Annotated in this window: 49 protein-coding genes, 1 tRNA gene and 1 pseudogene (2 of these 51 running past the window's edge); 36 read left to right on the forward strand and 15 right to left on the reverse strand. The window is 60.4% G+C overall.

All coding sequences use genetic code 11. From position 1 onward, the window contains the following. Both AAHA39_RS04935 and puuR read right to left on the reverse strand, forming a co-directional pair. On the reverse strand, window positions 1-536 hold the 5' portion of the coding sequence (locus AAHA39_RS04935) for an NAD(P)/FAD-dependent oxidoreductase (RefSeq protein ID WP_033113332.1). It extends 742 nt beyond the left edge of the window; only the first 536 of its 1,278 coding nucleotides appear in the window; its start codon is at window positions 534-536; its stop codon lies off the left edge, out of view. Between the two features lie 45 nt (window positions 537-581). Continuing rightward, complete coding sequence (gene puuR / locus AAHA39_RS04940; protein ID WP_234916040.1) at window positions 582-1,115, reverse strand: HTH-type transcriptional regulator PuuR; 534 nt, start codon at window positions 1,113-1,115, stop codon at window positions 582-584. Window positions 1,116-1,537: 422 nt separating this feature from the next. Here puuR and AAHA39_RS04945 point away from each other — a divergent pair, with 422 nt between their 5' ends. The 5 genes from AAHA39_RS04945 to AAHA39_RS04965 all read left to right on the forward strand — a co-directional run bounded on the left by AAHA39_RS04945 (window position 1,538) and on the right by AAHA39_RS04965 (window position 8,494). After that, window positions 1,538-3,001: an NAD-dependent succinate-semialdehyde dehydrogenase gene (locus AAHA39_RS04945; RefSeq protein WP_201967371.1), complete on the forward strand. Its 1,464-nt coding sequence runs from the start codon at window positions 1,538-1,540 to the stop codon at window positions 2,999-3,001. 256 nt (window positions 3,002-3,257) lie between these two features. Beyond that, complete coding sequence (gene gabT, locus AAHA39_RS04950) at window positions 3,258-4,547, forward strand: 4-aminobutyrate--2-oxoglutarate transaminase (protein ID WP_320657201.1); 1,290 nt, start codon at window positions 3,258-3,260, stop codon at window positions 4,545-4,547. A gap of 366 nt (window positions 4,548-4,913) precedes the next feature. Continuing rightward, window positions 4,914-6,257 carry an APC family permease gene (locus tag AAHA39_RS04955; protein ID WP_139395732.1) on the forward strand — a complete coding sequence of 448 codons (1,344 nt, stop codon included), beginning with the start codon at window positions 4,914-4,916 and terminating at the stop codon, window positions 6,255-6,257. A gap of 654 nt (window positions 6,258-6,911) precedes the next feature. After that, window positions 6,912-7,148 (forward strand): hypothetical protein, encoded by a 237-nt coding sequence (locus tag AAHA39_RS04960; RefSeq protein WP_133164096.1) that lies wholly within the window; start codon window positions 6,912-6,914, stop codon window positions 7,146-7,148. Then, window positions 7,148-8,494, forward strand: coding sequence for an APC family permease (locus AAHA39_RS04965; protein ID WP_041208258.1), 1,347 nt, complete (start codon window positions 7,148-7,150; stop codon window positions 8,492-8,494). The genes AAHA39_RS04960 and AAHA39_RS04965 overlap by 1 nt, the downstream gene beginning before the upstream one ends. Before the next feature lie 93 nt (window positions 8,495-8,587). On the opposite strand, the gene AAHA39_RS04970 is transcribed toward AAHA39_RS04965, so the two are convergent. Next, a complete protein-coding gene (locus AAHA39_RS04970) occupies window positions 8,588-8,962 on the reverse strand; it encodes a hypothetical protein (RefSeq protein ID WP_236663802.1) in 375 nt (124 codons plus the stop codon). A 249-nt stretch (window positions 8,963-9,211) separates the two neighbouring features. Between AAHA39_RS04970 and AAHA39_RS04975 the strand changes: the two genes are divergently transcribed. Further along, on the forward strand, window positions 9,212-10,360 hold the full coding sequence (locus AAHA39_RS04975; protein WP_320657202.1) for a Na/Pi cotransporter family protein: 1,149 nt from the start codon (window positions 9,212-9,214) through the stop codon (window positions 10,358-10,360). A gap of 172 nt (window positions 10,361-10,532) precedes the next feature. Then, entirely contained in the window at window positions 10,533-11,003 is a 471-nt protein-coding gene (locus AAHA39_RS04980) for an FKBP-type peptidyl-prolyl cis-trans isomerase (protein ID WP_033113327.1), read from the forward strand. Between the two features lie 187 nt (window positions 11,004-11,190). Here the strand turns inward: AAHA39_RS04980 and rdgC are convergent, their stop codons facing one another. Then, entirely contained in the window at window positions 11,191-12,102 is a 912-nt protein-coding gene (gene rdgC / locus AAHA39_RS04985; protein WP_033113354.1) for a recombination-associated protein RdgC, read from the reverse strand. A gap of 180 nt (window positions 12,103-12,282) precedes the next feature. Between rdgC and AAHA39_RS04990 the strand changes: the two genes are divergently transcribed. The 3 genes from AAHA39_RS04990 (at window position 12,283) to AAHA39_RS05000 (ending at window position 17,790) form a co-directional block, all read left to right on the forward strand. Then, on the forward strand, window positions 12,283-12,711 hold the full coding sequence (locus AAHA39_RS04990) for a GNAT family N-acetyltransferase (RefSeq protein WP_041208255.1): 429 nt from the start codon (window positions 12,283-12,285) through the stop codon (window positions 12,709-12,711). 103 nt (window positions 12,712-12,814) lie between these two features. Continuing rightward, window positions 12,815-14,041, forward strand: coding sequence for an exonuclease SbcCD subunit D C-terminal domain-containing protein (locus tag AAHA39_RS04995; RefSeq protein WP_320657203.1), 1,227 nt, complete (start codon window positions 12,815-12,817; stop codon window positions 14,039-14,041). After that, a complete protein-coding gene (locus AAHA39_RS05000) occupies window positions 14,038-17,790 on the forward strand; it encodes an AAA family ATPase (protein ID WP_320657204.1) in 3,753 nt (1,250 codons plus the stop codon). Before AAHA39_RS04995 ends, AAHA39_RS05000 begins: the two co-directional genes overlap by 4 nt. Window positions 17,791-17,855: 65 nt before the next feature. On the opposite strand, the gene AAHA39_RS05005 is transcribed toward AAHA39_RS05000, so the two are convergent. Both AAHA39_RS05005 and AAHA39_RS05010 read right to left on the reverse strand, forming a co-directional pair. Then, a complete protein-coding gene (locus AAHA39_RS05005) occupies window positions 17,856-18,620 on the reverse strand; it encodes a DODA-type extradiol aromatic ring-opening family dioxygenase (RefSeq protein ID WP_320657205.1) in 765 nt (254 codons plus the stop codon). A gap of 218 nt (window positions 18,621-18,838) precedes the next feature. Continuing rightward, window positions 18,839-19,084: a hypothetical protein gene (locus AAHA39_RS05010; RefSeq protein ID WP_320657206.1), complete on the reverse strand. Its 246-nt coding sequence runs from the start codon at window positions 19,082-19,084 to the stop codon at window positions 18,839-18,841. 308 nt (window positions 19,085-19,392) lie between these two features. Between AAHA39_RS05010 and pykF the strand changes: the two genes are divergently transcribed. The 3 genes from pykF to AAHA39_RS05025 all read left to right on the forward strand — a co-directional run bounded on the left by pykF (window position 19,393) and on the right by AAHA39_RS05025 (window position 25,638). Beyond that, window positions 19,393-20,805 (forward strand): pyruvate kinase PykF, encoded by a 1,413-nt coding sequence (gene pykF, locus AAHA39_RS05015; RefSeq protein ID WP_042033075.1) that lies wholly within the window; start codon window positions 19,393-19,395, stop codon window positions 20,803-20,805. Window positions 20,806-20,955: 150 nt separating this feature from the next. Further along, window positions 20,956-24,291: a mechanosensitive channel MscK gene (gene mscK / locus AAHA39_RS05020; protein WP_320657207.1), complete on the forward strand. Its 3,336-nt coding sequence runs from the start codon at window positions 20,956-20,958 to the stop codon at window positions 24,289-24,291. Between the two features lie 408 nt (window positions 24,292-24,699). Continuing rightward, window positions 24,700-25,638, forward strand: a complete 939-nt coding sequence (locus AAHA39_RS05025; RefSeq protein ID WP_043851384.1) for a GGDEF domain-containing protein — start codon at window positions 24,700-24,702, stop codon at window positions 25,636-25,638. Between the two features lie 104 nt (window positions 25,639-25,742). Here the strand turns inward: AAHA39_RS05025 and crr are convergent, their stop codons facing one another. From crr to cysK, 4 genes are all read right to left on the reverse strand, one after another. Continuing rightward, complete coding sequence (crr, locus tag AAHA39_RS05030) at window positions 25,743-26,252, reverse strand: PTS glucose transporter subunit IIA (protein ID WP_005303134.1); 510 nt, start codon at window positions 26,250-26,252, stop codon at window positions 25,743-25,745. A 42-nt stretch (window positions 26,253-26,294) separates the two neighbouring features. Beyond that, window positions 26,295-28,022 (reverse strand): phosphoenolpyruvate-protein phosphotransferase PtsI, encoded by a 1,728-nt coding sequence (ptsI, locus tag AAHA39_RS05035; protein WP_033113318.1) that lies wholly within the window; start codon window positions 28,020-28,022, stop codon window positions 26,295-26,297. 44 nt (window positions 28,023-28,066) lie between these two features. Then, entirely contained in the window at window positions 28,067-28,324 is a 258-nt protein-coding gene (locus AAHA39_RS05040; RefSeq protein ID WP_005303128.1) for an HPr family phosphocarrier protein, read from the reverse strand. Between the two features lie 442 nt (window positions 28,325-28,766). Beyond that, a complete protein-coding gene (gene cysK / locus AAHA39_RS05045; RefSeq protein ID WP_320657169.1) occupies window positions 28,767-29,735 on the reverse strand; it encodes a cysteine synthase A in 969 nt (322 codons plus the stop codon). Window positions 29,736-29,894: 159 nt separating this feature from the next. Between cysK and AAHA39_RS05050 the strand changes: the two genes are divergently transcribed. From AAHA39_RS05050 to exeN, 18 genes and pseudogenes are all read left to right on the forward strand, one after another. Further along, on the forward strand, window positions 29,895-30,737 hold the full coding sequence (locus AAHA39_RS05050; RefSeq protein ID WP_320657170.1) for an AAA family ATPase: 843 nt from the start codon (window positions 29,895-29,897) through the stop codon (window positions 30,735-30,737). 3 nt (window positions 30,738-30,740) lie between these two features. Continuing rightward, on the forward strand, window positions 30,741-31,904 hold the full coding sequence (locus AAHA39_RS05055; protein WP_320657171.1) for a vWA domain-containing protein: 1,164 nt from the start codon (window positions 30,741-30,743) through the stop codon (window positions 31,902-31,904). Window positions 31,905-31,958: 54 nt separating this feature from the next. Then, window positions 31,959-33,080, forward strand: a complete 1,122-nt coding sequence (locus AAHA39_RS05060; RefSeq protein WP_320657172.1) for a beta-ketoacyl-ACP synthase III — start codon at window positions 31,959-31,961, stop codon at window positions 33,078-33,080. Window positions 33,081-33,136: 56 nt separating this feature from the next. Further along, the gene (locus AAHA39_RS05065; protein WP_320657173.1) at window positions 33,137-34,582 is read left to right on the forward strand and encodes an HD domain-containing phosphohydrolase; all 1,446 of its coding nucleotides are present in this window, start codon (window positions 33,137-33,139) and stop codon (window positions 34,580-34,582) included. Window positions 34,583-34,831: 249 nt separating this feature from the next. Beyond that, window positions 34,832-36,400 (forward strand): ExeA family protein, encoded by a 1,569-nt coding sequence (locus AAHA39_RS05070; protein ID WP_320657174.1) that lies wholly within the window; start codon window positions 34,832-34,834, stop codon window positions 36,398-36,400. Further along, window positions 36,400-37,086, forward strand: a complete 687-nt coding sequence (gene exeB / locus AAHA39_RS05075) for a GspB family T2SS assembly factor variant ExeB (protein ID WP_320657175.1) — start codon at window positions 36,400-36,402, stop codon at window positions 37,084-37,086. The genes AAHA39_RS05070 and exeB overlap by 1 nt, the downstream gene beginning before the upstream one ends. A gap of 205 nt (window positions 37,087-37,291) precedes the next feature. Beyond that, the gene (exeC, locus tag AAHA39_RS05080; RefSeq protein WP_276308120.1) at window positions 37,292-38,134 is read left to right on the forward strand and encodes a GspC family type II secretion system variant ExeC; all 843 of its coding nucleotides are present in this window, start codon (window positions 37,292-37,294) and stop codon (window positions 38,132-38,134) included. A gap of 22 nt (window positions 38,135-38,156) precedes the next feature. Further along, window positions 38,157-40,205: a GspD family T2SS secretin variant ExeD gene (gene exeD, locus AAHA39_RS05085; RefSeq protein WP_320657176.1), complete on the forward strand. Its 2,049-nt coding sequence runs from the start codon at window positions 38,157-38,159 to the stop codon at window positions 40,203-40,205. After that, entirely contained in the window at window positions 40,205-41,710 is a 1,506-nt protein-coding gene (gene gspE, locus AAHA39_RS05090; RefSeq protein ID WP_156852264.1) for a type II secretion system ATPase GspE, read from the forward strand. Before exeD ends, gspE begins: the two co-directional genes overlap by 1 nt. A gap of 1 nt (window position 41,711) precedes the next feature. Then, window positions 41,712-42,932, forward strand: a complete 1,221-nt coding sequence (exeF, locus tag AAHA39_RS05095; protein ID WP_042033052.1) for a GspF family T2SS innner membrane protein variant ExeF — start codon at window positions 41,712-41,714, stop codon at window positions 42,930-42,932. Between the two features lie 96 nt (window positions 42,933-43,028). Next, window positions 43,029-43,460: a GspG family T2SS major pseudopilin variant ExeG gene (exeG, locus tag AAHA39_RS05100; protein ID WP_033113031.1), complete on the forward strand. Its 432-nt coding sequence runs from the start codon at window positions 43,029-43,031 to the stop codon at window positions 43,458-43,460. A gap of 38 nt (window positions 43,461-43,498) precedes the next feature. Then, the gene (gene exeH, locus AAHA39_RS05105) at window positions 43,499-44,071 is read left to right on the forward strand and encodes a GspH family T2SS minor pseudopilin variant ExeH (protein WP_320657177.1); all 573 of its coding nucleotides are present in this window, start codon (window positions 43,499-43,501) and stop codon (window positions 44,069-44,071) included. Continuing rightward, entirely contained in the window at window positions 44,068-44,427 is a 360-nt protein-coding gene (gene exeI / locus AAHA39_RS05110) for a GspI family T2SS minor pseudopilin variant ExeI (RefSeq protein ID WP_033113033.1), read from the forward strand. Before exeH ends, exeI begins: the two co-directional genes overlap by 4 nt. Further along, a pseudogene (gspJ, locus tag AAHA39_RS05115) lies at window positions 44,424-45,062 on the forward strand (type II secretion system minor pseudopilin GspJ); the annotation flags it as partial. The gene exeI and the pseudogene gspJ, both read left to right, overlap by 4 nt. A 112-nt stretch (window positions 45,063-45,174) precedes the next feature. Beyond that, a complete protein-coding gene (gene exeK, locus AAHA39_RS05120) occupies window positions 45,175-46,182 on the forward strand; it encodes a GspK family T2SS minor pseudopilin variant ExeK (protein ID WP_320657179.1) in 1,008 nt (335 codons plus the stop codon). Between the two features lie 114 nt (window positions 46,183-46,296). Then, window positions 46,297-47,481, forward strand: a complete 1,185-nt coding sequence (gene exeL, locus AAHA39_RS05125; RefSeq protein WP_320657180.1) for a GspL family type II secretion system protein ExeL — start codon at window positions 46,297-46,299, stop codon at window positions 47,479-47,481. Further along, window positions 47,478-47,969, forward strand: a complete 492-nt coding sequence (gene exeM / locus AAHA39_RS05130) for a GspM family type II secretion system protein ExeM (protein WP_041208225.1) — start codon at window positions 47,478-47,480, stop codon at window positions 47,967-47,969. Before exeL ends, exeM begins: the two co-directional genes overlap by 4 nt. Continuing rightward, window positions 47,966-48,733: a GspN family type II secretion system protein ExeN gene (exeN, locus tag AAHA39_RS05135; protein ID WP_320657181.1), complete on the forward strand. Its 768-nt coding sequence runs from the start codon at window positions 47,966-47,968 to the stop codon at window positions 48,731-48,733. Before exeM ends, exeN begins: the two co-directional genes overlap by 4 nt. Before the next feature lie 62 nt (window positions 48,734-48,795). On the opposite strand, the gene AAHA39_RS05140 is transcribed toward exeN, so the two are convergent. The 4 genes from AAHA39_RS05140 to AAHA39_RS05155 form a co-directional block, all read right to left on the reverse strand. Further along, window positions 48,796-49,440: a 3-keto-L-gulonate-6-phosphate decarboxylase UlaD gene (locus tag AAHA39_RS05140; protein WP_320657182.1), complete on the reverse strand. Its 645-nt coding sequence runs from the start codon at window positions 49,438-49,440 to the stop codon at window positions 48,796-48,798. A gap of 124 nt (window positions 49,441-49,564) precedes the next feature. Next, entirely contained in the window at window positions 49,565-50,257 is a 693-nt protein-coding gene (locus AAHA39_RS05145; protein WP_108571633.1) for an L-ribulose-5-phosphate 4-epimerase, read from the reverse strand. Window positions 50,258-50,297: 40 nt separating this feature from the next. Continuing rightward, the gene (locus AAHA39_RS05150; protein WP_124243001.1) at window positions 50,298-50,774 is read right to left on the reverse strand and encodes a PTS sugar transporter subunit IIA; all 477 of its coding nucleotides are present in this window, start codon (window positions 50,772-50,774) and stop codon (window positions 50,298-50,300) included. Window positions 50,775-50,818: 44 nt separating this feature from the next. Further along, complete coding sequence (locus tag AAHA39_RS05155) at window positions 50,819-52,558, reverse strand: PTS ascorbate-specific subunit IIBC (protein WP_320657183.1); 1,740 nt, start codon at window positions 52,556-52,558, stop codon at window positions 50,819-50,821. Between the two features lie 512 nt (window positions 52,559-53,070). On the opposite strand from AAHA39_RS05155, the gene ulaG reads away from it, so the two are divergent. The 4 genes from ulaG to ulaR all read left to right on the forward strand — a co-directional run bounded on the left by ulaG (window position 53,071) and on the right by ulaR (window position 56,826). Then, the gene (gene ulaG / locus AAHA39_RS05160; RefSeq protein ID WP_021229099.1) at window positions 53,071-54,138 is read left to right on the forward strand and encodes an L-ascorbate 6-phosphate lactonase; all 1,068 of its coding nucleotides are present in this window, start codon (window positions 53,071-53,073) and stop codon (window positions 54,136-54,138) included. A gap of 120 nt (window positions 54,139-54,258) precedes the next feature. Beyond that, the gene (locus tag AAHA39_RS05165) at window positions 54,259-55,083 is read left to right on the forward strand and encodes a Cof-type HAD-IIB family hydrolase (RefSeq protein WP_320657184.1); all 825 of its coding nucleotides are present in this window, start codon (window positions 54,259-54,261) and stop codon (window positions 55,081-55,083) included. 14 nt (window positions 55,084-55,097) lie between these two features. Then, window positions 55,098-55,970, forward strand: coding sequence for an L-ribulose-5-phosphate 3-epimerase (locus AAHA39_RS05170; RefSeq protein ID WP_320657185.1), 873 nt, complete (start codon window positions 55,098-55,100; stop codon window positions 55,968-55,970). A 97-nt stretch (window positions 55,971-56,067) separates the two neighbouring features. Then, window positions 56,068-56,826 (forward strand): HTH-type transcriptional regulator UlaR, encoded by a 759-nt coding sequence (gene ulaR, locus AAHA39_RS05175; protein WP_021229102.1) that lies wholly within the window; start codon window positions 56,068-56,070, stop codon window positions 56,824-56,826. 114 nt (window positions 56,827-56,940) lie between these two features. Here the strand turns inward: ulaR and AAHA39_RS05180 are convergent. After that, window positions 56,941-57,028: transfer RNA gene (locus tag AAHA39_RS05180), tRNA-Ser, on the reverse strand. A gap of 198 nt (window positions 57,029-57,226) precedes the next feature. Here AAHA39_RS05180 and AAHA39_RS05185 point away from each other — a divergent pair. Beyond that, window positions 57,227-57,671: the 5' portion of a Bax inhibitor-1/YccA family protein gene (locus AAHA39_RS05185; RefSeq protein ID WP_033113039.1), read on the forward strand. Its footprint extends 212 nt past the window's final position; 445 of the gene's 657 nt are visible here — the first part of the coding sequence; it begins with the start codon at window positions 57,227-57,229; the stop codon falls past the right edge of the window.

Consider the following 57,671-nt stretch of genomic DNA (forward strand, 5'->3'; position numbering starts at 1 on the left):
CCGCCGCTCTTGTCGAGCAGGGCGCCGACGTAGCGATCGCTCGCGACCACCTCGCGCACCCCCTTGGCATCGAGCAGCTCCAGCTGCTCATTGCCCCACTTCTCCCAGCGCGCCTTCTGCGCCTTGAGCTCGTGCAGCTGCTTCTCGGTCTCCGCGGCAAAGACGCCCCCCTCCTGCAGATCGCACTGGATGTTGTAGCGCTTGATCCGCTCGCGGATGATCTGGCCCCCCTCAAACAGCATGGAACCGAGCAGCCTGGCCTGATCCGGCGGGCAGTTCGCTTCTATGGTGTCAATGTCGCGGCTGTAGGAGTTGACGATCTGGCCGCCGTTGCGGCCGCTGGCGCCAAAGCCGACCCGGGCCGCCTCCAGCACCACCACCTTGTAGCCCTTCTCTACCAGATGCAGGGCGCTGGAGAGGCCGGTATAGCCCGCCCCGATGACGCAGACATCGCACTCCAGCTGCTCGGTCAATGTTGGGTAGGGCGCGTGTTTATTGGCGCTGGCTGCGTAGTAACTGTTTACATGTTCGGTCATGATCCCTGTTTCCTTACCGGTTCTGTTGCCAAACTACTGTCAGGATTAAAAGCTCGCCGGGGTGTGGGCGCTGACGATGCGGCAGGTCTGCCCCGACGGATTGCTGAAACTGTGGGGCTCGCCGGTGTCGATCACATAGCTGTCGCCCGCTTCGAGTTGATAACTCTGGCCTGCCACCGTCAGGGTTACCGACCCCTCCAGCACAGTGCCGACCTCCTCCCCCTGATGCTTGACCTGCCCGCCGGTGTCAGTGCCGGGGGGATAGGTCTCCAGCATAAAGCCGAGCTGGCGGCGGTTGTTGCCGTTGTGTACCAGCTTCATCGAGACCCCCTGACTGCCCAGCTCGATAAGCTGTTCAGCCTTGATCACCACACTGCAGGGGCGGCTCTCCTCCTCGGCGAAAAAGCGCGACAACGGCAGGCCATAGACGGTGAGCAGCTTTTGCAACGACGCCACCGAGGGGCTCACCTTGTCCTGCTCTATCATGCAGATGGCGCCGTGGGTCAGGCCGCTCAGCTCCGCCGCCCGCCGCTGGGAGAGTCCCAGCTGGTGGCGCACTGCCGCCAACCGCTCGCCCATGGTACGGGCACCACTCTGCGGCACCAGCTGCAGACGAGCCTCGCTCTCACTGCTCTGTGACCCGCTCATGGCAGGCCCCCTCTCATCTTCTGCCTGCACTCCCGCAACATGGGTCATCTCCCTCTTCCCTCTGGTTAAAATAGCGGACCAGCACCATCCCTGGCTGTTTGCGATGCTACACACGCATCGTTAATTATTTTGCACACCCCAACCATCACACCAAGCCACCGGATCGGGGTAAACTGCGCTACACAGCCCATTTTCTAGCACGCAGCACACCAACAATTCAAATATATTTAACACTTGAAAAACATTTCAGCTCAATTTATGGTCTCCCTGTGCTTATTATTTTATACGGCAGCACCACAGGATGAGCCGCATCATCGCCACCTTGCTGCCAGGTTTCACCATTGAGGCTTGCCATGTCCGCTACCAGCTCCAATCAAAGCTTGATCAAATCCCGCGCCTATATAGATGGTCAGTGGTGCGAGGCCGCCAGCGGCCGCACCTTCGAGGTCACCAATCCGGCTACCGGTGCCGTGATCACTCAGGTGCCCGACATGAATGAAGAGGATACCCGCCGCGCCATCGCGGCCGCCCACGCGGCACAACCCGCCTGGGCAGCCCTCACCGCCAAGGAGCGCAGCAACAAGCTCTACGCCTGGTTTACCGCCATCACCGCCCACAGCGATGAACTGGCCCGCATCATGACCTGCGAGCAGGGCAAGCCGCTGGCGGAAGCCAAAGGGGAAGTGACCTACGGCGCCAGCTTTATCCAGTGGTTCGCCGAAGAGGGCAAGCGCGCCTATGGCCGCACCATCCCGGGCTTTAGTGGCGATCGCCGGCTGGCCACCATCAAGCAGCCGGTCGGGGTCGTCGCCGCCATCACCCCGTGGAACTTCCCGATTGCCATGATCACCCGCAAAGCGGGCCCGGCGCTGGCCGCCGGTTGCACCATCGTCATCAAGCCGGCCGCCGAAACACCGCTCTGCGCGCTGGCGCTGGCGGTACTGGCCGAGCAGGCGGGGATCCCCGCCGGGGTCATCAATATCGTCACCAGCCACCAGCCGAGCGCGGTGGGCAACGAGCTGTGCAACAACCCGACTGTGCGCAAGCTCTCCTTCACCGGCTCGACCCGCATCGGCAAGCTGCTGATGCGCCAGTGCGCCGACACCATGAAGCGCCTCTCGCTGGAGCTGGGCGGCAATGCTCCCTTTATCGTCTTTGACGACGCCGATCTCGACGCCGCCGTGGCCGGGGCGCTCGCCTCCAAATACCGCAACGCCGGGCAGACCTGCGTCTGCGCCAACCGCATTCTGGTGCAGGCCAGCGTCTATGACGCCTTCGCCGAGAAGCTGACTGCCGCCGTCGCCGCCTTCAAGGTGGGGGATGGCATGAGTGAAGGCACCCAGATCGGTCCGCTCATCAATCCGGCCGCCGCCAGCAAGGTCGCCGAGCTGGTGCAACAATCTGTTGCCGCCGGTGCCGAAGTGCTGCTGGGTGGCGAGCCCCACCCCGCCGGCCCCCTCTTCTACCGGCCTACCATTCTCGGCAAGGTCGCCAGGGACAACCCCATCCTGCAGGAGGAGATCTTCGGCCCGGTCGCGCCGCTGGTGCGCTTCGAGAGCGAAGCCGAGGCCATCGCGCTGGCCAACGATACCCCCTATGGTCTGGCCGCCTACTTCTATGGCCGCGACATCGCCCGGGTGTGGCGCGTCGCCGAGCAGCTTGAATACGGCATGGTAGGTATCAACGAGGGGATCATCTCAACCGAATTGGCCCCCTTTGGCGGCATCAAGGAGTCGGGTCTGGGTCGGGAGGGGGCAGCCGAGGGGCTGGAGGAGTATCTGGAGACCAAATACCTCTGCTTTGGCGCCATTCGCTAGGGCAGCAGAGGGCTAAAGCATCGTATTCATCGATGCTTTAGCCGCAAGATTCATCGCTTTTACAGATAGATGCAGACGTTCACCCGAGGCGGCAAGGGGCGAAATTTGGCCTGCGCTGCCTCGCAAGAGGGCTTCTGCAACACACACCACACGCCGCCGATCTGCCCTATGGGCTAATTGGCGGTGATGGGTGCCAGATCGCCCGCCACCAATTCATTCAGGGAATTTCGGGGCCATGGCCCCTCAGGGAGGAAAGATGAGTCAGTCAGAATCAAACAAGGCGTGGCAAGTGCGCCGCGAAGCGGCCGTGGTCAACGGCGTCGGCACCCTGCTGCCGGTCTTTATCGACCGTGCGCAGAATGCCGAGCTGTGGGATGTAGAGGGCAACCGCTACATCGACTTTGCCTCCGGCATCGCCGTACTCAACACCGGCCACAACCACCCGAAAGTGGTGGCGGCGGTGCGTGAGCAGCTGGAAAAATTCAGCCACACCTGCTTTCAGGTCACCCCTTACCCGGGCTATATCGAGCTTGCCGAAAAGCTCAACGCCCTGGTGCCCGGCCCGACCCCGAAACGCACCCTGTTTCTCTCCACCGGCGCCGAGGCGGTGGAGAACGCCATCAAGATTGCCCGCGCCCACACCGGTCGCAGCGGCACCATCGCCTTCAAGGGGGGCTTTCACGGCCGCACCATGATGGGGATGGCGCTCACCGGCAAGGTAGTGCCCTACAAGACCGGCTTTGGCCCCTTCCCGGGCGAGGTCTACCACATCCCCTTCCCCGCCGACTATCTGGGGGTGAGTGAAGAGGATGCCCTGCACGCCCTCGACCTCTGCTTCAGCGCCGACATCGAGCCCTCCCGCGTTGCCGCCATCATCATCGAGCCGGTACAGGGCGAAGGGGGCTTCTATCCCGCCTCCGCGAGCTTTATGCAGAAGCTGCGCACCATCTGCGATCAGCACGGCATTCTGCTCATCTGCGACGAGATCCAGAGCGGCTTCTGTCGCACCGGCAAGACCTTCGCCACCGAGTATGCCGGCATCGAGCCGGACATCATGACGTTGGCCAAGAGTCTGGCGGGCGGCTTCCCCCTCTCCGCCGTGGTGGGCAAGGCAGAGATCATGAACGCAGCCAAGCCGGGCGGCCTTGGCGGCACCTATGCCGGTTCCCCCATCGCCTGTGCCGCCGCGCTGGCGGTATTGGAGGTGATCGAAGAGGAAAAACTCAACCAGAAAGCGCTGGATCAGGGTGAGCAGATCAAGGCGGGGCTGCAACGCATAGCCGAGCGTTTTGACTGCATAGGTCAAATTCGCGGACCCGGTGCCATGGTGGCCATGGAGCTGGTGAAACAGCGCAATGCCGACCAGCCCGATCCCGACCTCACCAAACGTCTGGTAGCCGAGGCGGGCAAACGCGGTCTGGTCCTGCTCTCATGCGGGGTGCGCGCAAATGTCATCCGTTTTCTCGCCCCGCTGACCGCCCCGGCGGCAGTGATTGACGAAGGGATGCAAATCCTTGAAAAATCACTGGAGGCCGCGCTGGCCTGACCAGCAGGAAAGTAACCGCTAACCTGTGCAAAAAAATGCAGTTTTGCCCCCTTTTTTTCTTGTCAAGGGGGCCCTGCAAATGCACAATGCGCCGCCACTGCAAGGACCGGTATTACCACATCTCGCCGGTCCTTTTTTGTACAGTGAACAAACCCATAAACGAGGCCGGATCCCCCCCGGAAAAGATAGCGAGATTGGCAGCAATCTCCCGACACCACATTCAGTGAGGAACAACATGGGGCATCTCAATGCTTTCCGACCGGCTCTGCCCGGTGCGCGCCACCCCGGCGCCCTTGATTCCCGGGCCTCTCTCCCGGTTTCGTTGATGGAGTGTGCCGCCCCGGCACCGCGTGAGGAACAGGCATGATGAACGCCCAACCGGTTGGTCTGAAAAAGACCCTGAAACTGTGGCAGGTCGTGGTCATGGGTCTTGCCTACCTCACCCCCATGGCAGTGTTCGACACCTTCGGCATCGTTACCGAGATCACCGAAGGCCATGTCCCTACCGCCTACCTCTTTGCCCTGATCGGCATGCTGTTCACCGCCCTGAGCTACGGCCATCTGGTGCGCAAGTTCCCGTCGGCAGGCTCCGCCTATACCTATGCCCAGAAGGTGTTCCACCCCTATGTCGGCTTTATGGTGGGCTGGACCTCCCTGCTCGACTACATGTTCATGCCGATGATCAACATGCTGCTGGCCAAGATCTATCTGCAGGCTCTCTTCCCGAACGTAGAGCCCTGGACCTATATCTTCGGTCTGGCGGCGGTGATGACCGCCCTCAACCTGCGCGGCATCAAGCTGGTGGCCAACTTCAACAGCGTCATCGTCATCATGCAGTTCAGCATCATCGCCGTCTTTATCGGCCTGATCGCCTGGGGCGTGCACAATGGCGAGGGGCTGGGCACCGTGGCCAGCAGCCGTCCCTTCTTCTCCGAGCAGATCAACATCTCGCCGCTGCTGATGGGGGCCTCGATCCTCTGTCTGTCGTTCCTCGGCTTTGATGCCATCAGCACCCTGTCGGAAGAGACCCCTGACGCGGATCGGGTTATCCCCCGCGCCATCGTGCTGACGGCGCTGATCGGCGGTGTGCTGTTTGTCACCACCTCCTACTTCCTGCAGCTCTTCTTCCCGGACATCTCCCGCTTCCAGCATCCGGATGCGGTGCTGCCGGAGATCGCCCTCTATGTGGGCGGCAAGCTGTTCCAGGCGGTGGTACTGGTCTGCACCACAGTAGCGGTACTCGCCTCCGGGCTCGCCTCCCACGCCGGCGTATCGCGCCTGCTCTACGTGATGGGGCGGGATCGCGCCCTGCCGAGCCGCTTCTTCTCCTATGTGCATCCGAAGTGGCAGACTCCGGCCTGCAATGTGCTGCTGGTCGGCCTGCTCGCCCTCTCCGCCGTCTCGTTCGATCTGGAGATGGCGCTGGCCCTGATCAACTTCGGCGCCCTGGTGGCCTTCACCTTCGTCAATCTGGCGGTGATTGCCCACTTCTATGTGAAGCTCGGTCGCAACAAGAGTCTCAAGGATCATCTGATCTATCTGCTGCTGCCGCTCTGTGGCGCCGCCTGCATCGGGGTGCTGTGGCTCAACCTTGAGCCCTCCTCCTTCGAGCTGGGGCTGATCTGGGCTGCGCTCGGTGCCATCTACCTCTTCCTGCGCCTGACGGTGTTCCGCATTCCGCTGCGCACCAGCGAGGAGCTGGCGCAATAAGCCACCCGTGCGGATAAAACGATAAAGGAGCCTGCGGGCTCCTTTGTTTTTACTCTGTCATGCTGATTCCTTTGCGGTTGCTCCTCTTCACCGCGTTGGCGCCCCCCTCTGAACTGCTGTGTGTGATGCGGTTATGGCCGCTACCGTTTGGTCGCCCCGCATGTTTTGCCATTGCGCTTTTTGCTGAAAATGTGACTGATTTCAAATCGGCACCCGCCACTATCGCCCTCCGTGACGTGGCACTGACCAGGCAAACCATTTAACTTAGTCATTTTTGTGACTAAACATGCAATCGCTATTTTCCCCCGCCAACCCCCTTATTCCTGCCGGCAACGCCTCCGGGAGGTTGAGCAACAGCCCGAGGGATGGCGGCAAATATGATCAGGATCAATCTTGAGGCGCAATGCGCCCTGCAGGGACAATCAGGACAAATTTCGCACAGCAGGAAAATAGTGCATCGCCCCCCTCTACGCCCCCGTAAAGAGGGGGGCGGCACGGGGTCGGCCACAGGGGGCGAGTGACCACTTACCTTCGCTGCGCTTATGCAAAAAAATGCGATATTGAGCCGATTATTGCTTGTCAAGGGGGAATCCCGAATGCACAATACGCCGCCAATAAAGGACCGATGTTCACTGCGACATCGGTTTTTGTATTTTGAAGAGCAGTGCAAACCCACCACAAGAGGCCGGAAACGTTCCGGAAGTGATACCCGAGATTGCCAACAATCTCCCGACGTTAATGAGGAAAAACATGGGGCGTTTCAATGCTTTCCTGCCGGCTAATACCGGTTTGCGCCTCCCCGGCGCCTTTGATCTGCAGGCCTGCGAATCCACCGCAATCCTGTACTCGTTGCAAGCACGTGCTGCGGCACTGATTGAGGAGAAAGCGTAATGGCATCTCAAGGCGCCAAGCTGCTCAAAACCCTGACCCTGACCCAAGTGATCGTCATGGGTTTGGCCTACCTGACCCCCATGGCTGTATTCGATACCTTCGCCATCGTCGGTGACATCACCGAAGGCCGGGTCGCCACTGCCTATCTGCTGGCCCTCGGCGGCATCCTGCTGACCGCCTTCAGCTACGGCCATCTGGTACGCAAGTTCCCCTCTGCGGGCTCTGCCTATACCTACGCCCAGAAAGTGTTCAACCCCTACATCGGTTTCATGGTCGGCTGGTCCTCCCTGCTCGACTACATGTTCATGCCGATGATCAACATCCTGCTGGCCAAGATCTACCTGACCGCCATGTTCCCGGGTGTCGAGCCCTGGGTATTCATCTTCGGTCTGGTGACCGTGATGACCTTCCTCAACCTGCGCGGCATCAACCTGGTGGCCAACTTCAATGGCCTCATCGTGGTGATCCAGCTGGCCATCATCACCATCTTCATCGGTCTGATGGCATGGGGCATCTATCACGGCGAAGGCGCCGGCACCCTGATGAGCAGCCGTCCGTTCCACTTCGAGTCAGCACAGCTGGTGCCGCTCTTCACCGGTGCAACCATCCTCTGTTTCTCGTTCCTGGGCTTTGACGGCCTGAGCTCTCTCTCCGAAGAGACCCCGAACGCCGGCAAGGTGATCCCCAAGGCGATCGTGCTGACTGCCCTTATCGGCGGCATCATCTTCGTGGTGGTCTCCTACTGCCTGCAGCTCTACTTCCCGAGCCTCTCCCGCTTCCAGCATCCGGATGCGGTACTGCCGGAGATCGCCCTCTACGTCGGCGGCACCTTCTTCCAGTCGGTGGTTCTGGTCTGCACCACGGTCGCGGTACTGGCCTCCGGCATGGCGGCTCACGCCGGTGTGTCGCGCATCCTCTACGTGATGGGTCGTGACCACATGATCCCGGAGCGGGTGTTTGGCTACATCCACCCGAAATACCGCACTCCGGCCATCAACGTGCTGATGGTTGGTGCGCTGGCTCTCTCCGCCGTGTCGTTTGATCTGGATACCGCGCTGGCGCTGGTCAACTTCGGCGCGCTGGTGGCGTTCAGCTTCGTCAACCTGTCGGTGATCGGTCAGTTCTGGGTGCGCGAGAAGCGTAACAAGACCCTCAAGGATCACATCGTCTATCTGCTGATGCCGCTGCTCGGTGCCGCCACCATCGGCGCCCTCTGGATCAACCTGGAGCAGAGCTCCCTCGAGCTTGGCCTGATCTGGGCAGGCCTCGGCGTGACCTATCTGTTCCTGCGTCTGGCGGTGTTCCGTATCCCGTTCCGTCAGTACGAAGAGGCGGCCGACGCCTGATCGCCTGCGGATAGCGCATAACAAAAGGGGAGCCATGGCTCCCCTTTTTGCTGCTGGTCTGTTGCCGGTCACACGGGCTTGGGCCCGGTCTGCTTACTGCTTATCCAGCACGGCGGTCGCCGCAGCCTTGAGCGGATCGCGAGCGATGGTCTTGGCATCCTGCTCCGCCTTGTGCAGCTGCTGGTTTGCCTTGTCCATCTTCTGCTGCATACCGTTGCCGCTCTCCTTGAGGTCGGCGCGCTTCTCGCCCAGCAGGTCGGTGCGGCCTTTTTGCACCTCGGCTTTCACCTTCTCTTTCTCCTGCTTCACCAGCTTGCTGGTATCACAGTTGCCCTTGACCCCCAGAGTGGCATTCACCGCTTCGCTTTTGAGGGCCTTGTCGAGGTTGCAATCTGTTTTCAACAGGCTGGCCTGTGCCCCTGCCGAGAGCAGCCCCAGCGACAGAGAGAGGATCCATGCACGCATCATCTTGTTTACTCCTGCTTGCCAATAAAGGGGCGCAGTGTAGCGATCACGTCCCGGCTGGCAAGGCTGCAGTGCCTTCATTCCCCCTTTTGTCACCCCAGAGCCAACCGGCTCGGTCAGCGCCTGTCGCCGCAGCTCGTCGTCATAAAAACATCATCGAAATGTCACGTTGTCATATTTCTGTCATTAACCACTGATTAAATGCGCGGGTCATCAACAACCCAAGACGGCACGGCCGTCCCAAGAGGCTTTATGCAACAGAGTGACTCCCAACAGCAGCAGTCAGCGACCCGCGCCCTGTTCAACTGGATGAGTGTCATCGCCCTGGTTTACCTGATCCTGGTAGCCGTCGGCGCAGTCTCCCACGGTTTCAAAGGTTTCTCCGGCGGCGCCGAGGGTGCAGCCCAGATCTTCGCGTTTGCCAACAACCCCTTCGTCGCCCTGCTGCTCGGCATCCTGGCGACCGCGCTGGTGCAATCCTCCAGCACTGTGACCTCGGTGATCGTCGGTCTGGTTGCCGGCGGCCTGCCCATCGGCATGGCCATCCCCATGGTCATGGGTGCCAACCTCGGCACCACCATCACCAACACCATCGTTTCGCTGGGCCATGTCCGCGACCGCACCGAGTTCCGCCGCGCCTTCGCCGCCGCCACCGTACACGACTTCTTCAACCTGCTGGCCGTGGCCATCTTCCTGCCGCTGGAGCTGATGTTCGGTCTGCTGCAACATAGCGCCGAGTGGCTGGCCAACATGCTGGTGGGCTCTGCCAACATGTCGATGAAGGGCATGGATTTCATGAAGCCGCTGACCGCACCGGCCCAGCAGCTGATCGACAGCGCCGTCGCCTTCCTGCCAGGCAAAGGTGCCGCCATCGCCACCATCGTCATCGGTATCCTGCTGATCCTGGCCAGCGTCACTTATCTGGGCAAAGTGCTGCAGAAGGTGCTGGTTGGCCGCGCCAAAGAGGTGCTGCACAAGGCGCTGGGCCGTGGCCCGCTGAGCGGCATCACCTCCGGTGCGCTGGTGACCATCATGGTGCAGTCCTCCTCCACCACCACCAGCCTGATGATCCCGCTGGCCGGCGGCGGCGTGTTCAGCACTCGCCAGCTCTACCCCTTCACTCTGGGCGCCAATATCGGTACCACCATCACCGCCCTGCTGGCTGCCACCGCCATCAGCGGAGCCGGTGCCCAGCTGGCCCTGACCATTGCGCTGGTCCACGTGTTGTTCAACGTATTCGCCGTGGCACTGATTTATGGCCTGCCGTTCCTGCGTGACCTGCCGGTGCGCGCCGCCGAGGGCTTGGCCCGGATTGGCAGCGAGAACAAGCTGCTGGCGCTTGGCTATGTGGCGGGACTCTTCTTCGCCCTGCCCGCCCTGATGATGGTCGTGGCCAAGTAAGCGCTGCCGCCATAACAAGGGGCGAGTCACCGACTCGCCCCTTTTTACGTCTGCGCTACCCTGCTTTGCCTGCCCGCTCACATCCTCCCGCCCTGTGGCTCGCCATGAGAGGCGGTGCGCGATAAGATGGCCCCTCATTGCACTCTTTGTCTTTCTTGGAATAGGAAAACCGATGAAATTCATACTGATCGCGCTGCTGGTTGCCGGTGTCGCCTACTACTTCTACTCCAGCAGCAATAACAAGAAGCTGGCCGAAGATAATGTTCGCAAGGGGGCCGAGTTCCTCGCCAGCAACAAGGAGAAACCGCTGGTGACCACCACCGCCTCCGGCCTGCAGTACGAAGTGCTGACTCCGGGTACCGGCACCGTTCACCCCACCGCCACCAGCAAGGTGAAGGTGCACTACGAGGGCAAGCTGCTGGACGGCACCGTCTTTGACAGCTCGGTTGCCCGTGGCGAGCCCATCGAGTTTGGCCTCAATCAGGTGATCAAGGGGTGGACTGAAGGAGTTCAGCTGATGGTGGAAGGGGAGAAGACCCGCTTCTATATCCCGGCCAACCTCGCCTACGGTGACCGCGCCGCCGGCAAAATTCCGCCGGGATCTGTCCTGATCTTTGATGTGGAGCTGCTGGGTATCAAATAATCCCCTGTGGCGAAACCCCACGCCCGAGCTGATCTTCGACGTGGCGCAGCCGGGGATCCTGTTAACCGCAGCTCAGAGAGGGCCGACCATCAGTCGGCCCTCTCTGTTCGGGATTGCCTCCGGCCATCAGCGCCCATAAAAAAACCGCCCTCGGGCGGTTTTTTGCAATCAGGCTGAGCCAGTTCGCCTAGATGGACTGCTCTTCGCCACCCAGGGCGGCAAACAGCGCCGGAATGAACTGGGAGAGCTCGGCGGTCACCAGCGCGAAGTCGGCATCCAGACGGGCGGCCGGATCTTCGCTGGTCACGTCGTCGTTCTGCTCGCGCAGCTCTTCGCTGAACTTCAGGCGCTTGATAGATAGGTCATCCCCCAGCACGAAGCTGACGGTCTCGCCCCAGTTGAGAGCCAGCTTGGTCACCAGCTTGTCGTTGGCCAGATGGTTCTTGATTTCATCCGTCATCAGATCCTGCTGCTTGCAGCGGATGATGCCGCCGTGCTCCATGGCACTGCGCAGCTCGGCTTCATCTTCCAAGGTGAACGAAGCTGGCAGATTGCCCTCGTTCAGCCACTCGGTCATGGTGATTTCGGGCGGGTTCTTGAGGGCTACCGGCACTACCGGCAGGGAGCCGATGGATTTGCGCAGCAGTGCCAGCAGGTCGTCCGCCTTCTTGGCAGAACCCGCATCCACCACCATCAGGTTGTCGGCAGGATTGATCCAGGCGAAAGTCTGGCTGGTACGGCTGAAGGCGCGCGGCAGCAGGGTGTGGAGGATCTCCTCTTTCAGCGCTTCCTTCTCTTTCTTCTTGAGGGCGCGCCCCTGCTCGAACTCGATCGCCTCTACCTTCTCCGCCAGCATCTCCTTGACCACGGTACCGGGCAGCATCTTCTCCTCCTTGCGGGCGCAGATGAGGATATGGCCGGAGGCGCTGTGGGTCAGGGTTGAGCCGAATTTGCCAAGGGGCTTGACCCACCCGAACCGGGAGATGTCCTGACTGCCGCAAGGGGTGAAGGCACAGGCCTCCAGCTGGGTTTCCAGCTGCTCAACGGTCAGGTCGAAGGGGCGGGTAAAGCGATAAATCTGCAGGTTTTTAAACCACATGGCGTCCTCGGTCTCGATAGATTGTCCGGCGGGCATTGTACTAGAGAGGCGCTTTGTGATCAGCCAATCATTCTTGCTAAATAAAGGGCGATCGACTTCACAGGGTGCCATCCCGGTTACCGGAACTGTCATCAAGTTCCCCTAGACTGCGAAGGTGAAGTTGTTAACAAGGATGAAGATATGTTGCGGCCCAGTCGCCCCGAAGACATGGACGAGATCGTCGAAATCTGGTTGCTGGCCTCCCTGCAGGCCCACGATTTCGTCGATGCCTCCTGCTGGTGGCAGGCTCAGGAGGATCTGCGCACCCGCTACCTCGATCACGCCCATATCTGGGTGTTCGAGGAGCGCGGCGACCTGCTCGGATTTATGGCGCTGGTAGACAACTACCTCGCCGCCCTCTTTGTGCGCCCCGACCGGCAGGGACGCGGCGTCGGCCATGCCCTTTTGCAGGAGGCCAAGCGTCAAGGTGCGTCGCTCCACGCAAGAGTCTTCGTGGAAAACTCCCAGGCGGTGCGCTTCTACCGCCGCCACGGCTTTGTCATCGAGGCGGAGGAATCCGACCCCCTCACCGGCCACCCCCAGTACAAGATGTGCTGCGAACCCGCATGAACTGACAGCAGCCCCCTGTTTTACTTGAAAAAAGCACGGGGCATCCTCATCTTGTCACCATCGGGTGCCACCGGCACCATCCCAGGATCCGGGTTGCTTTCTCATGAAAATCCTCCATACCGCCGACTGGCATCTTGGCCATCAACTCCATGGTCACGACCGCCGTTTTGAACACGATGCCTTCCTCGACTGGCTGACCGACACCCTCAAGGCGCGCGAGATCGACGCGCTGCTGGTGGCGGGTGATCTGTTTGATACCGCCAATCCCCCCGCCAGCGCCTGGCAACAGCTCTACCGTTTTCTGGCGCGGCTGCGCGCCGAGCTGCCTCACCTCAACATGGTGCTGATCGGCGGCAACCACGACTCCCCCTCCAAGCTGGATGCCCCCCACGAGCTGCTGCGGGCCTTTGATCTGCATCTGGTGGGCAGCATCAGCCGCGACAGTGAGGGCAAGCTCGAGACCGACCGTCTGCTGGTACCGCTGCAAGACCGGGAGGGCAAGATTGCCGCCTGGTGCGCCGCCGTGCCGTTCCTGCGCAGCAGCGACTTGCGGGTGGAGCAGCTGGCAGAGGGGCAGGACAGGCTGATCGAAGGGGTACGACAGGTCTATGCCGAGGTGCTGGCCGAAGGGCGCGCTCGCTGCGGGGAGGATCTGCCGCTCATCGCCATGGGGCACGCCTATCTGGCGGCGGGCCAGCTCTCCGAGCTTTCAGAGCGGCGGGTGCTCGGCGGCAACCAGCACGCCCTGCCTGCCGAACTCTTTGCCGGTGCCGACTACACGGCGCTCGGTCACCTCCATCTGGCCCAGAGCCCGGCCGAGGGGGTCCACTACAGCGGCTCGCCGCTGCCGCTTTCGCTCGCCGAAGCCAACTACAACCATCAGGTGCTGGAAGTGACCTTTGCGGGGGGGAAACTGGCCGGGCTGGAGCGGATCCCGGTGCCCCGCGCAGTGGAGATGATCCGTCTGCCCCAGAGCCCTCTCGACGACGCATTGAAAGCCATCGAGGCACTGACGCTCCCCCCTTGTCCACAAGAAGCACAACCCTTCCTCGAAGTGCGGTTGCTGCTGCCCAAGCCAGAGGCCCGCATCCGCGAGCGGATCCTCGCTGCCATCGCCGACAAACCGGTGCGGCTGGCCCGCATCAGCACCCAGTATCAGGGCTCGGGCGAAGGACTGGCCGATGGTCGCGAGCGGCGCAGGCTCGATGAGCTCTCCCCCACTGAAGTTTTCCGCCTCTGCTATCAGCGCCAGTTCGAGGGGGAGCCCGAGGCACAGCTGGTCGCCTCGTTTGAAGAGATCCTGGAGCAGGTGAAGGAGTCTAACCAATGAAAATCTTGTCTCTGTCTGGTGAGAATCTGGCCAGTCTGACCGGCGCCTTCACCATCGACTTTACCCGCGGGGCACTCGGCGCTGCAGGCCTGTTTGCCATCACCGGTAATACCGGCGCTGGCAAGAGCACCCTGCTCGACGCCATTTGTCTCGCCCTCTACGACGAGATGCCGCGCTTTATCGCCAATCGCAAGAACGTGGCCGAAGTAGGCCGCATGGATGACGAGGAGAAGCTCAAGGCCAACGACGTGCGCGGCATCCTCAGTCGCGGTCACGCCAGCGGCTTTGCCGAGGTGCAGTTTCGCGGCTGCGATGGCCGCATCTGGCTGGCCCGCTGGGCGGTGCGCCGGGCCCGCAACCGCGCCGAGGGGCGCTTTCAGGCGCAGGAGCGCACCCTGACCGATGTCGAGTCGGGTCAGGTTTTCTCTGGCAGCAAGCGGGAGCTGCAGGATCGCATTGACGAGCTGGTGGGCCTCTCCTGGGAGCAGTTCCGCCGTGCGGTGATCCTGCCACAGGGGGAGTTTGCCGCCTTCCTCAAGTCGGATGCCAACGAGCGCTCCGCCCTGCTCGAACGGATGACCGGCACCGAGCTCTACTCCGCCATCTCCATCCAGACCTATGAACGGGCGCGGGAGGAGCAGCAGAAGCTGGCCGCCATCACTCAACGCCTCGGCGACGTGGCGCTGATGGACGAGGTGACCCGCGAACAGTGGGTAAGCCGGCAGGTGAGACTCGCCACCACTCTCAAGCATGAGCAGCAACAGCAGCAGCTGATGCAGGATCTGCGTGACCTCAACGGTCGCATCGCCACCCAGCAGCAAGGTTGCAGTGAGGGTGAAGCTGCGCTGGAGGCCGCCATGCAGGCCCACGGTGCCGCGGCGCCCGAGCGCGAGGAGTTCGCCCGCGCCGAGCAGGCGCAGGTGGCCCGCGCCGATCACGACGAGCTGGCCCGCCTCACTCTTGAGGTGCAGCAGCAGGAGAAGGTGATCGCCGAGCTGGGGCCGGAGCTGGCCAAACTCGAGGAGCAGACCCAGCAGAGCGCCCTCACCGAACAGCAGCTGCTGGCCGAGAAAATTGCCGCCGAGCGGGAATGGGGCGCCCTGCAACCCGAACTCAAGCGGGCACAGGAGCTGGACACCCGCATTCGGGAAAAGCAGCAGCATTTGCAGAAGATCCAGCAGGAGGGGACTCAGGAGCGGGAAGTGCAGCTCACCCTCGAGCAGGGGTGGCGCGAACAGAGTCAGCAGGTGGAACAGCTCAGGCGCCAGCACCAGCAGTGGAGCCTCTGGCTGGAAGAGAACAAGGAGCTGGCACCGGTCGCCCGCCAGTGGCAGCCCCTGCTCACCGCCATGCAGGATTGGGCCGGGGATGCCGACAAGCTGCAGCAACTGCTCACCCTGCGCGATCACAAGCTGCGCGCCCTGCAGCAGCTGCAACGCCAGCTGGAACAGGGCCAGCAGGAGCGCGACTACTGGCAGCGCGAGCAGGAGCGGCTGCAGCAGCAACATAACGAGCTGCAGGAGCAGCAGTGGGATAGCCGCCTCGCCAAGGCGCAGGAGCAGTGGCAGCAACAGACCGAACAGCTGGGCCAGCTGCGCCAGCTGCTGGAGCTGGCCGACTATGGCCGCAATCACGGTGAGCAGCATACCCGCTTGCAACAGGAGATTGGCCAGCTGGAGCAGGCGCTCGGCAAACTCACCACCCTTGGCGACGAGCTGGCGCCAGCCCGCGAGCGGCTCGCCCTGCAGCGGGACGAGGCGCGCCACGCGCTGGAGCAGTCCCGGGCAGTGGCCACGTTCGAGCAGTATCGCCATATCCTGAGCGATGGCACCCCCTGCCCGCTCTGCGGCGCCGAGGAGCACCCCTACAGCCAGAGCCAGCCGCAGGTGGCGGGTATTCTCGGTCAACTGGCGGAGCGGGCCCGCAGCCTGGAGCTCGAATGGGAGCGGCTCAACCACCAATACATTCAGTGCGAGAGCGAGCGTCAGGAGCTGGCTCGCCAGCTGGCAGTGCGCCAGCAGCACCTGCCGGAGCTGGAAGCGCGCGCCGAGCAGCTGACCCAGCGCTGGCTGCAGCTGGGAGGCGATACCCTGCTGGGCCATCCGCTGCCGCTGCGCCAGAGCCCCATCGAGTGGAACGAGCTGATGAGCACCCTGCTCGGCCACGGCCAGACGCTGGAGCAGGGGCTGGTCCAGAGCCAGCAGCTGCTGCGTCAGGCCCAGCTAGGCCAGCAGCAGTTGCAGGGAGTGCGTCAGCAGCTGAGCCAGCTGAGCGCCCAGCACCAGCAGTTCGAGCAGCAGTGGCAGGAGGCTGACCGTCATCGCATCGCGCTGGAAGGGGAAGTGAAGGCAATGGGCGAGCAGGAGGCGACCCTGCGCCAGCGCCTCGAACAGGGGGGCAACCGTCTCGATGAACAGATGGCTGGCCAACCCTGGCGCCAGTGGCTCGGCAGCCAGCAGTGGCGCGAGTGGCAGCGGGCCTGCGAGGCCTGGCTGCACGGCCAGAGCGAGTGGGAGCGGCTGGCCAGCGAGATCGCCAGCCTCACCCCGGCCCTGAGCGCGCAGGAAGCGCGTCTGCAGACCCAACGCGAACTGCTGCACAAGCTGGAGCGGGACTACAAGGAGCACGAGCAGCAGCGGCAGGGCCTGCTCACCAGCCGTGCCGCCTGTCTGGGTGGCGAGGAGATCGCACTGGTCGAGAACCGCTGGCAGCAACGACTGCAGCAGCTCGCCAGCGAACTGGAGGCGATGCAACAGAGCGCCCGCTCCCTGCGCGAGCGGCAGACCGAGCTCAAGACCCGCCTCAGCCATGTGGAGCAGGAGAAGCAGGTGAGCAGCCGCCGCAAACGGGAGGTGCTGGGGCGCTGGGCTGCCCACGCCAGTACCCTCGACATCGCCGAATATGACCTGCGCCGCCTGCTGGCCATCAGCCCCGATGAACTCAAGGCGCGCCGTGCCGCTCTGCAAGGGCTGGAGGATGCGGTTGGCGAGGCGCGCACCCGCCTTGCCGAGCGGCAGCGGGCGCTGGCGCTGGAGGAGATCAAGCGGGAACGCTATCGCGAACATCACCCCGAGCTGGCTGCCCTGCCGCAGGAGGAGCTGCTGCTGCGGCTCACGGCACTGGAAGCCCACTGCCGCGAGCACGACGAGCAACTGTTCGAGTGCAAGAGCACGCTGGCGCAAGCCGAAGCGGCTGCCCTCAAGGCGGGCAGCCTGCAGCAGGAGCTCGCCGCCCAGCAGGCGGTGGCCGATCACTGGCAGCAGTTGTGCGATCTGATCGGGCAAGCCAACGGCGCCAAGTTCCGCACCTTTGCCCAGAGCCTCACCCTCGAACGTCTGTTGCTGGAGGCCAACGCACAGCTCGCCGAGCTGTCGCCCCGCTACCGGCTGGAGCGGGTGCCCGGCACCGATCTGGCGCTGCAGGTTGTGGATCTCGACATGGGGGACGAGGTGCGCTCGGTGGACTCCCTCTCCGGCGGCGAGAGTTTTCTGGTGTCGCTGGCGCTGGCGCTGGCCCTCTCCAGCCTCTCGTCGCGGCAGACCCAGGTCGAGTCGCTGTTTATCGACGAGGGGTTCGGCACCCTGGATCCGGACAGTCTGGATCTGGCGCTCGCCAGCCTCGACTCCCTGCAGGCCGCCGGCCGCCAGATCGGGGTTATCTCCCACGTCCAGACCCTGGTGGAGCGGATTGGCGTCCAAGTCAGGGTTGAAGCCCTCGGTGGCGGCGAGAGTCGGGTAATCGTCCCCTGACCATAGCCAATCCCCAAAACGACAAGAGCCCGCCAATTGGCGGGCTCTTGCTTGCACGGCGCTCGTTAATCGAAGCGGTAAGCCCCCATGTAGAGGCTGCCGCCATCCCAGCTCTCGTGCAGCAGGGTCGGTGCCTTGCCTTGTGCGGCCCCCAGCGACACAAAGAGCGGGCGCAGGTGATCGTCATGGGGATGGGACTCCACCGCCCCGGGGGCCAACCGACGATAGTCGAGCAGCGCCTCCCGCTCCCCTGCCGCCATCGCCCCTTCCAGCCAGTCGACAAACTGGCTGGCCCAGCGCGGCACTGGCGACCCCTCGGGCCCCAAGGCCCGCAGGTTATGGGTGATGGCGCCGGAGGCGAGGATACCAATCCCCTGACTGCGCAATTCGGCAAGTGCCTCCCCCAGCTGCCAGAGCTGGGTCGGGGTGAAGCTGGCGGGGATGGAGATCTGCACCAGCGGGATCTCACTGTCCGGGTCGATCAGGGAGAGCGGTGACCAGACCCCGTGGTCCAGCTCGCGCCGCACCGGGGTGGCCGCCAGCCCCGCCAGCGTCAGCTGATCACCCACCGCCTGCTGTAACCATTCAGGGCTGTTGGTTGGCCAGCGCATCCGGTAGAGCGGCTCGGGGAAGCCATAGAAGTCGTACATCAGCGCCGGTTTGGGCTCGACGTTGATCTGCAGCTCGCGACTGAACCAGTGAGCGGAGATGACCACCAATCCCTTGAGCTCTCCAAGCCGCAGGGTGCTCAGAAATCGGGTGGCAGGTTGATCACGCAACACCAGATCCGGTGCGCCGTGAGAGATAAACCAGACGGGGGCGAGGGACATAACTGTGACTCCAGCAAGGGTTTGGATGGCGATTTTTGCCGCAAGGCAACGCCGCTGAACTCATTATCAGCCCGCCTAAACAGGTTAACAATCAGGCTAAATGGATAAGCACTATCAACCTATTTTTGATAATCAGATGACTATCACCACCACTGTCAAAAGAGGGCAGCCCGACTGGTTAGCCCGCTTTGCGGCTCCGCCTGCAACCTGATGACCGTTCAATGACCCTCGCCGGCAAGGGCTATGCGGGTCGCCGCCCTCTGCGCCTGCCACTCCTGCAACAGCAATCGCTCTGCGGCCACCTCTGCCGAGACCGGAGCAGCACCTTCGGCCGAGTGGTTGCCGGTAAAAGCTGAGCGCCAGTGGTGATTGCCCGGCCAGCTGCCGTCAGGCATGGCATGGGCCAGCAGCAGTGCCCCCGCCAGTAAAAGCAGCACCGGGCCACCCCATGGGCTGTTTTCCATCTATTTCCCCTTCACAAGCGCGCCAATGGGCTAACATCTTTGCGCAAGCTGGTGACAAGACGGTGACAGTGAGCAGGTGGTCATTTTACAACATCTGAACCTTCTCTCCGCCAATAAGACACAGATGGCAACATTTGTCGTCAATCAGCTCAGACCAGTGGATGCATGCTCTAAAAAGTGACCAACAGGAAAACGTTATCCCTGAAAAGAAAACGTTATCTGGTCAAAACGTTGTTTCTGGATCATAAAAAGAATCCAAAAACTGGTGTATATTGCTCGGCGGAAACTCCTTAACCATGAAGACTGACATGAAAAAGACCAAAATCGTCTGCACCATCGGTCCCAAGACCGAATCCAAAGAAATGCTGGCAAAAATGCTGGACGCCGGCATGAACGTCATGCGCCTGAACTTCTCTCACGGTGATTACGAAGAGCACGGCACCCGTATCCGCAACCTGCGCGAAGTGATGGCCGAGACCGGCAAGCGCGCAGCTATCCTGCTGGATACCAAGGGTCCGGAAATCCGTACCATGAAGCTGGAAGGTGGCAATGACGTAGCACTGGTTGCTGGCCAGACCTTCACCTTCACCACCGACCAGACCGTGGTTGGCAACAAAGACAAAGTGGCCGTGACCTATGCAGGTTTCGCCAACGACCTGCGCGTCGGCAATCGCATCCTGGTTGACGACGGCCTGATCGGTCTGGACGTCATCGAAATCACCGAGCGCGAAGTTGTTTGTAAAGTACTGAACAACGGCGATCTGGGCGAGAACAAGGGCGTCAACCTGCCGGGCGTCTCCATCAAGCTGCCGGCCCTGGCCGAGAAAGACAAGCGCGACCTGATCTTCGGTTGCGAGCAGAGCGTTGATTTCGTTGCTGCTTCTTTCATCCGCAAGAAAGAAGACGTACTGGAAATCCGTGAGCACCTGAAAGCCCACGGTGGCGAGAACATCCAGATCATCTCCAAGATCGAAAACCAGGAAGGCCTGGACAACTTCGACGAGATCCTGGCTGTGTCCGACGGCATCATGGTTGCTCGTGGCGACATGGGTGTCGAGATCCCGGTTGAAGAGGTAATCTTCGCCCAGAAGATGATCATCGCCAAGTGCAACAAGGCCCGCAAAGTGGTTATCACTGCCACCCAGATGCTGGACTCCATGATCAAGAACCCGCGTCCGACCCGCGCCGAAGCCGGCGACGTGGCCAACGCCATCCTGGACGGTACCGATGCAGTCATGCTGTCCGGTGAGTCCGCCAAGGGTAAGTACCCGCTGGAAGCCGTGACCATCATGGCCACCATCTGCGAGCGTACCGATGCCGTGATGCCGTCCAACCTGTCTGCTTCTAACGACAGCAACAAGCTGCGCATCACCGAAGCCGTATGTAAAGGCGCGGTAGAGACCTCCGAGAAGCTGGACGCCCCGCTGATCGTGGTTGCCACCGAAGGCGGCAAGTCTGCCAAGGCTATCCGCAAGTACTTCCCGAAAGCCTGGATCCTGGCGATCACCACCAACAAGAAGACCGCTGCCCAGCTGGTTCTGACCAAGGGTGTGGTTGCTCACGTGGTTGACAGCATCGCCTCTACCGACGATTTCTATCGCATCGGTAAAGAAGCCGCGCTGGAAATCGGCATGGGCCAGAAAGGTGACGTGGTTGTGATGGTCTCCGGTGCTCTGGTACCGAGCGGCACCACCAACACCGCTTCTGTTCACGTTCTTTAATCGGAACTGAACAAGCTGAAAACGGCGCCTGCGGGCGCCGTTTTTTTTATCCCTCCCCCCTGCTTACCAACGGATGCCGGTGTTAGAATCCCCGCGGATTTAATCTATGTGGGAAATCTCCCGATCACCGCGCAATAACCCGGAAGTTATATGCAATCAACACCCTTCAAGAGAGCATCGGCCATCCTGTTGCCGCTGCTCTGCCTACTCGTCAGCCTCTGCGGTGCCCCGCAAGCCATGGCGCAGGATGTTCCATCCCGCGCTTCCGTCCAGCGGGCGCTGGACAATCTGGGCAAATCCGAGACCCTGACCGTCAGCCAGCAGGCCGACCAGAAGTTTCTGACTGAAACCCTCACCCTGCTCGACAGCATCGACAAGGAGGAGGCGAAAGCCAAGGCGCAGGCCCAGCGCATTCGCAATCTGCCGGGTGAGCTGCGCGACATCAGCGCCAAGCTCAACGACCTGACCCAGGGCAAGAGCCCGGAGCAGATCAAGAGCGAATACGCCAGCATGAGTCTGGCCGAGCTCGACAACCGCCAGCCCGATGTGCTGGCCAACATGCAGGCCGCCCAGGAGGCGCTCGGCGCCATCGGCAGCCAGCTCACCAACCTGCAGACCCTGCCGGAGCGTGCCCAGAGCAGCATGAGCCGCGCTTATCAACGCAGTCAGGAGATCCGCAGCCGCCTGAATGCTGGCGAGAGCGTCAGCAGCGCCGAGAAGATGAAGCTCAATACCGAGCTGGCACTGCTCGACCTGCAACTTTCCCAGCTGCAAAAGGATCTGGACAACCGTACCAGCATGCAGGATCTGGCGGTCAAACAGCGCGACTACCAGAATGCTCGCCTCACCAGTGAAGAGCAGAAGCTGCAACTGCTGCAGGAGCAGAGTAGCGCCAAGCGCCTCGGCGACACCGAGAAGACCGCTGAACAGACCGGCGAGCTGGTCGCGACCGAAGACAGCCCGCTGGTACAAAAAGAGCAGGTTCTCAACCACCAGCTCAGCCAGCAACTCATCAGCGCCACCACCAACCTCAACTCGCTGGTCCAGAAAAACCTGCAGGCCAAGAGCTGGCTGGAGCGCGGCACCCAAACCGAGCGCAACCTCAACGAACAGGTGCAGATGCTCAAGGGCAATCTGCTGCTGTCACGCATCCTCTATCAGCTCTATCAACAGCTGGAAGCGGCGCCCACCATCGCCGTCAAAAACCTGGAAGAGCAGATCGCCGACCTGCATCTGGCCCAGTTCGAGCTGAGTCAGCAGCGTGACCAGCTGTTCCAGAAGAACCTCTATCTGGACAACCTGATCGCGAGCAGCAAGGAGCCGGTCAGCGATGAAGACAAGGAGAGCCTTGCCAAGCTCATCGATACCCGCATCAACCTGCTCGATCAGCTCAACCGCCAGCTCGACAGCCAGCTCACCAACGCCATCAGCCTGCAGCTGACCCAGCAGCAGCTGGCGCGGGTCTATGCCTCTATCGAATTTACCCTGCAACAACACATCTTCTGGGTAAGCAGCAACAAACCGATCGACTTCAAATGGTTTATCAGCTGGCCCGCCCAGGCCTACAAACAGGCCTCCGACTGGGTGCTGAAACCGGACTGGAGCCAGTGGCGCGAAGAGCTGCTGGGGATCTCCTTGCTCGCCTTCCCGCTGCTGCTGATCGGCGGCCTGCTGATGTGGAAGCGTCCGGCACTGGCCGAACGCCAGAAAAAGATTGCCAAGGATCTGGGCCGCTTCCGTCAGGACAGCCAGTGGCACACCCCGCGCGCACTCTTCTTTACCCTGTTGCAGCGCCTGCCGGGCAGCCTGTTCATTCTGGCGGGCGGCCTGCTGCTCACCTACTGTGGTCTGCTGAGCCCCAAGCTCATCTTCCAGATCACTCTCAACCTGGCCCTCAGCTATCTGGTCTTCAGCATCTACATGGCGGTAATGCGCCCGGGCGGACTCGGTGAATCCCACTTCCGCATCCCGCGCGCCGAGCTGCAGGCCAAACGCAACAGCATGCGCTACCTCTGGTTGCCGCTGCTGCCCCTTATCATGCTGTCGACCAAGGCGGTGGTAGAACCCTCCTCTCTGGGCAACGACGTGATTGGTCAGGCTCTCACCCTGATCCTGCTGGCGCTGGCCGCCTATCTGGTGTTCCCCATCTCCCGCGCCCGCATCAAGGGCGAGGCGAGCATGGCCCAGACCATGACTGCCATTGCGCTGGCCCTGGCCCCGGTGGCGCTGATCGTGTTGGCGGTACTCGGCTACTACTACACCGCGCTGAAGCTGACCGGTCGCCTGATCGAATCCTTCTATCTGCTGATCATCTGGAGCCTGGTCTACCGCACCGCCCTGCGCGGGCTGGAGCTGGCGGCCCGTCGTCTGGCCTATCGCCGCGCGGTGGCCAAACGTGAGCACAAATCTTCGGAAGATGCGGAAGGTGGCGAGTCCATCGAAGAGCAGCCGATGGATCTGGAGGATGTCAGCCAGCAGTCCCTGCGTCTGACTCGCACCGTGTTGATGCTGATCTTCGGCGTCGCCTTCTACTGGCTCTGGTCCGATCTGGTCGCGGTATTCTCCTACCTCGACAGCATGGTGCTGTGGCACCGCACTGAAGGCACCGGTGCCAATGCCGTGCTCTTCCCCATCAGCCTGAGTGACGTGCTGATCGGCCTCCTGCTGCTCGGCGGCGCCTGGTCGCTGGCACGCAACCTGCCGGGTTTGCTGGAGGTGCTGGTGCTCTCCAAACTCAACCTGGCTCAGGGGACGGCCTACGCCATTACCACCATGCTCAACTACGTACTGATCGGCTTCGGCTCGCTGACCGCTCTCTCCATGATGGGCGTGCAGTGGGACAAGCTGCAGTGGGTAGCGGGTGGTCTGTCAGTCGGTATCGGTTTTGGCATGAAGGAGATCCTCTCCAACTTCGTCTCCGGCATCATCATCCTGTTCGAGCGTCCGGTGCGGATCGGTGACACCGTCACCATCGGCTCCTTCTCCGGTACCGTCTCGCGGATCCGCATTCGCGCCACCACCCTGACCGACTTTGACCGCAAGGAAGTGATCATCCCCAACCAGCAGCTGATGACCGAACGTCTGATCAACTGGTCGCTGAGTGACACCGTGACCCGGGTTATCGTGCGGGTAGGCGTGGCATACGGTTCCGATCTGGAGCTGACCCGCACCCTGCTCAAACAGGCGGCGGACGAGAACAGCCGCGTGCTGAAAGACCCGGCGCCCATCGTCTACTTCCTCACCTTCGGTGCCAGCACCCTGGATCACGAGCTGCGCTTCTTCGTGAGCGAGCTGGGGGATCGCAACCCGGCGGTGGACGAGTTGAACCGCAAGATCGACCAGCTGTTCCGCGAGAACGGCATCGAGATCGCCTTCAACCAGATGGATGTCTACATCAAGAACATGCAGGGCGAGGAGCAGAAGGTCGAATCCAACTCCGGCGCCCTGCCGCCACCTCCCGCTGACGAGGGCAAGCAGCCCGCTTAAGGGGAAGGCAGTTCCGGCAAAGCCGCTCACCTGTGTGAGCGGCTTTTTTATTGCGTTCACATGATCGGTCAGCGGATCGGAGGAGGCTCTGCAAGCCCTGGGGAGGTGGCTACCCGGCAAGTGTTGCCCTCTCTGGCGCCAGAATACAGTTATTTTATAAACAAAATTTTTTATAAAATAAGCCGCTAAACGCGTTGAATCATTGCCGCAAGCCGCTCTGGTGACATCGGCAGACACCCAGCAGCCCCCTCAGAACCGGTGAAAAATGCTGCTCCAGCCCCCCTTTTCCCCTGCTTTCAGATGAGACGATAGCCCGCCCCCGCCGCGCCCCAGAAATCCATTTACCACCTGCGCTGGCTAACCTATGTTAGAGAAAGTGACAAAAGGATCAGGGAGCACCACGTGACGATGGAAGAGAGAGAACTGCAGCAGATCCTGTTTCGCTCCTTTGACGTGATACCGCTCCCCATTCTGGTGTCAGAATCGGTGGCGCGCCGCGAGGGTCTGCCCGATACCGGTGACAACATCCCCGTTCGTCGCCATCGCTTTCTCAACCGCGCCTTTCGCGAACAGCTCGGGTATGACCTGGCCGATCTGCCCGATATGGACAGCTGGTTTCGCCTCGCCTATCCGGATGCAACCTACCGCAGCGCGATCATTCAGGCCTGGCACACCGAGGTAGAACAGTCACTGCAACAGGGGCTGGAGGTGGCAGAGATGCCCGCCCTGATCCGTTGCAAGAATGGCCAGCACCGCTGGTTCGTGGTAACGGCCCAGCTGGGGGCCGATGCCATCCCGAATGGCCATATCGTCACCTTCCGCGACATTCACGACCTGCAGTGCATGGTGGAAGAGGTGAGCCGCCTCTCCTGCACCGACCCCCTCACCGAGCTGTGCAACCGCCGTGGTGCCGAGCAGCAGCTGCAATCCCACCGGATGCAGGGCGATGCCTTTGCCCTGGTGCTGGGCGATATCGACCACTTCAAGCAGATCAACGACCGTTACGGTCACCCTGCCGGGGATGCAGCGCTCTGCGCCGTTGCAGAGACCATGACAGAACTGCTGCAACCGGGGGAGTGCCTGGCCCGCTGGGGCGGCGAGGAGTTTCTGCTGATCTTGCCGGATCACACGCTGGAGCAGGCCGCCTGCCGGGCCGAACGGCTGCGCCAGCAGGTCAGCGAGCTGGCCATGCCATGGCAGGGACAGACTATCACTCTCACCATCAGCCTTGGCTGCGCGGCTACCCGGGGCGATCAGAGCATCGACTACCTGCTGATGATGGCGGATCGGGCGCTTTATCTCGCCAAGGAGCAGGGGCGTAACCGGGTGGTGGTTGCGAAAGAGTAAGGGAGGAGAGGAAACATGTTCTGGGCCGGATCGCAGCCATAAAAAAACCGAAGCACAAGGCTTCGGTTTTTTGTTGCAGTAACAGGCGCTTGGCCTGTCACGGCTTATTTTTTGATGCGGATCACCGGGGTCTCGCCCACAGTCACGGCACCAGTCATCTTCACCAGCTCTTTGATCTCGTCCATGTTGGAGATGACCACCGGAGTCAGGGTAGACTTGGCTTTGGCTTCCAGAACGGCCAGATCGAACTCGATGATGGTGTCGCCACGCTTGACCTGCTGGCCTTCCTGAGCGATACGCTTGAAGCCTTCGCCTTTCAGTTCAACGGTGTCGATACCGAAGTGAACGAACAGCTCGATGCCGGAGTCAGATTCCAGAGAGAACGCGTGGTTGGTCTCGAAAATCTTGCCGATGGTGCCGTCGCACGGAGCAACCATCTTGTTGCCAGCCGGCTTGATGGCGATACCGTCACCAACGATCTTCTCGGCGAAGACGACATCAGGCACATCTTCGATCGGCACGATTTCGCCAGACAGCGGAGCAAAGATTTCGATGCCACCGGTGTCAGAGCTATCGTCGGAAACCAGTTTCTTCAGTTTGTCGAACAGACCCATATAAAGCTCCTAGAGATGATTTTTCGCTGTTTGCAGCCGATCTTAGCAGACTGCCTTCTGCTTAATAAAGTTATCTACGCATGCTTCGATTTCAGCAGCGGTGGCAAAGCTCAGTGCTTGATCAGCCATTGCCTTCACATCTTCGAAGTTGGTGTTGCGGATAAGCTTCTTGATACGCGGTACAGAGATGGCGCTCATGGAGAACTCATCCAGACCCATACCCAGCAGCAGCAGGGTGGCACGCTCGTCACCAGCCAGTTCACCACACATACCGGTCCACTTGCCTTCGGCATGGGATGCATCGATAACCATCTTGATCAGGGTCAGGACGGAGGGTGACAGCGGGTTGTACATCGCGGAGATCATCTCGTTACCACGGTCGACAGCCAGGGTGTACTGGGTCAGGTCGTTGGTACCGATACTGAAGAAATCCACTTCCTTGGCAAGATGATGAGCCATGACGGCAGCAGCCGGGGTCTCGATCATGATACCCACTTCGATGGATTCATCAAAGGCTTTGCCTTCGGCGCGCAGTTCGGCTTTCAGCGTCTCTACGGTAGCTTTCAGGCTACGGAACTCTTCGACAGAGATGATCATCGGGAACATGATGCGCAGTTTGCCAAAGGCAGACGCACGCAGAATGGCCCGCAGCTGAGCGTGCATGATGTCTTCGCGGTCGAAGAAAATACGCACGGCACGCCAGCCCAGGAAGGGGTTCATCTCTTTCGGGAAATTCATGTACGGCAGCTCTTTGTCGCCACCAATGTCCATGGTACGCACGATGATCGGCTGATCCGGCATCGCTTCGGCCACTTCTTTGTAGGCTTTGAACTGCTCGTCTTCGGTCGGCAGCGCGTCACGGTCCATGAACAGGAACTCGGTACGGTACAGACCCACGCCTTCGGCGCCATTGCGAATGGCACCTTCGGTATCCTTGACGGTACCAATGTTGGCGCACACTTCGACCTGATGACCATCCAGAGTGATGGCAGGCAGATCTTTCAGCTTGGCCAGCTCGTCTTTCTCAGCCTGATAACGGGCCTGAGTCTCTTTGAACTGGGTCAGCTCGGCTTCGCTCGGGTTGATCACAACTTTGTTGTTGATGGCGTCGAGCAGGATCATCTCACCGTTCTTGACGCGATCGGTGATGTCGTTGGTACCCACGATGGCCGGCAGCTCCAAGGAGCGGGCCATGATGGAGGTGTGGGAAGTACGGCCACCGATGTCGGTGACGAAACCCAGCACATATTTCAGGTTGATCTGAGCAGTTTCGGACGGGGTCAGGTCTTTGGCGACCAAGATGACCTCTTCGTCGATGGTACTCAGGTTGACAACGGCGATGCCTAGTACGTTCTTGACCAGACGGGTACCGATGTCACGAAAATCGGTTGCGCGCTCGCGCAGATAGGGGTCATCCAGCTCGGCCATCATCTTGGCGTACTGTTCGATCACCTCGTAGATGGCTTTGTCGGCGGATGCCTTGTTATCTTTGATGAAGGATTTGATATCCCCTTCCAGCTCTTCATCTTCGAGCAACATGATGTGGCCTTCGAAGATGGCCTCTTTTTCTTCGCCGAAGGTGCGACCGGCCATCTCTTTGATGGCTTCCAGCTGTGCAGCTGACTTGGTGCGGGCTTCGAGGAAGCGGTTGATCTCGACATCAATCTGGTCAGCAGAGATCTTGCCCTGATTGATAACGATTTCATCTTCTTTCAGAAGAAGCGCCTTACCGAATGCGATACCGGGGGACGCAAGAATGCCAGATATCATAATCCTTCCTATTAAAACGACTGTGGGGGAGGAATAAAGCTGGATTACTCCAGCTCGTCCATCAGGGCAACCAGCTTCTCAACGGCTTTCTGAGCGTCCGGGCCGTCGGCCTGGATGGTCACGTTGGTGCCTTTGGTCAGACCCAGAGTCTGCAGCTTGAACAGGCTCTTGGCGCTGGCGGATTTGCCACCGGAGACCACAGTGATCTCGCTTTGGAATTCTTTGGCTTCTTTCACGAACTGAGCTGCCGGACGGGTGTGCAGGCCGTTTTCAGCAGTAATAACAACAGACTTCTCGTACATGGTTTCACCCCATATTATTGATATTTTTTAGTGAGCTGGTCGCTTTTCAGACAACCTGACCCACCGTGTCAGTATGGATATGTTGTAAAGTAACGAAAGCAGACCCGCAATGGTTTAATCCAGGTCAATTTTCTGTGCAGTATTTCGGTGTCTTGGTCGGGATTTTTCCGTTATTGGGCTACAAGCCGCATCAGGACTGGCCTGAAATTATTTTATAACGAAAAATAACACTTTGTTACTTTGTGATACCTGACCATCAGACACCGCGTGACGCCGCACAGGATATGAGATTTATCACAGAATGTCTGCTTTTTTTCTCGCTCCGGAGCTTGTTATTTTACCCCAAAAAATAAGGGCCCGAGTGGCGCTGGGCGATGCAGAGTCTAGCCCATAAAGAAACGGCGCTCCTGGGAGCGCCGTCTGGTCAGTGCAATCTTGTGGTTTACTGCTGCAATTCCTGCTCGCTGAATACGCCGGCAAACAGGGCGCTGGAGAGGTAGCGCTCCGCGGCGCTCGGCAGGATGACGACAATCGTTTTTCCTTCAAACTCCGGCAGCTCGGCCAGACGGCTGGCAGCCACCACGGCTGCACCGGAGCTGATACCGGCCAGGATCCCCTCCTCCTCCATCAGGCGGCGAGCCATCTCGATAGCTTCGTCACTGGTCACCTGCTCGACCCGGTCAATCAGGGAGAGGTCGAGGTTGCCCGGAATAAAGCCGGCGCCGATTCCCTGGATCTTGTGGGGGCCCGGTTTGATCTCTTCACCGGCCAGCTTCTGGCTGATGACCGGCGACTCGGCCGGTTCGACCGCGACAGAGACCACCGCCTTGCCCTGAATCTTCTTCAGGTAGCGGGAGACACCGGTAATGGTGCCACCGGTACCGACCCCCGCTACGAACACATCCACCTCACCGTCAGTGGCATCCCAAATCTCGGGGCCGGTGGTCTTTTCGTGGATCTCCGGGTTGGCCGGGTTTTCAAACTGTTGCAACAACACATACTTGCCCGGCTCGGACTCGAGGATCTCGTTGGCCTTGGCAATGGCCCCTTTCATGCCAAGCGGCCCTTCGGTCAGCACCAGCTTGGCCCCGAGCGCCTTGAGCAGCTTGCGGCGCTCCAGACTCATGGTGGCCGGCATGGTCAGGGTAATGGGATAGCCGCGAGCAGCCGCGACAAAAGCCAGAGCAATACCCGTGTTACCGCTGGTGGGCTCGATGATCTCCTTACCCTTGGTCAGAATGCCGCGCTTCTCGGCATCCCAGATCAGGTTGGCACCGATACGGCACTTGACGCTGAAACTGGGGTTGCGGCTCTCGATCTTGGCCAGCACGCGGCCTTTGGTAACACGGTTGAGACGAACCAGCGGGGTGTGACCGATAGTCTGGCTATTGTCCTCAAAAATTTTGCTCATGGTGCTATCCCTGTGTTTGTTACGACGATGAAACAAGATTACCCTGTGGTTTCTGAATGAGAAGTGACTATTCGTTATAACCATATGGTATTACAACATATAGAGCTTATTCTCTCTGGCCCCTGACTCCGGGAGCCAATCGTCAAAGGAACCGACGTTATGGGATTTTCAGGAAGCAGCCAGTATCTCGCCTCCGATGCATTGAAGATGGCGGTCAATGCCGCCATCACCCTCGAAAAACCGCTGCTGATCAAAGGGGAGCCAGGCACCGGCAAAACGGTGCTGGCAGAAGCGGTCGCCGATCATCTTGGCACCGATCTCATTGCCTGGCATATCAAGTCCACCACCAAAGCCCAGCAGGGACTCTACGAATATGATGCGGTAGCGCGGCTGCGCGATTCCCAGCTCGGCGACCCCAGAGTGGCCGATATCAGCCACTACATTCGCCAGGGCAAGCTGTGGCAGGCTTTCAGCGCCGAGCAGCGACCGGTGCTGCTGATCGACGAGATCGACAAGGCCGACATCGAATTCCCCAACGATCTGCTGCTGGAGCTGGATCGAATGGAGTTCGATGTCTACGAGACCGGCGAGCGAGTCAGGGCACGCCAGCGGCCGGTGGTCATCATCACCTCCAACAATGAAAAAGAGCTGCCGGATGCCTTCCTGCGCCGCTGTTTCTTCCACTACATCCGCTTCCCCGACAAGGCCGAGATGCAGGCCATCGTCAAACTCCACTACCCCGACCTCAAGGAGAGTCTGCTTGGCGAGGCAATGGATCTCTTCTTCGAGCTGCGCGAGGTAGAGGGGCTGCGCAAGAAGCCCTCCACCTCGGAGCTGCTGGACTGGATCCGCCTGCTCCTGGCCGACGATATCGCCCCCGAGGCGATGCGCGCCCGCGAACCCGGCAAGCTGATACCCGCGCTATATGGCGCTCTGCTCAAGACCGAGCAGGATTTGCATCTCTTCGAGAAGCTCGCCTTTTTGGCCCGACGCGGCAGCTGACCCATGCTGATCGACTTTTTTACCCATCTGCGCCACCACAAGCTCCCCTGCAGCCTGCGTGAGCTGATGGACTTGCACGCCGCGCTGGCCGCCAGGCTGGTCACCATCGATATGGACGAGTTCTACCAGCTCTCCCGCTGCCTGCTGGTGAAAGACGAGGCCCACTACGATCGCTTCGATCGTGCCTTCGCCGAGTACTACGAGGGTCTGGACGCCATTCCCCTGCTGCCGGAGAGCCTGCCCGAGGAGTGGCTGCGCAAGGAGTTCGAGCGACTGTTGAGCCCAGAGGAGAAGGCGTTGCTCAAATCCCTCGGCGGACTCGACAAGCTGCTGGAGACCCTTAACCAGCGGTTAAGCGAGCAGAAAGAGCGCCACGCCGGTGGCAACAAGTGGGTGGGAAGCGGTGGCAGCAGCCCGTTTGGCCACGGCGGTTTTCACCCCGAGGGCGTCCGCATGGGGGGAGAGGGGCTGCACGGCAAGGCAGCCAAGGTGTGGGAGGCCAGACTTTATCGCAACTTCAGCGACGACTCGCCGCTCGGCCAGCGCGCCATCCAGCTGGCGCTGCGCAAACTCAGGCGCTGGGTGCGCAAAGGCAATCCCGACGAGCTGGATCTCGACGACACCATAAAAAGTTCTGCCCGCCAGGGCTGGCTCGATGTGAAGCTGCGGCCCGAGCGCCACAACGGGGTGAAGCTGTTGGTTTTCTTCGATGTCGGAGGTTCCATGGATGCCCATGTGGCCGAGGTGCAGCGCCTCTTCTCCGCCCTGCGCCACGAGTTCAAGCATCTGGAGTACTTCTATTTTCATAACTGCCTCTACGACTTCGTCTGGAAGGATAACGCCCGCCGCTTTGAGGAGCGGTTCGATACCCTGCGGCTGCTGCGCACCTATGGCAGCGACTACCGAGTGATCCTGGTGGGGGATGCCACCATGGGCCCCTACGAAATCACCTGGCCGGGTGGCAGTGTCGAGCAGTGGAACGAGGAGTCGGGTCAGGTGTGGCTTACCCGCCTGCAGCAACACTTTCCCAAACTGGTGTGGATCAATCCCACCCCGCGCCGGGAGTGGCTCTGGCATCCCTCCATCAAACTGATGAATGACGTGGTTGGCGGGCGGATGCATCCGCTGACTCTGGCGGGTCTAGCTGCGGCGATCGACCAGCTTTAACCCTCTCTACCCTATAAACCGACAAGCCGGGAACGCACCCGGCGAGGAGCAAAGATGACCTCTATCGTGATCAGTGGCTCAGGCCTCTATACCCCCCCCTTTGCCGTCAGCAATGAAGAGCTGGTGGCCGCCTTCAACCAGTATGTGGATCTCTACAACGAGGAGAACGCCTCCGCCATCGACGCCGGCCAGCTCCCTGCCAAGCAGCACTCCAGCTGCGAGTTCATCGAGAAGGCCTCCGGCATCAAGAGCCGTTATCTGGTGAGCCGCGAAGGGGTGCTCAACCCCGATATCATGCAACCGCTGCTGGCGGAGCGGCCCGATGAGATGCCCTCCATCATGGTGGAGATGGCGGTGGCCGCCGCCGAACAGGCGCTGATCGCCGCCGGCCGCGAGCCGGGGGAGATCGATTTGGTAATAGTGGCGGCATCCAACATGCCACGCCCCTATCCGGCGCTGGCCATCGAGCTGCAGCACTATCTGGGAGCGAGCGGCATGGCCTTTGACATGAACGTGGCCTGCTCGTCTGCCACCTTCGGTATCAAAACAGCAGCCGACATGCTGGCGGCAGGCAGCACCAAACTGGCGCTGGTGGTCAATCCGGAGATCTGCTCGGGGCACCTCAATTTTCGCGATCGGGATAGCCACTTTATCTTCGGTGATGCCTGCACCGCGGTGCTGCTGGAGCGGGAGGCCGATTGCAAGGTGGCCAATCCGTGGCAACTGGTAGCAAGCAAGCTGGTAACCCGGTACTCCAACAACATCCGCAACAACTTCGGCTTTTTGAACCGGCTGAGCCCGCGTACCCGCTACAGCGACGACAAGCTGTTTCGCCAGCAGGGGCGCAAGGTGTTCAAGGAGGTGTTGCCGCTGGTGTGCGACCAGATTGCCGGCCAGCTCGATGAGCAGGGCTGGCCTGCCGAGAGCCTGAGCCGGCTCTGGCTCCATCAGGCCAACCTCACCATGAACCAGTTCATCGGCCGCAAGCTGCTCGGTCACGATGCCAGCCAGCAGGAGGCGCCGGTCATTCTCGATAGCTATGGCAATACCAGCTCGGCGGGTTCCATCATCGCGTTTCATCTGTACAATCGCGACCTTCCTGCGGGGGCTCGCGGCGTCCTCTGCTCGTTTGGCGCCGGCTACTCTATCGGTAGCCTGCTGCTGCAACGGTGCTGAGGATGGTGCGCCTGTCGCGGCGGCCATAACAACAAAAACGCTGTTCAGGTGAAATCATGATGAGAATCTCGGGGCGCTGCGCCCTGCACTACGGGGTAACCCTGTCACTCTTCTGTCTCTATGGCTGGCAGGTTTGCCCGTTTCTTGAGAGCCTCACCCTGCCCCAGCTACTGGGGCCTACCCTGGTGACGTTCGCCATCATGTTCGCCGTGCGCAACCGGCTGCTCTCAAGGCAGCCCCTGCCGCGTAACGGGCTGGACGGGTTTGGACTGGAGGTAGGTTTCTACCTGCTGGGAGCACTGCTGCTCTCGGGCTACAACGCCCTGGCCCACGACTTTCCGCTGGAGAGTCACCTCAAGGTATTGCTGGGGATGACCACCCTCGGCTTTCTGGTGGCGGCCGACCTGACTCTGGAGCGGGATTGGCATCGGGCCAGAGCACGGCAAGCCGAGCAGAGCCTGGCACTGAGCCATCCGCTGGCCATGCCGCTGCCACGCAAGTTCACCCTCTTTACCCTGGCAACCCTCACCTTATTGGGGTGCGTATTCTTCTTGCTGTTCAACAAAGATCTGGAGTGGCTGGTGACGGTGGAGCGCAGCCTGCCGAGAGTCGAGGCCCAGCACTACATCCTGTGGGAGATCGCCTTCGTGATGACGGTGACCTTCAGCTATCTCGCCCTCATCATTCACGGCTACGGCCGCAACCTTGGCCTCTCCCTGCGCCACCAGACCAGCACCATGGCCAGAGTGCAATGCGGTGACTTCGATGCCCGGGTGCCGGTCACCCGGGATGACGAGTTTGGCCTTATCGCCGCCAGCACCAATCAGATGATCGGTGAGCTGAAATCCCGCAGCGATGAGCTCAACCTGACCCGTGATGTGGCTATCCTCGGGCTCGCCTCGCTGGCGGAGACCCGCGACAACGAGACCGGCGCCCATATCATCCGCACCCAGCACTACGTCAAGGCGCTGGCACTGCATCTGAGCCTCAGCGACTGGGATCGCTATCCACTGGATGATGCCACCATCGATCTGCTGTTCAAATCTGCCCCGCTGCACGATGTCGGCAAGGTGGGCATTCCCGACGCCATCCTGCTCAAGCCGGGCAAGCTGACCGATGAGGAGTTCGCCATCATGAAGCGCCACCCGCAGATCGGTGCTGATGCGCTGGCGAGCGCCGAGGCGCAGCTGGGCTCCAACTCCTTCCTGCGGCTGGCGCGGGAGATCTCCCTCACCCACCACGAGAAGTGGGATGGCAGCGGCTATCCGGCAGGGCTGGCGGGTGAGGCTATTCCCCTCTCCGGGCGGCTGATGGCGGTGGCGGATGTCTACGATGCCCTCATCTCGAAACGGGTCTACAAACCCGCCTTCAGCCATGAGGAAGCGAAGGAGATCATCGTGAAAGGAAGCGGCAGTCATTTCGACCCGAACATAGTCAACGCGTTTCTCGCCTGCGAGGCGCAGTTCAAGGAGATAGCGGCCAAATTTAAGGACCATCGCTGAGTCGGCAAACCCGTTAACGAACCGACAGGTGAAAACTTCGCCCCCCCAAGCTGTTGACAATAAACTTATTTTTGCAAATCACCGCTATTTTTTGACCGTTTGAGCGGCACAATCCCGACTCTGGATCACAAGATGAAGGGAAAGTGCCGTCATTTGTCTCTTGTCCACTCGGATAGCTTCCAATGAATGCGAGGTTTGCTATCATCCGGAAATATTTTTTACCTGTAACTGGTCACAAAAGAATCCCTCATGTACACACAGTTCTTTGGCCTCTCGGAACACCCGTTCTCCATCTCGCCCAATCCCAAATATCTCTATATGAGCGAGCGGCACGGGGAGGCTCTGGCCCATCTCAGCTACGGATTGCAGGATGGCGGCGGCTTTGTGCTACTGACCGGCGAAGTAGGCACCGGCAAGACCACGGTCTCCCGCTGCCTGCTGCAACAGCTGCCCGCCGAGACCGAGATCGCCTATATCCTCAACCCCTCGCTGACCGAGCGGGATCTGCTGGCGGCCATCTGTGACGAGTTTCAGCTTGCCTACCCCGCCGAAGCGGGGATCAAGCTGCTGTTCGACCTTATTCGCGACCACCTGTTGGCCAATCTGGCGGCAGGCAAGCGCAGCGTAGTGCTGGTGGATGAGGCCCAGCATCTGCTGCCAGAGGTGCTGGAGCAGCTGCGCCTGCTGACCAACCTCGAAACCGATGAGAAAAAGCTGCTGCAGGTGGTGCTGATCGGTCAGCCAGAGCTGCAGCAGATGTTGCGCCAGCCCCTGCTGCGCCAGCTGGCCCAGCGCATTACCGCTCGCTACCACTTGCTGCCCCTGGGTGCCGGCGATGTCGATGCCTATGTTCGCTTCCGGCTGCAGGTCGCCGGCTGCGTGCAGCCCATTTTTACCCCCAGGGCAATCCAGACCCTCCACCGCCTGAGCGGTGGCATTCCCCGTCTTATCAACCTCATCTGCGACCGCGCCCTGATCGCCGCCTTTGCCCGTGGCAGCTACAAAATTGTCCATGGCGACATCAGTCAGGCCGCCTTTGAGGTGAGCGGGATCCGCGACGAGGGGAGCTGGCTCTCCGGCCTTGCGGTCGCGCTGGCTGGCGCACTGCTGGTGGCGGCTGGCTGGTGGGGCTGGCAGTTCTTCGGCGTATTCCCCACCCGCCCGGTGGTCAAGGTCGAGGTACCGGTTACCGTCGATGAGACCGCCGAGCAGCAGGAGCAGCTTACCGAGGCGATCAATCAGGCGCTCGACCCCGAGGGCGCAATGCAGAATCTCTACCGGGTCTGGGGCTACGAGCCCGAGCTGGAGGATGCCACCTGCGACAACGCCCCCCGCGCCGGCCTGCGCTGTCAGGAGGGGGAAGCGAGCCTCGACGAGCTGCGCAATCTGCAATACCCCGCCATGGTCAGCCTTACCGACGAGACGGGCGGCATCTACTACGCCACCCTGGTCACACTCGGCCCCAAGCAGGCGCGCCTGATGATCGGCAACCAGAGCTGGCAGGTTGAGAGACAGTGGCTCAGCGACAACTGGGGCGGCAGTTACACCCTGCTCTGGCGCATGCCCAAGGGGGGCGCCAGCCTGATCGGCAACAATGCGGGGCAGGCCCAGATCCAGTGGCTCGACAATGCCCTGAGCCGCGCGCTACAACAGCCCGAGCGCAAGGTGCGCCGCTTCGATGGCGAGCTCAAGAACAAACTGCAGCAGTTCCAGCGGGATCAGGGGCTCAACCCTGACGGCATCGCCGGCAGCAATACCCTGCTGCGCCTCAACGCCCTCTCCGGTGAACCCATGCCCAGACTGGAGGAGGCCTCCTGATGTCTACCCTGCTCAAGGCGCTGCACCGCGCACAGCAACCGCAGCCACAAACCTGTATCCCCGCCATGGGGCTTGCCATGCCCCGCGAAGAGGCGAGGACATCCCGCCGCCTCGTCTGGCTACTTGCTCCGCTCGCCCTGCTGCTCGGCGCTGGCGCCAACTATGGCTGGCACCTGATCCACCTGCGCCCCATCGAGGAGAAGGTCGAGGTGAAAGAAGTGGTCACCCCGCCCTTCGTGCGAGTGGAGCCCAAGGCGATGGTGACACGGCCGCTGCCACCTCCCCTGCCGGAGCCGGTGGTGCAGCAGCCCAAGGTTGCCGCCACCACCAGCAATCCGGCAGCCAGTCGACCAACCCTGGCCGAACAGCTGATGCGCGCCCTCAACGAAACACCGCTGCAACAGGAGTCGGGTACAGTGCCCCAGAGCGTGCAGCCAGCCCAGCTGATGCCGCTTAATGCCGCGCCGCTTTCGATCCGCCAGCAGGTTCCCACGTTCAGCTATGGTTCCCATGTGTTCTCATCCAACCCCGCCAAACGGGCGGTGGTGCTCAATGGCCGTGAATACCGGGAGGGGAGCGAGATTGCTCCGGGGGTACGCCTCGCTACCATCGCTCAGGAGTACATGGTGCTGGATGTGGGTGGCCAGAGTGTCACCCTCAAGGCGCTGCAGGATTGGCAGGGCTGAGATTCACCACAACCAGGGTGCAGACAGGCACTTGGTTGCCTCTTTAATAAGCAATGGAACGCTCAAGGTGTGATGAAATATCAAGTTTTGCCGATTGCAACCGCACGAACGTTGTGTCCAAACGGCTCGCCGTACACAATAGCCAGCTGCACCAAAGCCCGAAACAATGTTGACGAACATGACCCGACCATCCAGGGATGAGATCTTGATCAAGCTGCTGGCCCAGTGCCGGCGGCTTCCCATGGCCCGCATCACTCAGGCGGTCTTTCTGCTATTGCTGATCCTGCTGGCCCAGCAGTGTGCCAACCTCACTTGGCGTCTGCTCGCCCTGGCCACGCCCCAGAGCAGTCAGCCGTGGCAGCCCTCCGTCATTGCAACTGCGGGCCAGAGTGCTCCCCGTCTTGAACTGGGTGAAGTGAGCCGCCTCTCCCTGTTTGGCAAGGCAATCCCCAAGGTGCAACAGATCAAGGAGGTCGCCGCCAACGCACCGCGGACCCAGCTCAATGCCCAGCTCAACGGCGTGCTGGCCAGCTCCGATCCGGCCAAATCGATCGCCATCATCGCCATGTCGGGGATTCAGAACTCCTACAGCGTGGGGGATCTCATCGACGGTACCCAGGCACGGATCCGTCAGGTCTACCCCGACCGGGTCATCATAGAGCGCGATGGCCGCGACGAAACCCTGATGCTCGATGGCGAAGAGTACGGCAAGCCCCTGCCCCAACAAGGCGGTAACGCTCCGCTCTCCTCCGTGCGCAACGAGCTGATGAGCGATCCCGGCAAGATCACCGATTACCTCAATATTTCACCGGTTCAGGTGGATGGCCGCCTGGCGGGCTATCGCCTCAATCCGGGCAACAATCCGGAACTCTTCAACCAGAGCGGGCTGCAGGCCAATGATCTGGCCATCAGCATCAACGGCCTGGATCTGCGTGACAACATGCAGGCCATGCAGGCGATGCAGCAGCTGGCTGGTGCTACCGAATTGACAGTGACCGTCGAGCGGCAGGGTGAACAGTTCGATGTCTATGTTCGCTTGTCAGAATAATGATTTTGGAGTCGTACCAAGAATGACCAATAAAGGGAAAGGCTGGCGTCTGGCCACCATAGCGGCGGCACTGATGATGGCAGGATCAGCCTGGGCCACCGAGTATTCGGCCAGCTTCAAGAACGCCGATATCGAAGAGTTCATCAACACGGTGGGCAAGAATCTCAACAAGACCATCATCATCGAGCCCTCGGTGCGCGGCAAGATCAACGTCCGCAGCTACGACCTGCTCAACGAGGAGCAGTACTACCAGTTCTTCCTGAGCGTGCTCGACGTCTACGGTTTTGCCGTGGTGCCGATGGATAACGGCGTGCTCAAGGTACTGCGCTCGCGCGATGCCAAGACCTCCGCCATTCCGGTGGTGGATGGCAGTAACCCGGGCTCCGGCGACGAGATGGTGACCCGGGTAGTACCGGTGCGCAACGTCTCGGTGCGCGAACTGGCCCCTCTGCTACGTCAGCTCAACGATAACGCCGGTGGCGGCAACGTCGTGCACTACGAGCCCTCCAACGTGCTGCTCATCACTGGCCGCGCCGCCGTGGTGAACCGGCTGGTGGAAGTGGTCAACCGGGTCGACCGCGCTGGCGATCAGGATGTAGACATCATCAAGCTCAAGTTCGCCTCGGCGGGCGAAATCGTGCGGCTGGTGACCAATCTCAACAAGGATAGCAATCCGCAAGGGGGCACCACCAGCCTGCTGCTGGCCCCCAAGGTGGTCGCCGACGAGCGCACCAACTCGGTGGTGGTGAGTGGTGAACCGAAAGCACGCGCCCGCATCATCCAGATGGTACACCAGCTCGACCGCGACCTGCAGAGCCAGGGCAATACCCGGGTCTTCTACCTCAAATATGGCAAGGCCAAGGATCTTGTTGATGTCCTCAAAGGGGTCAGCTCCAGTATCGAAGCGGACAAGAAGGGGGGCGGCAACGCGGCCTCCATGGGCGGTGGCGGCAGTATCGGCGGTGGCAAGCTGGCCATCTCTGCCGATGAAACCACCAACGCGTTGGTCATCACCGCCCAACCGGATGTGATGTCAGAACTGGAGCAGGTGATCGCCAAGCTCGATATTCGCCGTGCCCAGGTGTTGGTAGAGGCGATCATCGTCGAGATGCAGGATGGCGATGGCCTCAACCTCGGCGTTCAGTGGGGCAATGCCAATGGCGGTGGTACCCAGTTTAACAACACCAACCTGCCACTTGGCGGCGCCATTGCGGCAGGCAAGGATTACCAGAATGGCAATTCTGACGGAGCCAAAGAACTGCTCAAAGGCTTCAACGGGATGGCCGCCGGTTTCTATCACGGCGACTGGGTCATGCTGGCCACGGCGCTCGCCTCCAATACCAAGAACGATATTCTCTCCACGCCGAGCATCGTCACCATGGACAACAAGGAGGCATCGTTCAACGTGGGCCAGGAGGTACCAGTCCAGACCGGTTCACAGAGCTCCACTTCCGGCGACAACATCTTCAACACCATCGAACGCAAGACGGTCGGTACCAAGCTAACCGTTACTCCGCAGATCAACGAAGGGGATTCGGTGCTGCTCACCATCGAGCAGGAGGTCTCCAGCGTAGCCAAAACCCAAGCCTCGGGTACAGCCGATCTCGGTCCGACCTTTGATACCCGCACCGTGAAGAATGCCGTGCTGGTGAAGAGTGGTGAAACCGTGGTGCTGGGTGGTCTGATGGATGAACAGACCAAGGAAGAGGTCTCCAAGGTACCGCTGCTCGGTGATATTCCGGTGCTGGGTTACCTGTTCCGCTCCACCTCCAACAGCACTTCCAAACGCAACCTGATGGTCTTTATCCGGCCCACTATCTTGCGCGATGCCGACGTCTACTCCGGCATCTCCAGCAACAAGTACTCCCTGTTCCGTGCCGAACAGCTGGATGCGGCCGCCCAGGAGGGTTATCTCACCTCGCCCAAACGCCAGGTACTACCGGCTTATGGTCAGGATGTAATGATGTCGCCCGAGCTGCAAAAGGAAGTACAAAAGCAGGTTGAACAGATGAAGGTTCGCCAGCAGAGCGCTGTAGAAAGTACCACTCCCTTTGTGCAGAGCCGCCCCTGATGAGTGCCTATCATCTCGACGGGAGCAGCCTGCCTCCCCCGCTGCCCGAGCTCCCCTTTGCGTTTGCCCGCAACTTCGGGGTGATCCTCAGCGAGCGTGACGGCGCACCTGTGCTGCAGTGTCGTACCGGCGTCACCCCGCAGACCCTGCTGGAAGTTCGCCGGGTGGCGGGCTGTGCCTTTGCGGTGGAGCAACTTGACAACGATGCCTTCGAAGAGCTGCTGATGGCCCACTATCAGCGTGACTCCTCCGAGGCGCGCCAGCTGATGGAAGATCTCGGCAACGAGATGGACTTCTTCGCCCTGGCCGAAGAGCTGCCCCAGAGCGAAGACCTGCTGGATGCCGATGACGATGCCCCCATCATTCGCCTCATCAACGCCATGTTGAGCGAGGCGATCAAGGAGGAGGCCTCCGATATCCATATCGAGACCTTCGAGCGGGCGCTGGTGATCCGGTTTCGCATCGATGGGGTGCTGCGGGAGATCCTGCGTCCCCATCGCAAGCTGGCCTCGCTCCTGGTCTCGCGGATCAAGGTGATGTCGCGGATGGATATCGCCGAGAAGCGGGTGCCGCAGGATGGCCGCATCTCATTGCGCATCGGCGGCCGCGCCGTCGACGTGCGTGTCTCCACCATGCCGTCCAGCTACGGCGAGCGGGTGGTACTCCGTCTGCTCGACAAGAATACCATTCGCCTCGAGCTCAAGCAGCTCGGCATGACGGCGCGCAACCGCAGCATCATCAGCGAGCTTATCCGCAAGCCCCACGGCATCATTCTGGTCACCGGCCCGACCGGTTCCGGTAAATCCACCACCCTCTATGCGGCGCTCTCCGAGATCAACTCGCGGGATCGCAACATCCTGACCGTCGAAGATCCCATCGAATATGACCTCGAAGGGGTGGGTCAGACCCAGGTCAACAGCAAGGTAGACATGACCTTCGCCCGCGGCCTGCGCGCCATCCTGCGCCAGGATCCGGATGTGGTGATGGTGGGGGAAATCCGTGACCTCGAGACCGCCCAGATCGCGGTGCAGGCCTCCCTCACCGGTCACCTGGTGATGTCGACCCTGCACACCAACACTGCCATCGGCGCCATCACCCGGATGCGGGACATGGGGATCGAGCCCTTCCTGCTCTCCTCCTCCCTGCTGGCGGTTCTGGCCCAGCGGCTGGTGCGCACCCTCTGCCCCGATTGCCGCGCCTCGCGTCCGGCCACCGAGCAGGAGCGCCTCGCCATGGGGATCAAGCTGGAGCCGGATCAGCATATCTGGCATGCAGTGGGCTGCGAGCAGTGCAACCACACCGGTTATCGCGGTCGGACCGGCATCCATGAACTGGTGGTGGTCGATGAAGCGGTGCGCGAGGCGATCCACGGCGCCAGCGGCGAGATGGCCATCGAGCGGCTGATCCGCGGCCACACCCCCAGTATTCGCCGCGACGGCATCGACAAGGTACTCAAGGGGCAGACCAGCCTCGAAGAGGTGCTGCGCGTGACCCGGGAAGATTGAGATGGCGGCATTCGAATACAAGGCCCTCGACGGCAAGGGGCGCAGCAAGAGCGGTGTGATGGAGGGGGATTCCGCCCGTCAGGTACGCCAGCTGCTGCGCGAACAGGGGCTCACCCCGCTCGAGGTAAACGAAACCACCGAGAAGGCGAAACGGGAGGCGACCCGCTTCGCCCTGTTTCGGCGTGGCGCCTCCACTGCTGAGCTGGCCCTGATCACCCGCCAGCTGGCGACTCTGGTGGGGGCCGGTCTCACCATTGAAGAGGCGCTCAAGGCGGTGGCCGAGCAGTGCGAAAAAGCTCACCTGCGCAGTCTGGTGGCGACCGTGCGCAGCAAGGTGGTGGAAGGTTATTCGCTGGCCGACTCGCTGGGGGCTTTTCCCCATGTGTTCGACCAGCTGTTTCGCTCCATGGTGGCGGCCGGTGAAAAGTCGGGTCATCTGGAGAAGGTGCTCAACCGCCTCGCCGACTACACCGAACAACGCCAGCATATGCGCACCAAGCTGCTGCAGGCGATGATCTACCCCATCGTGCTCACCTGCGTCGCCATCGGGGTTATCTCGATCCTGCTCACCGCCGTGGTGCCCAAGGTAGTAGCCCAGTTTGAACACATGGGCCAGCAGCTGCCGGGCACCACCCGTTTTCTCATCGGTACCAGCGAGCTGATGCAAGCCTACGGCCTCTGGTTCCTGCTGCTGCTCTTTATCGCCAGCTTTGTCTGGCGCTGGTGGCTCACCGATGAGAAGCGCCGCCGGCGCTGGCATCAGGTGCTGCTCGGCCTGCCGGTGATTGGCCGGGTCAGCCGCGGTCTCAATACCGCCCGCTTCGCCCGTACTTTAAGCATCCTCAACGCCAGCGCGGTGCCGCTGCTGGAGGGGATGAAGATCGCCGGTGAAGTGCTCTCCAACGATTTTGCCAGAATGCGCATTCTCGAGGCCGCCGAACGGGTACGCGAGGGGACCAGTCTGCGCAAGTCGCTGACCGAGACCAAGATTTTCCCGCCCATGATGCTGCACATGATCGCCTCCGGCGAGCAGAGCGGCGAGCTCGACAGCATGCTGGAGCGGGCGGCGGACAACCAGGATCGGGAGTTTGAATCCCAGGTCAATATTGCCCTCGGGGTGTTCGAACCCATGCTGGTGGTCTCCATGGCCGGGGTGGTGCTGTTTATCGTGATGTCGATCCTGCAGCCGATCCTCGAGCTCAACAACATGGTGAATATGTAAGTTTCCGGCGTTCGGCGGCCCGTTGGCGGCCCGTCGAACCCACCCAGTAATCACTCTCTGATGGGCCATCCCATCTCATTCGTTACGGAGCAACTCATGAACAAACGTCGTCAATCCGGTTTTACCCTGCTGGAAGTCATGGTGGTCATCGTGATCCTCGGCATTCTGGCCAGTCTGGTGGTGCCCAACCTGATGGGCAACAAGGAAAAGGCTGACCAGCAGAAAGCGGTCTCCGACATCGTGGCGCTGGAAAATGCCCTCGACATGTACAAGCTGGACAACAACCGCTACCCGACCACCGAACAGGGTCTGGAAGCACTGGTGACCAAACCCTCCATCGACCCGGCGCCGCGCAGCTACCGCGATGGCGGCTACATCAAGCGCCTGCCGCAAGATCCCTGGGGCAACCAGTATCAGCTGCTGAGCCCGGGCCAGTACGGCAAGATCGACATCTTCTCCATGGGTCAGGATGGCGAAGCCGGTACCGATGACGACATCGGCAACTGGAACCTGAAGGATTTCCAATAAGTAATGCTTCCTCACCGCACTCATTGTGAGCTGGCTGCATGAAGCCCGCTTTCTCCTCTCACCGCCAATCCGGCTTTACCCTGCTGGAAGTGTTGCTGGTCGCCATGCTGATGGGGCTGGTGGCCACCGCCGTCACCCTCAGTATGGGTGGCGCAAAAGGTGACAGGGAGATCGACAAGCAGGCGCGCCGCCTGATGGCAACCCTGCAGCTGGCGCAGGAGTACGCGGTGATGGATGGCCGGCTGGTGGGCATTCGCGTCGAGGAGAATGGCTGGCAGTTTATGCAGCGTCAGGCCAAGGATCGCAAGTGGCTGGCCCTGACCGGTGACAAGCAACTGGGTCAGGTGCAACTGCCGGAGAACATGGTGCTGACCCTGGAGCTGGAGGGATTTGGCTGGCAGCCCGATCCCGATGAAGAGCGCGAGAAGAAGCGGGATGACAAGGAGCGCACCCCGCAGCTGCTTATCTTCCCCGGTGGCGAGCTGACTCCCTTTACCCTCACCTTTAGCCAGCAGGATGACGAGGTGCGCTACACCCGCATCGTCAAGGGGGACGAGTTCGGCCGCCTCACCCTGCTCACCGGCGATGAGGATGAAGAGGTGAGCGAATGAACGCTCGGGGCATGACACTACTCGAAGTGATGGTGGCGCTGGCCGTCTTTGCCATTGCGGGTCTCGCGGTGATGAAGACCGCCAGCGAACACCTCTCGGCCCTCAACTATCTGGAAGAGAAGACCCTCGCTACCTGGGTGGTGGAGAACCAGCTGGTGCAGCAGAAGCTCGAGAACAAGTGGCCTGGCGACAGCTGGGTAGAAGGGGATGAGCAGATGGCCGGGCAGACCTGGTACTGGCGCTATCGCGGCGTCGCGACCAGCGATAGCAACTTCAAGGCGCTTGAGATGGAAGTGCGCACCGAGGCCAAGGCCGAGAACCCGATCGCCATGATGCGGACCTATATCAACCGATGATCCCGAGCAACACCCGCCCCTCCCGTCACCGTGGTTTTACCCTGCTGGAGATGCTGGTGGCCATCGCCATCTTCGCCACTCTCAGCATGGGCGCCTATCAGGTGCTGCAGGGGGTGCTCACCAGCGATGAGGTAGCCAAGCGCAAGGAGGCCCGCCTCTCCGAGTTGCAGCTCGCCTTCACCCTGCTGGAGCGGGATGTCACCCAGATGGTGCCGCGCAGCGGCCGCATCGAGGGAGAGAACAATAAGGTGCTGCTGGCCGCCTCCCGTTTTGGCCAGCAGAGCGATGACTGGGGCATGGCCTTTATGCGCAGCGGCTGGCTCAACCCGGACGGCATGCTGCCCCGCTCCCATCTGCAGCGGGTCGGCTGGCGACTCAAGGATCAGAAGCTGGAGCGCCTCAGCTACCTCTATCCGGATCCGGTGATCGGCACCGAGCCACGCACCCAGCCGCTTCTGACCGGCGTCACCGCGTTTCGCCTCTACTTCTACGACAAGGGGAGCTGGAAGGAGGAGTGGACCCAGCGCAGCGTGCTCCCTTACGGGCTCGCGGTCGAGCTGGATCTGGAGGATTACGGCACCATTCGCCGGCAATTTCTGATTGGCGCCGGCGGCCAGCGCGCCGAAGAGAACAGCCAGAGCAGCAATCCCAATCAGGGCGGCGACAGCAATAACGGTAACAATGGCGGCAACGGCAATAACAGCGGTAACAACAGCAATGGCGGCAACCAGAACGGGGGAAGTTCCAATGCGAACTAACCCTGTACGCCCCGGTCGCCAGAGCGGCATGGCCCTGCTGGTGGTGCTGCTGATCCTCTCGGTGATGGTGATCATCGCCAGCAACATGAGCGGCCGTCTGCAGCTGGAGCTGCGCCGTACCAGCAATGTCACCGCCGGCAAGCAAGCCTGGTGGTATGCCCTCTCGGCGGAAGCTCTGGTGAGCAAGGTGCTGGCGCAGGATTTCAAGGATGACCCCGAGGTGGTGAGCCTCGGCCAGAAGTGGGCCAGCAAGAATACTGTGTTTCCGGTCGATGATGGCCAGCTCAAGGGCGAGGTGACCGACCTGCAATCCTGCTTCAACCTCAACAGCCTGAGCGTACCCAATCAGGCGGGCAACAACGGGGAAGAGCTGGAACAGCAGCCCTATCCGGTGCAGGTGTTTCGCGCCCTGCTCAAGGAGCTGGCGATGGATGATTACGAGGCGGCCCAGCTCACCGATGCCATCCGCGACTGGACGGACAAGGATACGGTGCTGGTCTCCAGCCTCGGCGCCGAGGATGCCTACTACGAGGGACTGAAGCCTCCCTACCTCACCGCCAACCAGTGGATGCTGGGCAAGGATGAGCTGCGGGCGGTACGCGGCGTAACGGCCAGGGTCTATGCCAAACTGGCCCCCTATGTCTGCACGCTGCCAAGCGACAAGCTGAAGATCAATATCAACACCCTGCTGCCGGAACGCCCCGAGCTGCTGGCTGCCCTCTATCTGGGCAAGATTGGTAGCGATGACGCCAAGCGGGTACTGACCGAGCGGCCAAAAAAGGGGTGGAAAGAGACCAAGCTGATGACGGATCAGCTGCCCGTGCCTCTTGAGAGCGTCAAGGGGCTTAAAGAGGCGCTGGTGGTCAAGAGCGACTTTTTCGAGGCCCGCGTGGTCGCCGAAATCGGCGACAGTCGTGCCTGGCTGGAGAGCATCTTCCAGCGGGGCAAGGACAACAAGCTGGTCATGCTGCGCCGCCTCAATAGCGGCGCCGAATAAACAAGCGCTGACGGGAGCGACTCCCGGCAGGGCAAACATTGGATGCAGCCTGCGGGCTGCGCACCGGTTGCGTTGGCCTGGCCCGCGCGAACCGGTATCGCAGGAGAGAGATGCGTGAGCGAGAGTCTGGTCATCCGTCTGGGGACCACCAAACAACAACCGGTCGCCTGGCTGGTCTGGTCGAGTCAGGAGCAGGAGATCATCGCCTCCGGCGAGCTCCCCTCAGCTGACGCGCTGGGCGAGCTGCAGGAGCGCGCTGGCGGCCGCCCCGTGGTCACCCTGGTGCCGGGCAGCGATCTGATCTTCCGCCGCGTCACCCTGCCGGGGCGCTACAACCGCCAGTCGGCGGCGGCCCTACCCTATCTGCTTGAAGAGCAGATTGCCTCCGACGTGGATGAGCTGCATCTGGTGGTGCTGGCCCACGACGGCCCGCAGGTCGACCTGATGGCGGTGGATCGCCAGAAGATGGCCGAGTGGCTCGGCTGGCTCGACGCTGCCGGCCTTAGAAGTCAGCAACTGCTGCCCGATGTGCTGGCACTGCCGCAGGCTGCAGAGGGTTGGTCTGCCCTGCAGCTCGGCGCCGAGTGGCTGATCCGCCAGAACGCCTGCCAGGGGATTGTGGCCGACGAGTCGCTGCTGGCCATCTTGCTGGCCGCCGAAGCCGACCCCGTCACCATTCACAGCCATACCCCGGCGCCTGCCATTGCGGCGGCCAACTGGCTGCCGGCCGAGCCCGAGCTCCCCATGCTGCTGCTGGCCAAGGGGGCCCTCACCTGCCGCGCCAACTTGCTGACCGGCCCCTACCGGCCACAGACCGAATATGCCCGCTACTGGTTGCAGTGGCGCAAGGTGGCCATTACCGCCGCGCTCTTGCTGCTGGTGGCCCTCGTCCAGCGCGGTGTCCAGCTGCATCAACTGGCAGAGCAGGACAAGGCGCTCAAGGCGGAGATCCGTCAGGTCTACAGCCGCATCTTCCCTAACGAAAGCCGCATCGTGAACGTGCGCAGCCAGATGACCCAGCACCTGCGGCTGATGGGTCAGGCGCCGCAGAACGGCATGCTGCTGATGCTCACCGAACTGGCCCCCACCTTTGCCGAAGTACCCGGTCTCAAGCCGCAGGTAATGCGCTTTGATGCCAGCCGCCGCGAGCTGCGGCTGCAGGTGACCGCCCCCGGCTTTGCCGAGATAGAGCGGTTCCGCGAGCTGGCGGGCAAGCGCTTCGAGGTGCAGCAGGGCGAGGTGCGCAGCACCGAGGGCAAGGTTGAAGGGGCGCTGGTGCTCAAGGGTAAATCATCATGATGGAAAAATTGCAGAGCTGGTGGCAGGGCATCACCGCACGGGAACAACGACTGGTGGTGGCAGGCAGCATCCTGCTGCTGGTCGGCCTCTTCTACTGGAGCGTCTGGCATCCTCTCGACAACCGCATCGCCGAGCGCGAACGTCAGGTGCAAAACCAGCAACAGACCCTCGCCTGGCTCAAGGAGAAAGGGGAAGAGGTGCTGGCCATGCAGGGCGGTCAGGGGCGCCAGATAGACACCAGCGGCACCCTGGAGGGGGTCGTCAACCGTACCGCCTTCAACCACAAGATCAAGATTGCCCGCCTGCAACCACAGGGGCAGGAGCTGCAGGTGTGGATCGATACGGTCCCGTTCGATGATCTGCTGCTCTGGCTCGCCACCCTGGTAGAACAGCACGGCATTCAGGTTCAAATCATCGAGCTGGCCCGCGAGGAGCTGGCCCCGGGTCTGGTCAAGGTCAGACGTTTGCAGTTGAGTCGTCCCCAATGAAAAAACGCATCCTGATTGCCAGCCTGTTTCTGGCAGCCTACTTCGTCTTCCTGTTGGCGACCCTGCCTGCGGCGCTGGTGGTGCGCTATCTGCCGCTGCCCGCCAACGTTGCCAGCCTGCTGAAGATGGAAGGAGTGAGCGGCACCCTGTGGAGCGGCCAGATTGCCCGGCTGCAATATGCCAGCGAATCCATCAGCCAGCTGCGCTGGGATCTCAATGGCTGGTCACTGCTGCGCTTCGCCCCCGAAGTGGCCATTCGCTTTGGCGAGCGCAACAGCCTCAACGGTCAGGGCGTTGTCGGCTGGAATGGTGCCGCCTTCGGCCGCGACCTGACCCTCAATGCCCCGGCCCCCTGGGTAATGGCACGCATCCCGCTGCCACTCCCCTTCCCGGTCACCCTCACCGGTCAGCTGCAACTCAAGGTGGATCAGTTTGCCCAGGGCAACCCCTGGTGCGACAACCTCTACGGCAACCTCGACTGGTACAACGCCAGCGCCGATACCCCGGCGGGCAAGCTGGATCTGGCCGATCCCGAGGTGAAACTCACCTGCCTCGACTCCAGACTGGTTGCCGAGCTCAAGCAGGGCTCCGATGCGGTACAGACCAGCGGTCGCCTCGAGCTGCAACCCAATGGCCAATACCTGTTTCAGGGCAGCCTGAAACCAGGCCCGGCCCTGCCAGAGCAGATGCAGCAGGGGCTCCCCTTCCTCGGCCAACCCGACAGTCAAGGCCGCTTCCCCCTGCGCTATCAGGGCCGGATCTAACCCCTTCAACAACAAGGCCCCGGATATTTCCGGGGCCTTTATTCGCTAATACCCTGCTCCTGTTACCAATATTTGTTTATCTCGCTGCGCAACGCTTCGGCGGTTGCCTGACCGCTTTCCGATGCCAATGCCCGCCCGGCGATAAAGGTCTTGGCCCGGATCCCTTCAAACAGATGGATATCTTCCGGCACGATACCGCCGGTGATCGACAGCTCCAGCCCCAGCTCGGAGAGCGCGCGCATCTTGCTCAAATCGGCCTGGGTCCAGCTGACCCCGGCCAGCTCGGCATCCCGCGAGCGGTGATAGATAGCCTGGGTGATCCCCATATCGGCCCACTGTTTGGCATCATCCAGCGTCCAGTTGCCATAGATCTCGATCTGGATCTCCCCACCAAACTCGTCCGCGACGTTCTTGCAGGCAGCAATGGTTGCAACGTGTGCGGCAGCCGATACCGTGATCCAGTCAGCTCCGGCCGAGAAGGCCATGCGAGCCAGAATGGCACCACCATCTGTGGTCTTCATATCACACACGATAATGTGATCAGGGTGACGCTCGCGCATGGTGCGTACCGCAGACATGCCTTCCGCAAAAGCCAGAATAGTGCCGACCTCAATCACCTCGACATAACTGGCGACACGATCGGCAATATCCACGGCGGTAGCAAGATCGGTAGAATCCAGAGCAATCTGTAACATGGGTTTGGTCATACTATATTTCCTCAATTTAAAACCTTGGCAGAATGGATTGGCCCATTGATTTAAAGTCGATAAAGGGCCGTAACCTGACGTCACTAAATAAATAGATGGGCAATTTAAATAACGGGTCGACTAATTAGCGCTGGCCGTAATAGGCATTCTCACCATGCTTTCTGAAATAATGTTTGTCAGACAACTCTTGCGCAATATGGATGGCCGGATTCAACGCTCTGGTTGCCAGCGCCATGGTGGCGACCTCTTCCAGCACCAGCGCATTGTGCACCGCATCCACCGCACTCTTGCCCCAGCAAAACGGGGCATGGCCAGTAATGACAACGCCTGGCAAGGCCTGCGGATCCAGAGCCCGTCGCTGAAATTCTTCGACAATGACCTTGCCGGTATTTTTTTCATAGTCAACGCGAATTTCATCTTCGGTCAGCGGACGGGTGCAGGGAATATCGCCATAGAAATAATCGGCATGGGTGGTACCCAAGGCGGGAATATCCATTCCCGCTTGCGCCCAAATAGTGCCATGACGGGAGTGGGTGTGCACAATACCGGAAATACCTTTAAACGCTTTATATAAAACCAGATGGGTTGCGGTATCACTGGACGGGGATAAATGCCCATCGACGACCTGGCCTGCCAAATCAACCACCACGATATCGTCAACGGTCATATTGTCGTAAGAGACCCCCGACGGCTTGATGGCAACCACGCCCAAGCTGCGATCTATCTGGGATACGTTACCCCATGTCAGGGTAACCAGACCGTATCGGGGCAACAGCAGGTTGGCCTCCAGTACCGCCTCTTTCAATGAGTTGTACATTTCGTTCTCCTGGGCCCCTTGCGGGGCCGCGTTGGGTGCCTCAGACCACTTGCGCCAGCGCCTGATCAATGACGTTGAATACATCTGCGGTGCTCTGGCACGCTCGCAGCTTCTCGAGGTTGATCCCGCTCTCGCTGTTTTCATCCTCCAGCACCTGAGTCACCTCCATCAGCCCCTCCATGTGTTCATCGGAGGTACTGCCCGCCAGCGTCACCAGCACGTCCACCGGCTCCTCTTCCCCTTCAAATTTCACCGGCGTAGTCAGGGTGACCAGTGCAAACGCCGTGCGATTGACTCCATCTTCCGGCCTTGCATGGGGCATCGCGAATTGGGGGGCAATCACGATATAGGGCCCCATCTTTTCAATGCTGCCGATGATTGCATCGTGGTAACGCGGCTCCACGGCACCGGAGCGGATCAGCATGTCGGTGCCCAGCTTGATGGCGTTGCGCCAGTCGCTGGCGGCCGCGTTGAGCAATACAGAGTTGTTTTCCATCAGAGATTGTTTGAATTTCATCTTGTTCTCCTTGCCCGCGGCTACATGCAGCGAGGCTCATCGGCTTAATTTGCAAAGTTGTTCTTGATGATGCCCAGCAGTTCATCACCAAACGAATTGGGATTGAGCATGTTCTGTACGCCCAGCACGAATTTGCCCTCACCGGGGCTCATCTCGCCGGCAAGATGCTTGGAAGAGACGATGATGTCGGTGGTCTGCAGCTTGGTTTTGTAATCGGCCACGGCGCAGGAGTCCATGATATGGGGCACGCCACGCTGTTCGAGAAACTTGCCGATCTTCATCTTCATCATCATGGATGAGCCCTGACCGTTGCCGCATACCGCCAGGATCCGCACTGCATGTCCCCCTTTGGCACTCTCAGCTGGCGAGGCTGCTTCTTCTGCCACGGCGGCACTCGGGACAGCCATATCCTCTTCCATCCGCAGGGTGCGGGAAGCGAAGTACATATAGAGCCCGGCGCCAGCCAGTAGCACCACGAAGAACAGGGAAGATAACGAGAGGCCCTGCATGATCACCGGGAATACCAGCGCCCAGTCAGCCATCCCCATCCAGCCGTTGAAGCTGGTGCCATTGACCGCGAACAGGTGGATAGCCCAGGCAGAGCCAAGCACCTCGATGATCCCCATGACGAAGCAGATCTTCATCACCGCTCGCCAGCCGCCAAAGTGGTTGGCGAACACCCCTATGGTGGCGTTGGAGAAGAACATGGGAATGAAGCCCGGGATAATCATGATGGGCGCCTGGAATGCAAGCAGGGCAAGCACAGCAAGAAACTGACCGATAGCCCCCCACATGAAGCCAAAGACCATGGCATTCGGCGAGTAGGCGTAGATAGCGGCGCAATCGATTGCCAGGACGGCGTTGGGAATGACCCGTTCGGAGATCCCCTTGAAGGCCTCGGAGAGTTCGGCAACGAACATCCGCACCCCTACCACGATGACCTGAATGGCGACCGCAAACTTGAGACCGGTTTCGAGAATGTAGATGGACCAGTGAGTCTGACCCGCCATCTGTTGCAGATTATCGAGGCCAAACGAGAGCAGGATGATACCGAAGAAGATGGTCATCACGATGGCGGTCGCCGTGATGCTGTCGTGGAAAATGTGCAGCCACTTTGGCAGCTTCAGGTGATCGACGCTCTCTTCCTTGTTACCCAGTTTCGACGCCACCTTGGTGGCAATCCAGGAGGCGACCTGTTGCTGGTGACCGATGGAGAACCCAGCCCCGCCGGTTACTTCCTGAGTCGGCTTGAACATGATGTTGGAGGAGATCCCCCAATAGAGCGCCATGATAACGGCGGAATAGAGAATGGTTTCCCACATCGAGGCGCCCATCACCATATAGAAGACCGCGATCAGACCCACCTGCTGAAACATGATGTGGCCGGTCAGCATGATGGTGCGGATCCCGGTATAGCGCCGCAGCAACACCAGCAGAATATTGAGGGCAAGGGCCAGCAATACCGCATAGCCGACCCAGGAGTAGTTCTCTCCCATGGTTTCCATGGTCGCCATCATGGTGGTGTAGGGATCAATCACTGAACCGGTGAGGTGATGATATTCCGCAATCTTGTCCACCACCGGCTTGAAACCGGCCACCAGCGTACTGGCGCCCACCTGCACCAGCATGAAACCAACGATGGTCTTCACGGTGCCCTTGACGACCGTCGTGCCATCCTGCTTGAGCAACAGGTAGCCAATACAGGTCACCAGCCCCAACAGCAGGGGTGCCTTGGTCATCACCTGACTGTAAAAGATGTAAAAAGCGTTGTAGAGGGTTTCCATATTTATGCTCCGTCCAGATGAGGACAACTCATGGCTATTGGATTGGTGCGGACATCTCACCATTCATATGGGCATTGCGTTACCTGACGCCCCGCGAGCAGATTCAACTGCCACCACTCACTATCAAATCCAAAATAATCATACATAATCACATTGTGATTTATTGTGATGAAGATCGAGGTCGGGAGAATCTCTTTTTTCCACCATCCGGATGTGAAATTTCGGTTAAAAGGGTACTCAAAGCCGCATGAAAGGATTCAAAGAATCCCTGAAAATAGGCGACAAATAAGTAAACCCAATAAATACAACCACTTAAAAACATGCTCATCTCTTGATTGTGATATGCCGCAATTAATCTCACAAAACAATCACCACAATCATTGATAATCACAATGACGGGTAATATAGTCACAACCAATCAAAGCAAATCACTGACTCGCAACCATGCAAGTCATGTCATCACCCGATGAATCACCACTGTGTGAACCATCCAAATCAGAAAGGTATGTGAGATGAGCAAGATTGAAGAAATCACCCGTGAATCGTGGATCCTCAGCACCTTCCCCGAGTGGGGCACCTGGCTGAATGAAGAGATTGAGCAGGAAGAGGTGAAACCGAATACCTTCGCCATGTGGTGGCTGGGTTGCACCGGTATCTGGCTGAAGTCTGCCGGCAATACCAACATCTCCATCGACTTCTGGTGCGGCACGGGCAAGCGAACCCATGGCAATCCCTACATGAACAAGCAGCACCAGATGATGCGGATGGGGGGCGTGCGCAAGCTGCAACCCAACCTGAGAACCTCACCTTTCGTGCTCGATCCGTTCGGGATTAAAGATATCGATGCAGTGCTCGCTACCCACGATCATGCCGACCATATCGACGTCAATGTGGCGGCTGCCGTGCTGCAAAACTGTGGGGAGCATGTGAAGTTCATCGGCCCGAAAGCCTGTGTCGACCTCTGGTTGCGCTGGGGAGTGCCTGCCGAGCGTTGCGTGGTAGCCCGCGTAGGTGACGAGATCCCGGTGGGCGATATCGTGATCCAGGTACTCGATGCCTTTGACCGTACCGCGCTGGTCACCCTGCCGGCGGGGGTCTCCTCCACCGACAAGAGCATTCTGGATGGCATGGATGATCGGGCAGTGAACTATCTGGTCAAGACATCCGGGGGCAACCTCTACCACTCGGGTGATTCTCACTACTCCAACTACTACGCCAAGCATGGCAATGACTACCAGATCGATGTGGCGCTGCTCTCTTATGGCGAGAACCCCCGCGGCGTGACCGACAAGATGACCTCATCAGACATCTTGCGGGCCGGGGAGTCCCTCAACACCAAGGTGGTGATCCCGTTCCACCACGATATCTGGGCCAACTTCCAAAGCGATCCCCGCGAGATCGAAGTGCTCTGGAACATGAAAAAAGATCGCCTCGGCTATCGCTTCAGCCCCTTCTTCTGGCAAGTCGGTGGCAAATACACCTTCCCGACCGACCAGAGCAAGCTGCACTACCAGCACCCGCGCGGGTTCGATGACATCTTCATCGATGAGCCGGAGCTGCCTTACAAATCCTTCCTGTAAGCACGCCCTGTCAGACGTCGGGTAATACGAGGGATGGTGATGGAGATGGGCCAGCAAAGCTGTCATCTCAATCACCCCCTCTATTACCCCCACCTCACCGGATAACAAGAAGATCAGACGATGCGCTATCACGCCCTGGCCCTCGATCTCGATGGCACCACCCTGACCAGTGCTCACACCATCATGCCGGCCGTCAAAGAGGCCATCATGAGGATCAAGGAGCAGACCACCGTCATGCTGGTCACCGGCAGACACCACACAGCCGCCCACCCCTATCACCACGAACTGGGGCTGACCACTCCCATCATCTGCTGCAACGGCACCTACGTTTACGACTACGACCGGCGCGTAGTGCTGGCAGAGAACGCCATTCCCCATCAGCTGGCACAGCGATTTATCGCGCTGGCAAGGGAGTACCGGCTCAACCTCGTCATGTATGTCACTGACCGCATGGTCTACTCCGCTCATCAGCCGGTGCGCTACGTGGCGGCCCTGCAGCAGTGGGCCAGCGGCTTTGCGCCGCCGATCCAGCCGCAGGTAGCCAGCGTTGACTCGTTTGAAGAGGAGCTGGCCAACAGCAGCCATGTCTGGAAGTTCGTGGCCGAGGGAGAGATCGCCGCCATTCAGGCCTTCTCACATCACCCCTGGGTACGCGAACACTTCAGTGGCGAGCAGTCATGGGCCAATCGGGTCGATTTTGCCCGCCGCGGCAACAGCAAGGGAGCGCGACTGCAGGATTATCTGGACCAGCAAGGGATCAGCCCGGCTCGACTGGTCGCCATCGGCGACAACCACAACGACACCTCCATGCTCTGCCTCGCGGGGATGGGCATCGCCATGGCCAATGCCGAGCCGGAGATCAAGCAGATGGCCAACCGGGTCACCAGCGAGAGCAATGACGAGGGCGGGATCCTCGAGGTATTGAACCGCTATTTCCCTATCTGACTGCAGGAGCTTGTATGCACCACTTTGACCATGCCTTACGCCTCGGCCTTTATGAAAAAGCGATGCCCTCCGCGCTGGAGTGGCAAGAGAAAATTCTGTCGGCCAAGGAGCTTGGCTTTGATTTCATCGAGATATCCATTGATGAATCAGATGAAAAACTACAACGGCTCGACTGGTCAGATAGCGAAATCTATCAGCTCAGACGCTTGTGCGAGCAGCACAGCTTGCCGTTGCACTCCATGTGCCTGAGCGCCCATCGCCGCTTTCCGTTTGGTTCGCAGGATCCGGCCATCCGCGCGCAGGCGGCCATCATCATGGAAAAAGCGATCGATCTGGCGTACAAGCTCGGCATTCGCTGCATCCAGCTGGCGGGCTACGACGTCTATTACGAACCGCAAAGCGACGAGACCCACCGCCACTTCATCGACGGGATGAAGGAGGCAGCCAAAATGGCGGAACGGGCAGGCATCATGCTGGGTGTGGAGATCATGGATACCCCCTATCTCAACTCCCTCAGCAAATTCGAGGTGCTGAAAAAGCAGATCCCCTCACCCTACTTCATGGCCTACCCGGATGTCGGCAATATCACCGGCTGGAACTATGACACCTGCACCGAGCTGCAATTGAGTGCAGACCATATCGTGCAGATCCACCTCAAAGACACCCGCAAGGTAACGGCCAGTTGCAGCGGGCAGTTCCGTGATCTGGTCATTGGCGAAGGAGAGGTCGACTTTGCCGCCATTTTCCATACTCTGGCAAAAATCGGTTACAACGGCCCCCTAGTGCTGGAGATGTGGGCCAAGGATGAAGAGTGGGCCAGCAACCTGAAAACGGCCAAGGCTCGACTGGCCGAACACGTGCGGCAAGCCGGTCTGACGATCGCCTGAGCGCCCATTATCAGAAGAGTTAACAAGGTTGCTGTCATCGACACCTATGCGCGATATAATCACCACCCAATCAGATTCAATCATCATCAGGCATGATATGACAGAAGCACATCGCCATAACGCCATTTTGGAACTGCTCAATCAGAAACGTCATCTGTCGGTCAACAGCATAATGCAAGCCTTTGATATTTCTCCGGCCACTGCGCGCCGCGATATCAACAAGCTCAATGACTCCGGCAAGCTGCGCAAGGTGCGTAACGGGGCCGAAGCCCTGATGCAGGCCAGAAAGGCCCACTGGTCTCCTCTCGACAGCAATGAAAGCCTCAATCACAGCGAAAAGGTGCGCATCGCCCAGGCAGCAGCAGCCCTGATCAAACCGGGGGAAAGCGCGGTCATCAACTGTGGCTCCACCGCCTTCGTGCTGGGTCAGGAGATCTGCGGACAGGATGTTCAGGTCATCACCAACTACTTCCCGCTCGCCAACTACCTGATCGAGAATGACCATGACGGTGTGGTGATCATCGGCGGTCAATACAACAAGTCGCAATCCATCACCCTGGCACCGCAGGACGAGATCTCCTCCCTCTATGCCGGGCACTGGATGTTTACCAGCGGCAAAGGTGTCACCGCAGATGGTCTCTACAAGATGGATATGCTGACCGCCATGGCGGAGCAGAAGATGCTCAACCACGTCGGCCGACTGGTGGTGCTGGCTGACAGCAGCAAGGTGGGACAACGGGCAGGCATGCTGTTTTGCGCCGCCAGCAAGATCGACATTCTGATCACCGGCAAGGATGCGGATAAAGAGGTTATCGAGCAGATCAAAGCCAAAAATGTGCAGGTCATTCTGGTCTAGGACATAAAGTGCCAAGGCGCTTTGTCGGCGCCTTCATTCAAGGCCATTTTCGGCCAGAAACCGCAGATACAAAAAAGCCCAAGCGGGTGACCGCTTGGGCTTTCTCTTTGAATATGGCGGAGGAGGTGGGATTTGAACCCACGGATGGTCGCCCATCGCCGGTTTTCAAGACCGGTGCATTCAGCCGCTCTGCCACCCCTCCGAACGGCGAGCATACTACGTCAAGCGCTTGTTCATATGCAATACATATTTCCTGTGGGATAGTGTGCGGGAGCAAAATGGCAGGTGGCTTGAAATTGTTCCTCGTCATCCCTATTTGTTCTTCATAGAATGCTTAGGCTTTAAGTGATGACGAGACGGCCGCTCGCCGCCTCAACAGGACACCAAGAGGACACCCAAGATGGATACCCGTTCTATCTACACCGGCACCCAGAGTGCCGCACGCGATACCAACAAGGTGCTGCGTAACACCTATATGCTGCTCTCCCTCACCCTCGGCTTCTCTGCCGTGGTGGCGGGCATCGCGACCGTGATGAACATGCCGCCGCTGCACTGGGCCATCTTCCTCATCGGCGTATACGGTCTGATGTTCCTGACCGAGAAGAACCGCAACAACAGCATGGGCCTGGTATTCACCTTCGCCCTGACCGGTCTGCTGGGCTATAGCCTGGGCCCCATCATCAACATGTACATGAACAATGGTGGTGGCGAGATCGTGATGACCGCCCTTGGCGGCACCGCACTCACCTTTTTCGGTCTGTCGGCCTATGCCCTGACTACCAAGCGTGACCTCTCTTTCATCGGCGGCATGCTGTTCGTCGGTTTCTGGGTACTGCTGGTGGCCA

Origin of the sequence: Aeromonas sp. SE22 (genome assembly GCF_038739755.1) — a bacterium.
GTDB lineage: Bacteria > Pseudomonadota > Gammaproteobacteria > Enterobacterales > Aeromonadaceae > Aeromonas > Aeromonas jandaei.

Coding starts and splice junctions, on each gene's coding strand:
- puuR (WP_234916040.1), bottom strand. CDS start 1,115: ATGGGCGAGCGGTTGGCGGCAGTGCGCCACCAGCTGGGACTCTCCCAG.
- AAHA39_RS04945 (WP_201967371.1), top strand. CDS start 1,538: ATGTCCGCTACCAGCTCCAATCAAAGCTTGATCAAATCCCGCGCCTAT.
- gabT (WP_320657201.1), top strand. CDS start 3,258: ATGAGTCAGTCAGAATCAAACAAGGCGTGGCAAGTGCGCCGCGAAGCG.
- AAHA39_RS04955 (WP_139395732.1), top strand. CDS start 4,914: ATGAACGCCCAACCGGTTGGTCTGAAAAAGACCCTGAAACTGTGGCAG.
- AAHA39_RS04965 (WP_041208258.1), top strand. CDS start 7,148: ATGGCATCTCAAGGCGCCAAGCTGCTCAAAACCCTGACCCTGACCCAA.
- AAHA39_RS04970 (WP_236663802.1), bottom strand. CDS start 8,962: ATGATGCGTGCATGGATCCTCTCTCTGTCGCTGGGGCTGCTCTCGGCA.
- AAHA39_RS04975 (WP_320657202.1), top strand. CDS start 9,212: ATGCAACAGAGTGACTCCCAACAGCAGCAGTCAGCGACCCGCGCCCTG.
- AAHA39_RS04980 (WP_033113327.1), top strand. CDS start 10,533: ATGAAATTCATACTGATCGCGCTGCTGGTTGCCGGTGTCGCCTACTAC.
- rdgC (WP_033113354.1), bottom strand. CDS start 12,102: ATGTGGTTTAAAAACCTGCAGATTTATCGCTTTACCCGCCCCTTCGAC.
- AAHA39_RS04990 (WP_041208255.1), top strand. CDS start 12,283: ATGTTGCGGCCCAGTCGCCCCGAAGACATGGACGAGATCGTCGAAATC.
- AAHA39_RS04995 (WP_320657203.1), top strand. CDS start 12,815: ATGAAAATCCTCCATACCGCCGACTGGCATCTTGGCCATCAACTCCAT.
- AAHA39_RS05000 (WP_320657204.1), top strand. CDS start 14,038: ATGAAAATCTTGTCTCTGTCTGGTGAGAATCTGGCCAGTCTGACCGGC.
- AAHA39_RS05005 (WP_320657205.1), bottom strand. CDS start 18,620: ATGTCCCTCGCCCCCGTCTGGTTTATCTCTCACGGCGCACCGGATCTG.
- AAHA39_RS05010 (WP_320657206.1), bottom strand. CDS start 19,084: ATGGAAAACAGCCCATGGGGTGGCCCGGTGCTGCTTTTACTGGCGGGG.
- pykF (WP_042033075.1), top strand. CDS start 19,393: ATGAAAAAGACCAAAATCGTCTGCACCATCGGTCCCAAGACCGAATCC.
- mscK (WP_320657207.1), top strand. CDS start 20,956: ATGCAATCAACACCCTTCAAGAGAGCATCGGCCATCCTGTTGCCGCTG.
- AAHA39_RS05025 (WP_043851384.1), top strand. CDS start 24,700: ATGGAAGAGAGAGAACTGCAGCAGATCCTGTTTCGCTCCTTTGACGTG.
- crr (WP_005303134.1), bottom strand. CDS start 26,252: ATGGGTCTGTTCGACAAACTGAAGAAACTGGTTTCCGACGATAGCTCT.
- ptsI (WP_033113318.1), bottom strand. CDS start 28,022: ATGATATCTGGCATTCTTGCGTCCCCCGGTATCGCATTCGGTAAGGCG.
- AAHA39_RS05040 (WP_005303128.1), bottom strand. CDS start 28,324: ATGTACGAGAAGTCTGTTGTTATTACTGCTGAAAACGGCCTGCACACC.
- cysK (WP_320657169.1), bottom strand. CDS start 29,735: ATGAGCAAAATTTTTGAGGACAATAGCCAGACTATCGGTCACACCCCG.
- AAHA39_RS05050 (WP_320657170.1), top strand. CDS start 29,895: ATGGGATTTTCAGGAAGCAGCCAGTATCTCGCCTCCGATGCATTGAAG.
- AAHA39_RS05055 (WP_320657171.1), top strand. CDS start 30,741: ATGCTGATCGACTTTTTTACCCATCTGCGCCACCACAAGCTCCCCTGC.
- AAHA39_RS05060 (WP_320657172.1), top strand. CDS start 31,959: ATGACCTCTATCGTGATCAGTGGCTCAGGCCTCTATACCCCCCCCTTT.
- AAHA39_RS05065 (WP_320657173.1), top strand. CDS start 33,137: ATGATGAGAATCTCGGGGCGCTGCGCCCTGCACTACGGGGTAACCCTG.
- AAHA39_RS05070 (WP_320657174.1), top strand. CDS start 34,832: ATGTACACACAGTTCTTTGGCCTCTCGGAACACCCGTTCTCCATCTCG.
- exeB (WP_320657175.1), top strand. CDS start 36,400: ATGTCTACCCTGCTCAAGGCGCTGCACCGCGCACAGCAACCGCAGCCA.
- exeD (WP_320657176.1), top strand. CDS start 38,157: ATGACCAATAAAGGGAAAGGCTGGCGTCTGGCCACCATAGCGGCGGCA.
- gspE (WP_156852264.1), top strand. CDS start 40,205: ATGAGTGCCTATCATCTCGACGGGAGCAGCCTGCCTCCCCCGCTGCCC.
- exeF (WP_042033052.1), top strand. CDS start 41,712: ATGGCGGCATTCGAATACAAGGCCCTCGACGGCAAGGGGCGCAGCAAG.
- exeG (WP_033113031.1), top strand. CDS start 43,029: ATGAACAAACGTCGTCAATCCGGTTTTACCCTGCTGGAAGTCATGGTG.
- exeH (WP_320657177.1), top strand. CDS start 43,499: ATGAAGCCCGCTTTCTCCTCTCACCGCCAATCCGGCTTTACCCTGCTG.
- exeI (WP_033113033.1), top strand. CDS start 44,068: ATGAACGCTCGGGGCATGACACTACTCGAAGTGATGGTGGCGCTGGCC.
- exeK (WP_320657179.1), top strand. CDS start 45,175: ATGCGAACTAACCCTGTACGCCCCGGTCGCCAGAGCGGCATGGCCCTG.
- exeM (WP_041208225.1), top strand. CDS start 47,478: ATGATGGAAAAATTGCAGAGCTGGTGGCAGGGCATCACCGCACGGGAA.
- exeN (WP_320657181.1), top strand. CDS start 47,966: ATGAAAAAACGCATCCTGATTGCCAGCCTGTTTCTGGCAGCCTACTTC.
- AAHA39_RS05140 (WP_320657182.1), bottom strand. CDS start 49,440: ATGACCAAACCCATGTTACAGATTGCTCTGGATTCTACCGATCTTGCT.
- AAHA39_RS05145 (WP_108571633.1), bottom strand. CDS start 50,257: ATGTACAACTCATTGAAAGAGGCGGTACTGGAGGCCAACCTGCTGTTG.
- AAHA39_RS05150 (WP_124243001.1), bottom strand. CDS start 50,774: ATGAAATTCAAACAATCTCTGATGGAAAACAACTCTGTATTGCTCAAC.
- AAHA39_RS05155 (WP_320657183.1), bottom strand. CDS start 52,558: ATGGAAACCCTCTACAACGCTTTTTACATCTTTTACAGTCAGGTGATG.
- ulaG (WP_021229099.1), top strand. CDS start 53,071: ATGAGCAAGATTGAAGAAATCACCCGTGAATCGTGGATCCTCAGCACC.
- AAHA39_RS05165 (WP_320657184.1), top strand. CDS start 54,259: ATGCGCTATCACGCCCTGGCCCTCGATCTCGATGGCACCACCCTGACC.
- AAHA39_RS05170 (WP_320657185.1), top strand. CDS start 55,098: ATGCACCACTTTGACCATGCCTTACGCCTCGGCCTTTATGAAAAAGCG.
- ulaR (WP_021229102.1), top strand. CDS start 56,068: ATGACAGAAGCACATCGCCATAACGCCATTTTGGAACTGCTCAATCAG.